49 protein-coding genes (2 of these 49 cut by a window edge) are annotated in these 57671 nt (G+C 43.3%); 20 read left to right on the top strand and 29 right to left on the bottom strand.

The genetic code is table 11. The features are described from left to right. Positions 1 to 823: the start of a sugar-binding domain-containing protein gene (locus K7A41_RS17590; RefSeq protein WP_265714714.1), read on the bottom strand. Its footprint begins 1682 nt before the window's first position; only the first 823 of its 2505 coding nucleotides appear in the window; the start codon lies at positions 821 to 823; its stop codon lies beyond the left edge, outside the window. Positions 824 to 1219: 396 nt separating this feature from the next. Between K7A41_RS17590 and K7A41_RS17585 the strand changes: the two genes are divergently transcribed. Further along, complete coding sequence (locus K7A41_RS17585; RefSeq protein ID WP_265714713.1) at positions 1220 to 1894, top strand: DUF6624 domain-containing protein; 675 nt, start codon at positions 1220 to 1222, stop codon at positions 1892 to 1894. Positions 1895 to 1943: 49 nt separating this feature from the next. Here the strand turns inward: K7A41_RS17585 and K7A41_RS17580 are convergent, their stop codons facing one another. The 8 genes from K7A41_RS17580 to K7A41_RS17545 all read right to left on the bottom strand — a co-directional run bounded on the left by K7A41_RS17580 (position 1944) and on the right by K7A41_RS17545 (position 11928). Then, entirely contained in the window at positions 1944 to 2492 is a 549-nt protein-coding gene (locus K7A41_RS17580; RefSeq protein ID WP_138096832.1) for a hypothetical protein, read from the bottom strand. A gap of 160 nt (positions 2493 to 2652) precedes the next feature. Further along, positions 2653 to 3582: a hypothetical protein gene (locus K7A41_RS17575; RefSeq protein WP_265714712.1), complete on the bottom strand. Its 930-nt coding sequence runs from the start codon at positions 3580 to 3582 to the stop codon at positions 2653 to 2655. 424 nt (positions 3583 to 4006) lie between these two features. Next, positions 4007 to 4183: a hypothetical protein gene (locus K7A41_RS17570; protein ID WP_265714711.1), complete on the bottom strand. Its 177-nt coding sequence runs from the start codon at positions 4181 to 4183 to the stop codon at positions 4007 to 4009. A 299-nt stretch (positions 4184 to 4482) separates the two neighbouring features. Continuing rightward, on the bottom strand, positions 4483 to 5379 hold the full coding sequence (locus tag K7A41_RS17565) for an AraC family transcriptional regulator (protein WP_265714710.1): 897 nt from the start codon (positions 5377 to 5379) through the stop codon (positions 4483 to 4485). Between the two features lie 97 nt (positions 5380 to 5476). After that, complete coding sequence (locus tag K7A41_RS17560; RefSeq protein ID WP_265714709.1) at positions 5477 to 6466, bottom strand: DUF5007 domain-containing protein; 990 nt, start codon at positions 6464 to 6466, stop codon at positions 5477 to 5479. An 8-nt stretch (positions 6467 to 6474) separates the two neighbouring features. After that, positions 6475 to 7158 (bottom strand): hypothetical protein, encoded by a 684-nt coding sequence (locus tag K7A41_RS17555; protein ID WP_265714708.1) that lies wholly within the window; start codon positions 7156 to 7158, stop codon positions 6475 to 6477. 14 nt (positions 7159 to 7172) lie between these two features. After that, on the bottom strand, positions 7173 to 8786 hold the full coding sequence (locus K7A41_RS17550; RefSeq protein WP_265714707.1) for a RagB/SusD family nutrient uptake outer membrane protein: 1614 nt from the start codon (positions 8784 to 8786) through the stop codon (positions 7173 to 7175). 4 nt (positions 8787 to 8790) lie between these two features. Beyond that, positions 8791 to 11928 carry a SusC/RagA family TonB-linked outer membrane protein gene (locus K7A41_RS17545; protein ID WP_265714706.1) on the bottom strand — a complete coding sequence of 1046 codons (3138 nt, stop codon included), beginning with the start codon at positions 11926 to 11928 and terminating at the stop codon, positions 8791 to 8793. Between the two features lie 348 nt (positions 11929 to 12276). On the opposite strand from K7A41_RS17545, the gene K7A41_RS17540 reads away from it, so the two are divergent. The 6 genes from K7A41_RS17540 (at position 12277) to K7A41_RS17515 (ending at position 22148) form a co-directional block, all read left to right on the top strand. After that, complete coding sequence (locus tag K7A41_RS17540; RefSeq protein ID WP_265714705.1) at positions 12277 to 13503, top strand: hypothetical protein; 1227 nt, start codon at positions 12277 to 12279, stop codon at positions 13501 to 13503. Between the two features lie 165 nt (positions 13504 to 13668). Next, on the top strand, positions 13669 to 14322 hold the full coding sequence (locus tag K7A41_RS17535) for an RNA polymerase sigma factor (RefSeq protein ID WP_265714704.1): 654 nt from the start codon (positions 13669 to 13671) through the stop codon (positions 14320 to 14322). 65 nt (positions 14323 to 14387) lie between these two features. Next, positions 14388 to 15602 carry a FecR family protein gene (locus tag K7A41_RS17530; protein WP_265714703.1) on the top strand — a complete coding sequence of 405 codons (1215 nt, stop codon included), beginning with the start codon at positions 14388 to 14390 and terminating at the stop codon, positions 15600 to 15602. A 183-nt stretch (positions 15603 to 15785) separates the two neighbouring features. After that, positions 15786 to 19115, top strand: a complete 3330-nt coding sequence (locus K7A41_RS17525) for a TonB-dependent receptor (RefSeq protein WP_081818023.1) — start codon at positions 15786 to 15788, stop codon at positions 19113 to 19115. 5 nt (positions 19116 to 19120) lie between these two features. Continuing rightward, entirely contained in the window at positions 19121 to 20911 is a 1791-nt protein-coding gene (locus K7A41_RS17520) for a RagB/SusD family nutrient uptake outer membrane protein (protein ID WP_265714702.1), read from the top strand. Between the two features lie 70 nt (positions 20912 to 20981). Continuing rightward, positions 20982 to 22148, top strand: a complete 1167-nt coding sequence (locus tag K7A41_RS17515) for an FN3 domain-containing metallophosphoesterase family protein (RefSeq protein WP_265714701.1) — start codon at positions 20982 to 20984, stop codon at positions 22146 to 22148. A 223-nt stretch (positions 22149 to 22371) separates the two neighbouring features. Here the strand turns inward: K7A41_RS17515 and K7A41_RS17510 are convergent, their stop codons facing one another. The 11 genes from K7A41_RS17510 to K7A41_RS17460 form a co-directional block, all read right to left on the bottom strand. Continuing rightward, positions 22372 to 23559, bottom strand: coding sequence for a glycoside hydrolase family 76 protein (locus K7A41_RS17510; RefSeq protein WP_265714700.1), 1188 nt, complete (start codon positions 23557 to 23559; stop codon positions 22372 to 22374). Between the two features lie 65 nt (positions 23560 to 23624). Continuing rightward, complete coding sequence (locus K7A41_RS17505) at positions 23625 to 24752, bottom strand: glycoside hydrolase family 76 protein (protein WP_265714699.1); 1128 nt, start codon at positions 24750 to 24752, stop codon at positions 23625 to 23627. 10 nt (positions 24753 to 24762) lie between these two features. Continuing rightward, positions 24763 to 25905: a SusE domain-containing protein gene (locus tag K7A41_RS17500; protein WP_265714698.1), complete on the bottom strand. Its 1143-nt coding sequence runs from the start codon at positions 25903 to 25905 to the stop codon at positions 24763 to 24765. Positions 25906 to 25982: 77 nt separating this feature from the next. After that, a complete protein-coding gene (locus tag K7A41_RS17495) occupies positions 25983 to 27608 on the bottom strand; it encodes a RagB/SusD family nutrient uptake outer membrane protein (protein ID WP_265714697.1) in 1626 nt (541 codons plus the stop codon). A gap of 11 nt (positions 27609 to 27619) precedes the next feature. Further along, positions 27620 to 30991: a TonB-dependent receptor gene (locus K7A41_RS17490; RefSeq protein WP_265714696.1), complete on the bottom strand. Its 3372-nt coding sequence runs from the start codon at positions 30989 to 30991 to the stop codon at positions 27620 to 27622. A 274-nt stretch (positions 30992 to 31265) separates the two neighbouring features. Then, positions 31266 to 32438 (bottom strand): FecR family protein, encoded by a 1173-nt coding sequence (locus K7A41_RS17485; protein ID WP_265714695.1) that lies wholly within the window; start codon positions 32436 to 32438, stop codon positions 31266 to 31268. Between the two features lie 103 nt (positions 32439 to 32541). Beyond that, positions 32542 to 33147 (bottom strand): RNA polymerase sigma factor, encoded by a 606-nt coding sequence (locus K7A41_RS17480; RefSeq protein WP_037534620.1) that lies wholly within the window; start codon positions 33145 to 33147, stop codon positions 32542 to 32544. A gap of 553 nt (positions 33148 to 33700) precedes the next feature. After that, complete coding sequence (locus K7A41_RS17475) at positions 33701 to 35308, bottom strand: Na+/H+ antiporter (RefSeq protein ID WP_265714694.1); 1608 nt, start codon at positions 35306 to 35308, stop codon at positions 33701 to 33703. An 83-nt stretch (positions 35309 to 35391) separates the two neighbouring features. Then, complete coding sequence (locus K7A41_RS17470) at positions 35392 to 35829, bottom strand: hypothetical protein (RefSeq protein WP_265714693.1); 438 nt, start codon at positions 35827 to 35829, stop codon at positions 35392 to 35394. After that, complete coding sequence (locus tag K7A41_RS17465; protein WP_265714692.1) at positions 35829 to 36179, bottom strand: DoxX family protein; 351 nt, start codon at positions 36177 to 36179, stop codon at positions 35829 to 35831. Before K7A41_RS17465 ends, K7A41_RS17470 begins: the two co-directional genes overlap by 1 nt. 99 nt (positions 36180 to 36278) lie before the next feature. Beyond that, entirely contained in the window at positions 36279 to 37034 is a 756-nt protein-coding gene (locus tag K7A41_RS17460) for an SDR family oxidoreductase (protein ID WP_028072256.1), read from the bottom strand. Between the two features lie 675 nt (positions 37035 to 37709). On the opposite strand from K7A41_RS17460, the gene K7A41_RS17455 reads away from it, so the two are divergent. The 3 genes from K7A41_RS17455 (at position 37710) to K7A41_RS17445 (ending at position 42104) form a co-directional block, all read left to right on the top strand. Continuing rightward, a complete protein-coding gene (locus K7A41_RS17455) occupies positions 37710 to 39761 on the top strand; it encodes a M48 family metallopeptidase (RefSeq protein ID WP_265714691.1) in 2052 nt (683 codons plus the stop codon). A gap of 127 nt (positions 39762 to 39888) precedes the next feature. After that, the gene (locus tag K7A41_RS17450; protein WP_265714690.1) at positions 39889 to 40806 is read left to right on the top strand and encodes a helix-turn-helix domain-containing protein; all 918 of its coding nucleotides are present in this window, start codon (positions 39889 to 39891) and stop codon (positions 40804 to 40806) included. An 89-nt stretch (positions 40807 to 40895) separates the two neighbouring features. Further along, complete coding sequence (locus K7A41_RS17445) at positions 40896 to 42104, top strand: MFS transporter (RefSeq protein WP_265714689.1); 1209 nt, start codon at positions 40896 to 40898, stop codon at positions 42102 to 42104. 268 nt (positions 42105 to 42372) lie between these two features. On the opposite strand, the gene K7A41_RS17440 is transcribed toward K7A41_RS17445, so the two are convergent. Further along, positions 42373 to 42573, bottom strand: a complete 201-nt coding sequence (locus tag K7A41_RS17440; protein WP_265714688.1) for a hypothetical protein — start codon at positions 42571 to 42573, stop codon at positions 42373 to 42375. A gap of 689 nt (positions 42574 to 43262) precedes the next feature. Here K7A41_RS17440 and K7A41_RS17435 point away from each other — a divergent pair. The 3 genes from K7A41_RS17435 to K7A41_RS17425 are packed head-to-tail and all read left to right on the top strand — an operon-like array spanning position 43263 to position 46466. After that, positions 43263 to 44285 (top strand): LLM class flavin-dependent oxidoreductase, encoded by a 1023-nt coding sequence (locus K7A41_RS17435; protein WP_265714687.1) that lies wholly within the window; start codon positions 43263 to 43265, stop codon positions 44283 to 44285. Positions 44286 to 44295: 10 nt separating this feature from the next. Then, positions 44296 to 45384 carry an NAD(P)-binding domain-containing protein gene (locus tag K7A41_RS17430; RefSeq protein ID WP_265714686.1) on the top strand — a complete coding sequence of 363 codons (1089 nt, stop codon included), beginning with the start codon at positions 44296 to 44298 and terminating at the stop codon, positions 45382 to 45384. After that, the gene (locus tag K7A41_RS17425; protein ID WP_265714685.1) at positions 45381 to 46466 is read left to right on the top strand and encodes a hypothetical protein; all 1086 of its coding nucleotides are present in this window, start codon (positions 45381 to 45383) and stop codon (positions 46464 to 46466) included. The genes K7A41_RS17430 and K7A41_RS17425 overlap by 4 nt, the downstream gene beginning before the upstream one ends. 376 nt (positions 46467 to 46842) lie before the next feature. On the opposite strand, the gene K7A41_RS17420 is transcribed toward K7A41_RS17425, so the two are convergent. Continuing rightward, the gene (locus K7A41_RS17420) at positions 46843 to 47649 is read right to left on the bottom strand and encodes a hypothetical protein (protein ID WP_265714684.1); all 807 of its coding nucleotides are present in this window, start codon (positions 47647 to 47649) and stop codon (positions 46843 to 46845) included. A 324-nt stretch (positions 47650 to 47973) separates the two neighbouring features. Between K7A41_RS17420 and K7A41_RS17415 the strand changes: the two genes are divergently transcribed. Next, complete coding sequence (locus tag K7A41_RS17415) at positions 47974 to 48582, top strand: hypothetical protein (RefSeq protein WP_265714683.1); 609 nt, start codon at positions 47974 to 47976, stop codon at positions 48580 to 48582. Positions 48583 to 48663: 81 nt separating this feature from the next. On the opposite strand, the gene K7A41_RS17410 is transcribed toward K7A41_RS17415, so the two are convergent. Genes K7A41_RS17410 through K7A41_RS17400 form a run of 3 tightly spaced genes read right to left on the bottom strand, consistent with a single transcriptional unit; the run spans position 48664 to position 49982 of the window. Continuing rightward, on the bottom strand, positions 48664 to 49167 hold the full coding sequence (locus K7A41_RS17410) for a hypothetical protein (protein WP_265714682.1): 504 nt from the start codon (positions 49165 to 49167) through the stop codon (positions 48664 to 48666). Beyond that, entirely contained in the window at positions 49124 to 49501 is a 378-nt protein-coding gene (locus tag K7A41_RS17405; RefSeq protein WP_265714681.1) for a hypothetical protein, read from the bottom strand. The genes K7A41_RS17410 and K7A41_RS17405 overlap by 44 nt, the downstream gene beginning before the upstream one ends. Beyond that, positions 49488 to 49982: an N-acetylmuramoyl-L-alanine amidase gene (locus tag K7A41_RS17400; RefSeq protein ID WP_265714680.1), complete on the bottom strand. Its 495-nt coding sequence runs from the start codon at positions 49980 to 49982 to the stop codon at positions 49488 to 49490. Before K7A41_RS17400 ends, K7A41_RS17405 begins: the two co-directional genes overlap by 14 nt. A gap of 549 nt (positions 49983 to 50531) precedes the next feature. On the opposite strand from K7A41_RS17400, the gene K7A41_RS17395 reads away from it, so the two are divergent. Together K7A41_RS17395 and nudK are read left to right on the top strand one after the other, a co-directional pair. Then, positions 50532 to 51422, top strand: a complete 891-nt coding sequence (locus K7A41_RS17395; RefSeq protein WP_265714679.1) for a hypothetical protein — start codon at positions 50532 to 50534, stop codon at positions 51420 to 51422. Between the two features lie 108 nt (positions 51423 to 51530). Further along, positions 51531 to 52112, top strand: a complete 582-nt coding sequence (gene nudK / locus K7A41_RS17390) for a GDP-mannose pyrophosphatase NudK (protein WP_265714678.1) — start codon at positions 51531 to 51533, stop codon at positions 52110 to 52112. Positions 52113 to 52310: 198 nt separating this feature from the next. Here nudK and K7A41_RS17385 read toward each other — a convergent pair whose 3' ends face one another. From K7A41_RS17385 to K7A41_RS17370, 4 genes are read right to left on the bottom strand one after another with little or no spacing between them, the layout of a single operon-like run. Beyond that, positions 52311 to 52742 (bottom strand): MarR family winged helix-turn-helix transcriptional regulator, encoded by a 432-nt coding sequence (locus K7A41_RS17385; protein ID WP_028072269.1) that lies wholly within the window; start codon positions 52740 to 52742, stop codon positions 52311 to 52313. Between the two features lie 45 nt (positions 52743 to 52787). Further along, positions 52788 to 53423, bottom strand: coding sequence for a nitroreductase family protein (locus K7A41_RS17380; RefSeq protein WP_028072270.1), 636 nt, complete (start codon positions 53421 to 53423; stop codon positions 52788 to 52790). 11 nt (positions 53424 to 53434) lie between these two features. After that, positions 53435 to 53800 (bottom strand): DUF1304 domain-containing protein, encoded by a 366-nt coding sequence (locus K7A41_RS17375; protein ID WP_028072271.1) that lies wholly within the window; start codon positions 53798 to 53800, stop codon positions 53435 to 53437. A 3-nt stretch (positions 53801 to 53803) separates the two neighbouring features. Beyond that, a complete protein-coding gene (locus K7A41_RS17370; protein WP_265714677.1) occupies positions 53804 to 54229 on the bottom strand; it encodes an organic hydroperoxide resistance protein in 426 nt (141 codons plus the stop codon). A 313-nt stretch (positions 54230 to 54542) separates the two neighbouring features. Here K7A41_RS17370 and K7A41_RS17365 point away from each other — a divergent pair, with 313 nt between their 5' ends. The 4 genes from K7A41_RS17365 to K7A41_RS17350 all read left to right on the top strand — a co-directional run. After that, complete coding sequence (locus K7A41_RS17365) at positions 54543 to 55457, top strand: helix-turn-helix domain-containing protein (protein WP_265714676.1); 915 nt, start codon at positions 54543 to 54545, stop codon at positions 55455 to 55457. Positions 55458 to 55549: 92 nt separating this feature from the next. Further along, positions 55550 to 56311 (top strand): SDR family NAD(P)-dependent oxidoreductase, encoded by a 762-nt coding sequence (locus K7A41_RS17360; RefSeq protein ID WP_265714675.1) that lies wholly within the window; start codon positions 55550 to 55552, stop codon positions 56309 to 56311. Positions 56312 to 56551: 240 nt separating this feature from the next. Further along, positions 56552 to 57031 carry a DinB family protein gene (locus K7A41_RS17355; RefSeq protein ID WP_265714674.1) on the top strand — a complete coding sequence of 160 codons (480 nt, stop codon included), beginning with the start codon at positions 56552 to 56554 and terminating at the stop codon, positions 57029 to 57031. A gap of 124 nt (positions 57032 to 57155) precedes the next feature. After that, positions 57156 to 57671 carry the start of an adenylosuccinate synthase gene (locus K7A41_RS17350; protein WP_265714673.1) on the top strand. 756 nt of this gene lie beyond the right edge of the window, so only the first 516 of its 1272 coding nucleotides appear in the window; the start codon lies at positions 57156 to 57158; its stop codon lies beyond the right edge, outside the window.

Genomic DNA, 57671 nt, shown 5'->3' with positions numbered 1-57671 from the left:
GTTGGTACAGATAAGGGTCTTCGAGCTGCCATAAATTTGGTGCCTTGACCGAAAGTGCTAGCTGAACATCTTTGGCGGATTCGGCATTCATGTGAATATTCCTGGTCTGCTTGGCGACAAGATTACCCTCCGTGTCTATCAGCTCCTGCAATAAGGTTACTTTTGTAGCTACCTTACTGTCATTTTTTAATCTTGTACAGGTATAAAGCTGCTCTTTTCCATTCTTTAAGACAGGATAAGCTTGGATCCCCCATTGATCAAAGTGAACAGGTTTGGCGGTAACCAACCATACATTGCGATAAATCCCAGATCCCGTATACCACCTTGAATCGGCAAATTGGCTATGGTCCACCTTGACGGCAATGGTATTTTCGCCATCGGTGTTCAAATACGGTGTGATGTCATACGCGAAGGATATATAGCCGTTAGGCCTCTTCCCCACCAGCTGACCGTTGATATACACTTCGCTGCGATTGTATATGCCTTCAAAATACAGATAAACCTTATCATCGGCAGATTGATTATTCACAAGGAGTTTTTTTCTATACCATCCGATCCCGCCCGGAAGATATCCTGTAGCACTTGCTAAACTCGGACTGAGAGGTCCCTTTACACTCCAGTCGTAGGGAAGGTTAACAGATTTCCAGTTTCGTGTATTAAATTCAGGTAGATTGGCATCTTTTAAATCGCCTAGATGAAATGACCAGTCGGCGTTGATCTGAACGGCCTTTCCGAATCCCAGCTGCGCAGATAATGCTTTAGGCAATATATGCAACAAAATAAGGACGAAAGCAACACCAAAGTGTCTTATAGATTTCTTCATGTTCGTTATATATAAATTCTCGTAATGAGGTTTTCAGCTGAAGAGCGGTCTGGTTCGGTTACCAATGGAAGATCTAAACGATACCTCCGGCAATCCTATTTCCCGTCCACAAACATTGTCCTTTCTGATAGCTAGCAACCTAAAAGAACGGATTACAAGAAGGCGGCAATCAAAAAAGTTGTCATAATGACAATTGCAATATTATCAAAAGCATCCTACAGGAAAGGGGGGAAATTTACTTTTTTTAAGGGACAAATTCATCAAAATATGAATGTTTGGGCTTCCGCTGCGACCTTCTACGTTTTTCAGTATCAAAAACAACATGAATGTGTTTTGGCTAAATCAGTCAATTTTTAGTAAATTAGACAGAAGTAAAAAATTAACAAACAGAAAGCAATGCATGTCAAGCAGTATATCTTCGTTGTGATACTTATTGGTTACCATTACATATCCAACGCGCAGGTAATGAGTTTCAATGTTGATCCGCAAAAGATCAATAGAGAACTGGCATCACAACTTGACTCTATTTTTCAGGAAGACCAGGCACTCCGCTTAAAATTTTCGGTATTGCGGAAAGAACAAGCTCAAAGTACTGTACTGGATAGCTTGTCCGCATTACTGCGATTGAAAGATAGCACCAATCTCGTCTTTGTAGAACAGTTGATTGGTAAATATGGCTGGCTAGGCCCAGAGGAAGTAGGTTTTGAAGGCGCACAGGCACTGTTCCTCGTCATCCAGCATAGCAGTCTTCGCACACAAAAGAAATATTACCCTTTAATACTGGAAGCCGAAAAGAATAGAAAAATCCTTTCGAGCAACGTTGCCATATTGGAAGATAGAATTGCAATTAGAGAAGGACGGCAGCAAACATATGGTAGCCAGGGCTACTACGACAGGGAACAGAAAAAGCTATTTATCTATCCATTAAAGGACCCGGAGCGTATTGATTCGCTACGTAGTTCACGTGGGCTCTCCAAAATGTCGGATTATGTCAAAGACTGGAACCTTGATACTTACAAGTCCTATTTATCCCATGCAAGAGAACTTTCAAAGAAACAAATTGAACTATAGATCAGTTTTTCAAGGATAAGCAGCATGCTACGACAATGGAGAGCCGGGATCAAAATCCGTTGCTCCGCAATATCGTATACAGCTTATCATAGTCCTCCCAGTCTCCGAAACCGTCGAATTTCAGGTCGCTGCTCCAAGAAACCATAGCCTTGCAATCAAAACAGATTTTGACCGCTCCGACACATTTATTATCTCTGTAAAAAATTAAGATATCTCTAAACTGGTTTATGCATGAGCTATCCAGATAGTCCTTTCTTTGATTGGAGAGAAACAAAGAATCGATAGATCCGTAAAGAGATCGGTCAACCTCTGTTTTAGAATAACCAATTTCTAACAAATGGGCGAGAGAGGAAGTGTCTACCTGACTACCCTCTAGCATAGTCAATAAAAGTGATTCCCGCGATGACTTATTCGCTTTGTCTTCCAACTCTCCTAGTTTATACGGGCTCATCGCGATCGAATAATGCTCCAGTGAATCAAAACCAGACGATGCCGAAATTGAACTGTGACCTCTATCTGAGATATCACGATTTCCACAACACTGCAATAAAATGCCTATAAAGAGGCTTATATAGCACAACAAAAACTCTGTTTTCATCTCGATTGTATTGAAATTCTGTTCATGCTAGATAAAATTACAGTTTCGAGGGCCTAATTAGAAAACGATAGCATACCGATCGACAAATGTTGTTGAAATCTTTTCTCCGACTTAAGCTGGATTGTAAAATAGGACATCTGTATCTAAAAAATGGCGCTATTTACTCTACAATCGTGTGGGGAGTCAAAGGAACTTTTTGTTTCCAGGTTCCTTTCACATTAAATAGGTGTCCCGAATTTTTGTTTTTAACCGTGAAGACATATGTACAGGTTCGCTCAAGATAGGTAAACTCACCCCTGACAGAAACACTGGAAAAAGGCTTTACCAATAATTTTAGGCTGTTTCCAGGCTTTATGTAGCTTTCAGTTGTTATGCCTTTGGTATAAGGCACTGTTCTTTGCCAATAGGAAGTGCCGTCTATTAATATCTCATCCATGAAAATCGTGGTGTCCTGACTATTGGTCCAGTCAAATGCACCATAGCTCTCGCTCAAAAATTCGGAGCTATATTTTACATCTTTAAATATCGAAAGAACCTCAACATTTTTTTCGCTACCCGTGTCATTGCCCAACGTCATGGAACTGCAGCCTTCGGAGCTTACATATATTTTTCTGCTACCCTCCACTTCCTTAATCTCTTTTTTAACCAACTCGTAGTCCTCTCCTCTCATTTGCCTGAAATTGATTTCATCCTGCTGATTGCCCGACTGAAATCCAACTGTGAAATTACGGGGTGTAGCACTAAAATTCTCCAACAAACTGATTTTAAGCTCATTGTTAGCCGTTTTCTCCATTTTAAGCCAACCGTCTCCAACTTCAGTCTCACTATTTCCATCTAACTTCACTATATTTCCCACAGCATCTTTCAGCAGTTCGCCACTGACTGCATCTTTCACATAGGAAACCGTCCACTTGTCGGCTTTTATAGGAAAAATGTTATCAGTAAACCCTGTACTCAATGTTAAGTTCTTTAAAGTTGGCTGTATTAATCTCCCTTCGACTACCTCTTCTTTGGAACACGAGTTAAAAGTGAGCAAGCAGGCTAACAGCAGGGCACAAGAAATAAAATTTAATTTAAGACACTTTTTCATAAGGAATCAATTAACGGTCGGACAAACAACTTTGATAATGTTTGCGACATTTAAATTATACAAAGAAATCGCTCTTCACGCCTAATTAGGCAAATCCGAATTTAACCAGCTACTATATGTTTATGAGGTTCAAATGTACTTGCGAACAGGATCAACAAATAAGACGATTTGCCGAGAACGGAGTAAAGAAAAGGTTTCATTATCTTTGGCTTATAAATTTATATAAAGGTAATAAATTAAAACCGTAAAACAAGGCTGAAAAACAAGATCATAGAGATGACACCGTATCGCATGTCGGATGCCAATATTGGCCAATGATCTGCAGTAGATTAGGAAGTACTGGATAAATTGAACTGCAGGGTTAACAAAAGCTGGTGCTTCCAACAGCCCTGCAGTTCCTCGTACGCAGTTTAGCGAAAAGAACTCAATCTTCGGCACTGTCATTGCCCGGCCTCGAATAGGATGGCGGATCGCTAGCCGGAAACGATTGCTCCAGCTGTTCATCTATTTTCCGTTCGCGTTCCTCAACCGGAGTTTCTTCCTTTTCTGCGTGATCTTTTTCCTCCTCTGGTTGTCTATTATCGTTCTTTGGGATGTTCATAGCCTTTTTATATGGATGTTCGTTTTAAACAGGAACATGTGCACGGAATGTTTCGTTCTACAATCAGTCAAATTATTTGCAATGCGGCTCAGGCGGCGCGCACTTCCCGAATCGACAGTAGTTATCTTAGCAATCTGATGGCTCCCACAATGTCTTTTGTCATCTTCGATGGAAATTCTGGTTTGATCTGATCAACAGCAATGATCTGACTTTGAAATTGCAAATTCGACGTCAGGGTATGGGGCAAGGTCCACTAACACAAGTAAATAAAAAGGCCACGTCTGATGACGCGGCCCCAACTAAACATATGCTCCACGATAACTATCGACGCATTTTTTCCTATTCAGGAGGTACTCTTTGGGTGTACACCCCACGATGTGCTTAAATATCCGATTAAAATTTGTTATGCTATTAAAACCACAGGTGTATGCTATATAAGATATGCTTTCGAAATGGTCGCTATGCAGCCGATTACACACTTCATTTACACGGAGCCGATTAAGGTATCCAACAAGTGTTACGCCAGAATGTTTCTTGAAATACCGGCAGAAGGCTTGCGGGGAAAGATTGGCTCTCTTGGCTACACTTTCCAGCGTCAGTTCCTCCTTAAAATGGAGTTCTATATATTGGCATATGGAGGAAATACGGCTCTTGTGTACGGCATAATCGTCTTGAGTCCCTTGGTCACACAAGCAGAGTGGACTCGTCACTTTTGAAATTGCAGAAAGTGTCCTGAGTAAATAGAAAAAATGCATCATCTTATCAATGCCATCTGAAGTTTTTATCTGCATGATCCGGTTCGATACGGATTCCAATTCGTCGTCCGGAATTTTGAAAGCTCCTGTGTTCTGATGCAAAAATTGTTTCAATGAATCGAATTCGCCCAACATAAACAACTGCTGCAATCTCCCTTTTGGATCAAAGTAAATAGAAATGGAACACGCTTCATTTTTTGATTGTCCCACTTGCATCGATTTGAACACATGCGGCTGATAGGCAGCAATAAAAAAAATGTCTCCCTCCTGGAACGGGTGAACTCGGTCACCGACGTGTAACAATCCATGTCCTTTTACAATCCACATCAATTGCGCTTCCTGATGGCAGTGCAGATGGGGGTAAAATGATTCCAAGATTTCCTCTTTAACACTTATACTCTGACCTTTATTGAAAGGTATTTTAAAATGAATGGGTTTCATAATTCATAAGTATTTAGGTGATGTATTGTGTAAATGTAGACAAAACTTTTGTGATCATCCAGCGGCCTTACGGTTACCTGCTTGCATCCACCTCGTTCTATTGCATTACTCGTGTCACCGTTGGAAGCTTGACTTCAACTTCATACGTACCTTCCATCAAGATTTGAAAGCCAAAGACCGGGTTAACATTGTGCGCCGGTAATCCATCCACCTGAGCATACTTCATGGGAATACGATAATAGATCAGAAAGCCCCAGTCTGTGCCACTTTTATCGATATATTTTGTCAGTGGAAAAGGTGCTACTTCAAAATCACAAATCAAGGCATTGTCGGTGAATTGAACGGGATTAAACTTTACATGTGTTTCGAACATGGGGCGGTCGCCTCTTTTTACAATCTCCCCATTTTTGGGATTGAATGCAACGCCGTTTTTATCCACGATTTTAAGCAGTACACGTGCACCGTCGTTTGAGATCTTTTTACATGCGATCTTGGGAGCGGTGATCGTGGTGAAAACTTCACTGGCAGTGGATCCTGATGCTGCTTGATAAGTCACCTGAAACATATCATCGATACTGGGCTCTACAACTTCAATGGACGCTAGTTTTGGAAACAGCTTCTCGCCTTTAGGATTCTTCATCTTGACATCGAAGGTATAACGACCCAATGGAAGGTTGGCCGAAGCTCTATTAAAAACCAGCTGACCGCTGACCTTGTTAAACTCCATCGGCGTCTTACTGACGGTTTCACGCTTTTTATTTAGTAGTTCTATAGTCGTGTCCGTCTCGGCATTGAAGACCATGCCGGGTTTGAAGGTCAGGAGATCAAATTGTTTAAAAAAGGCTTCTGGCGCAGGTTTATTTGAAGATTCCTCTCGGAGGTTAAGCAGCTCAAATTCATAAGGGGGCGTGGATCCGTCTGTATTGATGCGGTCAGACATGACCAATGACATCCCCCGCTTACAATAGATGGTATTGTCTTTATAGCGGATGCCGTCACTTAAGAAACCGTTATCAATCTTCTTACAGGCTGCCATTAGCCCAACGATAAAAGTAAGCGTATAAAAAATTTTTAGATTTGCTTTCATAACTTTTGCTATTGAGCCATTTGTCCGGCATTAAAAAATAAACGATGTGAATTATTCAGCACGTGCACAACACCTGTGGTAGTGATGATACCTGATGTCTGACAATCATAGGATTTATCAATTTCCTCTTTTGGGATGGCATTGTAATCAGGCTCTTCCGAATCGAGGGTACCGATGACTTTCGTAAAATTCAGGTAGTCAACATAATCTAGATAATTGTTATAATCCCGTGTGCGGCGTAGCTTAATATCAAAACGTACATTGGGAATGGGACCAAATTTGCTGACAAAATACTTGTCATCCGGTGTTAAGTTATCGCGATTGATCTTCCCGTCAAACAAATAGATCATCATTGAATCCCGTAGTTCCTTAGCTGGAATATTATTGATGCCAAACTCGATGTTCTCATTGCCGACTTCGGCAATCTTTTCCTGCTTTTTGGCGGCAACATACTCCCTGACCCCATAATCCGTTGTCGTAAAGAAGGTGACGTTTGAGTTAACGATATCTTTTATGCCAGCGTGATCGATAATCTTGACCAACGAATCGAAGCTGCCGTGCTCTTTTAAGAAATCGTAGGTTGTTTTGTTGACATGGGCTTCACTCTTCCCACCATCGACTTTATAGTTATCTTTCTCGCATGCCATCGCGAGCAACAATAGCAATGCGAACAGTCCTGTTATCTTTTTCATAGTTCTTTTAGCATTTATACTTTTCCTCTCCAGAATGATGTTTGAATCAACTTGTTATTATTTTTGAACAGTGCAGGGTTGATCGGCCAATAAAAGCCCTCCTGCCGAAAACGCGATTCTGAAAGCCAGGGCACAAAATTGCTGTATTGGCGAGTGCGCAACAGGTCATAGAAAATCTGCCCTTCAAGATAGAGTTCTTTGCCGCGCTCGATGATATACTCGTTCATAACCTCCTCCTTGGACGAGGCGTCATCTACAAATGCGGATTCATCGGCGCCGTTGCGTTGCCTGAATTCATTGATAATTGTAATGGCTGTCGGTATCTGATTTCTATAAAGCGCAATTTCTGCTTTTAGTAACCGCATATCGGCCAGTCTAAAGACAATAAGGTTGTTGCTGATATAGGGATCCAGCTTCTGCGCGGCGTTACGGTAAAAAACTTTTTGGTATTTTACACAAGTAGGTCTATCACTGTCCAGATCCGTAAAATTTCGGCGACAGCGTATATCGCTATCGTCAAATGAACGTGAAGGCATCGCTTTCCATTCCCATTGATTTAAGGTTGCATTCCAGTACCAGTCCCATACGTCTTCGATTTTATAAAAGTGATTGGATAGATACTCCTGTGATACATAACATCTCGAATTCGTCCCGACCGTGGACAGCTGTGCAGTTCTCAAAAACATGTTTGCGATGTGCTGGCTGGTTCCCTCCCGGTTATTCTCATTCATGGTGATTTCAAAGATGCCCTCGGAAGACAGCCCTTCGAAAGTGCGGTAATAGTTGGCCGTATCGGTTAATGAATACATTCCACTTCCGATGATTTCATCGATTGCCTTATCAGCTTTGTCCACATCTTCGGCAACAGGCTGGTTGGAATTGACATCGCTCATGGTCGCTTTCCACAAATAAAAGTGGGCCAGTAGCGCATTTACTGCACCCTTATTGGCCGTCACCTTGGCATTGCCTTGGGCAGCATATTGCCATGGCAACAGTTCGCGCGCTGTCGTAGCGTCTTTTTCGATCTGTGCCATAACCTCCTTTTTGGGGCTGCGCGGCAGTTCGGGTGCAGATATAGGGTCCTCATATTCTTCGGTAATCAAGGGTACATCTCCCCATACCCGCAACATCATAAAATAGGTAAATGCACGTAAAAAGTAGGCCTCTCCCAAGACTTCATTTTTGAACTTAGTCGGGTTTGTTATATCCGTCAGTAGTTCGTCAGCCACCTTGGGAGTTCTATTGATAATAATATTGCTCATTGTAATGGCCTTGTAGAAGTTGGTCCAGTCGGCAAAATATTGCAGGTTATATTGGAATGTAAAATCGCCATCCTGGATACCTTCTAATCCATCCCCCACATACTGTATCGTAAAGTAGTTTTTGGCGATCGCATCGCCATACATGAAATAACGTGGACTGGGATTCCAGTTTCCTGAGTTCATTACGTTTCTGACCAGTGCGTAATTTCCTGCAAGCGCACTTCTGAGATCTCCCGCACTTTTCCAGTACGCTTCGGCAAAAGTGGAATTGACGGGTTCCTCGACCAAAAACTTCTTACAGGATCCGAGGCAAAAAACGGCAATTAGCAGCATTACCAGTTTGTATTTTAACATAATTCTTTTCATCTTCTTAAAAAGTTAATTCAAATCCTAAAGTGTATTTTCTGGGAATCGGATAGCCTCCACCGTTATATTCGCCATAGGGATTGACCGCTTCTGCGTCGGGCAGTTTTTTTGATTTTTGCCAGCGGGCGACATTATCCATGATACCAAATACCCTTACCTTCGAAATATGCCAACGTTTGGTTATCCGTTCGGGGAGACTGTAGGATAGAATGAGATTCTTAAATCGCATATAGGAACCGCTCTCCAGGAAGAATGTCTGCGCAGAAGTATAGTAATAGCGATAGGTGCCAATGTCATACTTTGCATACTCCGCTTGATCGCCCGGTTTGCGCCAGATATTGAGCTTGTCGAGGTCCCTTATCGAATAGTATACAAAATTGTATACCGCATCTCCCGAAGTTGAGTTGTTGAACTGGTCGGATTCAAAAAGATTCAGAACGTCCCTTCCGAAACCATAGGTAAAGAATAGCGTAAGTGAAAAGTCCTTATAGGTAAACACATTATTCCATCCCCCGGTCCATTTAAAGTTGGGATCTCCCAATACCCTCTTGTCTGGATTAAGTCCGCTGTTAAACACATCGATAAAATAGTCTCCATCCACATCTTCGAAATGAAAATCACCGGGATTGAAAACGCCGTTTGAATTCCGGTACCGCTCGCCCGTATAGGGGTTGACTGGAATGTCCTCCAAGGTTGAGAAAACTCCGAGTGTGCGATACAGGTAAAACGAGTTTATTGGACTACCCACAGAGAGAATATGCGATTTATCGAAACGATCACCGTCCATTACCAGATCGCGGCCACCATTTGGCAGGTTCATAATCCGGTTTTTGACATAAGAGAGGTTGAGGTTAGATCTCCACTTCAATGTGGACGATCTAGGTAGTACATCGGCTGATAGCTGGATATCCACGCCGCTGTTACGGATACCTACAGAATTTGTTTTGGCATAATCATAGCCAGAAGTAACCGGTAGCATGACATCAAAGAGACCATCGTAATTTTCTTTGTTGAATAGGTCAATAGTCGATGTAAACCTGCCTTTATAGAGCTCGAGATCGACACCAATATTCCATTGTCTATTGCGTTCCCAACTCAAGTTCTTTTGTGCCACACCGTTGGTAAAATTGGGCGTGATGGCTACCTGCCCATTGTACGAGGTCGCGCCGCCATTACCTTGGTAGCCGCCATTGTTGACGCTATAAAGATTATACTGTAGATAGTTGCTGGGAGGCAATGCACCCGTGAGACCGTAGCTACCTCTGATTTTCAATAAGGTAAGATGTGGATTATTTTTTAGAAAACTTTCTTCAGTCAAGATCCAGCCCACGGATGCCGACGGAAAATATCCCCATTTATTATTCTCACCGAATCTCGATGAGCCATCAGCCCGTATCGCTCCAGAAAATAAATACTTACTGTCGAAATCGTAGGAAAAACGCCCCAGATAGGATAACTGGGACCATTTTTGAAGATCAGAACTGGCGCCGATATTATTTTGCAGAAATCCCGTTACCACCTGAATCTGGTCAGATACCCCCTGACCTCCCCATGCCGCAATGGTTTGTATTCTATTTTTCTCAGCTTCCTGGCCGGCCAATAAATTGATGGAATGCTTACCAAACTGTTTGCTGTAAGTCAGAAAATTCGAAATCCGGACCTGATTACTCTCGTATGAAAAAGCGGAGGAATAGTTCCCTGCTCCGCTCATCAATGCCGATGGTCGATTGTAAAGCCGATTGGCGATATCTCTGATATAAGCAGACTGCGAGGTGAAGGTTAGCCCTGGAGCAATGTTGAAGATCAGGTTGAGGTTGGTATTCAGATTGGAGGACTCATTGTTATCTAGGTTTTTATCGTAGGCGCCGAGCATAAAATCCCGTTTCGCAGGCGATAAACTGAGTAATGAAGTAGGCATGCTTCCGGCGCTGAGTGCTATTGGACTCACATCGCTGCCAGTGCCCCGGGCTCGTTTATTATAAGAATAAGACACAATGGGATTGATGGTCAACCGCTCGTCGATCGCTTTTGTGCTCAGGTTGAGTCGGCCGGTATAACGTTTAAAACCCGTCGCTTTGATAATGCCCTGCTCATCGTAATAGTTTCCACTGAAACGGTAGGAACTGATTGAAGATCCACCGCTTACCGACAGGTCGGCACTGTTGATTTTACCCTTTTGATAGAACAGGTCCTGCCAATCGGTATTCCCGTTGAAAGCGGGGTTCAGTGAGTCGGTCAACAGTATAGGAAGGTACCGATAATCGTTGCTTGTGAGCTGGTTTTTTAAGACCTCGAGTTTTTGCTGACGCTCAGTCCTGCCCAAGGTTACTTCTCGCAGCTGTGGGCGCTGCGTAAGCCCCGAATACCCTGAAATCATAAAACGGGGGTCGCCATTGCGTCCCTTTTTAGTGGTGATCATGATCACACCGTTGGCTGCCCGAGAACCATAAATAGCAGCTGCTGAAGCATCCCGGAGTACATCGACGGACTCAATATCGTTGGGGTTGAGTCCGGCTAAATAATTGGTACCTGTCCCGGTGTTGGGTGAGACAAATTGCTCTGTAGGTTGAGGGACCCCGTCGATCACGTAAAGAGGATTGCTGATGACATTGTAATAATCATCGTTAGAGTAATTCAAACTGATGGCTGAGGTACCCCTGACGGCTAAAGTGGGCGAAGCTCCTGGAGCGCCAGAAAAGTTCTGCACGTTGACACCCGCCAAACGGCCTTGCAAGAGCATATCGAAACTAGCGGCGGGAAGGTTTTCCAGTTCTTTGCCTGATATACTCGATATGGCTGCTGTCGCTTTTTTTCGGGATGTGGTCTGATAGCCTATCACAACCGCCTCATCCAGGCTACTCAAGGTCTCTGTCATTGTAAAAATCACCTTTTCGGTCTGCCCAGCGACCACACGAGTACGTTCATACCCAATGGAGTTGGCTTCCAGAACATCCCCTACCTTACCGGAAAGCTTAAAGTTTCCATGCTGATCAGTTTGGGTGCTTTTTGAATTAATGGTGTTTCTAACGGTCACTCCAGCCAGCTGCTTGCCATTTTTATCACGTACAGTGCCCGTGATTTGTTGGCCAAATGCTATGAGAGAGGTCAGGAACACAGATAAAAATATTAATGCCTTTTTCATGTGTGTTTGATTAGGTACTTTCTTAGGTTACAAGCAAATTTAAACTGGAATCAAAAGCAGTAATAACCACATCCTACCAGTTCATAGCACTTTTTTAGCATGGCGTAAAAATCCTGATACACAAAATACTGAGTATGGAGCCTACATTCGAAAAGTTTGTTACCTCATCAAACTAACTAAGTATCACTGATTAGTAACATGATTCGCAATACATAAGATGCCGTGGTTAGATGCATACGGCACCATTACGCAAGGATGGAAGAGATACTGATGCTAAAGGAGTGTCCGGTTAATTTGGAAAATTAACCTTTAACTAATACCTTAGTTATTAGAACTAATATCTTTGTTATGAAAATACTTAAGGTCATCTTCTTTATCCTAATAAGCTCTTGGACATATGGGCAAACGACGGTTGCAGAGTTACTCGAGTTGAATAAACAGCTCAATGATACCTATCCCGAGAACTATCAAATTTGTTTGCAGAGATTCAATAAATTGGCTGTGGATAGCATGGATGAAAGGACAAAATCTCTTTTCTACCAAATGCTATCTACGTACTATTGTTTTATAGGAGATTATGAAAAGTCTCGATCTACTTGGGATGACCAATTTTTGAACTATATCGATAAAGACAGTATCGAATATGACACTTCATTTTACCGGATGCACGCCTTTGTCGACGCACGAGAATACATTTTGGAACGGGCTGCAAAAGAGAAAGTCGTCATGATCAACGAAGCTCACAACATACCATATCATCGCGCATTTATATTTCAGTTATTAAAAGACTTTCGGAAGCTGGGTTTTACCCACTTAGCTGTCGAAGGTTTATCCGATGGAAGCATTAATGCAACGCGAACTGTTACGGACACGACGGGGTTCTATATCCGCGAACCTCTTTTTGCTGAGATGATTAGGGAAGCTCTAAAACAGCAGTTTACTCTGGTTTATTATGAAGCCGAGAATACAAATAGTAACCGAATGCGAGATTCGCTACAAGCTGTTAACTTAACGAACGTACTGAAAGCACATCCGCAAGCCAAAGTATTGGTCTATGCGGGATATGACCATATACAGGAAGGCTCGCAAACCAATTGGAAAAAAATGGCTCAATTCTTTAAGGATCTAACGAAAATCAATCCATTAACTGTGTCTCAGACCCGCCATATCGAACGGTATCACAAGCAATTTGAAACTGTTGAATATGGGACATTAAGCAAATTTGAATCTATCCGACAACCTGTCGTAGCCATACAAAATGGCAAGGCATGGCATGATAAATTCGTTGATATTTCTGTATTCTACCCCCGTTATTTGCAGTCCGGACAGCGTCCTGAATATTTAGCAATCGGTGGAATTCGAAAAGCAAGAACATTGGACACACAAAAAAGCGACGAAGGTCTTTTTGTCCAAGCTTATTATGCTAATGAAAAAAAAGGACATCGCGTCCCAGCAGATCAGCTATTCATCAACAATGAAAAGCCACAACTCTATTTGCAACCTGGGAAATATGTTATTGAATACAAGAATGCAGACGATGTTATTTTAAGAACTCAATCAGTCGAGGTGAACTAGCTGAAAAGCATGGCAGGTATATATGACAGTTATATAAAGTCACCGGAGAAGAAATACAGCCCTTTACATCAACGAAATTCAAAAACGTTCATTTTGAATTAATCGCTTTTTTATATAAATTTAATATCAATTGTGTTTCTTTAGACCAATAAAACCTATGGAGCTATGGATTTGAAAGGATCTCCAATTAGTATTGACGAATTTGAACGATTTCAGCTGGGTGACGAACAGGCTTTTCAAAAAATATTTGAATGCTATAAATCGATCCTCTATGGAAGAGTGCGCCGTCTGGCCTGCTCTGCAGCCGAAGCTGAAGAGATTGTACAGGAGGTTTTTATCCAATTGTTTCTAAAAAGAAGCGATATTCCTGCGGCGGAGGCTATTTTCCCTTTCCTATACATCGCCTCCAAAAGAATGGCTATTTCAAATTTCCGTAAAGAGGTGATCCGAAAAGAGTATAGACTAGAAAGCAAGGGCGATCTCTATGATACATCTTCCTGCTCCCAAACTAAGCTGGAACAGAAAGAATACGAACAGCTGCTCGATAAGGTCATTGATACACTACCTGCTCAACAAAAGCTTGTGTATCGTATGAACAAGCTCGAAAACAGAAGCTACAAAGAAATCGCTGAGCACATAGGCATCTCCCGCCATACAGTCAGAAACCACCTGGCTGCTGCCTGCAACTCTATCAAACTACGGTTTCAAAAAATTCTTTTCTCCTTTTTTGCCTTATCACTGCTGCAATATGGTCATCCCAACACTACAGCCTTTAAAGTAGCTGTGCAAATCTTCTCAGCAGTTTCAAAAAAAATTTAGTCTTCGACTAGTACATATTGACTTCTCATGCGAATAGTTCATAAAGCATGTAGTGGAGGGTATAAATGTCCAAAGTAGAAGCATATAAGAAATTGATCCGGCAGTATTATCAAGCGCCTTTCCATGGGGAAGCGCTCAAGCAGTTCATTAATTATATGGACGATGAGGACTTTTTGGACGCTTGGGAACAGATCAGGCTCGAAGACACTACAGATCCTGACACCAATACCGAGATGGGAAATCAAATCTCATTCGAAAAAATAGCCGGCGACGCACGTCTTAAACAGGCGTTGATCCGAAACACCCCAGTAAAAAAGATACATCGCTTTACCTCGCGGAACATCATTCTTGCTGCCACGCTCCTGCTATTTTTAGTTGGTGCATGGGCATATCATTTCTATACATCTGGTTCATCTCCTGTCAGCGATGGAAGTGATTGGGCCCAACAGGTTGAAACGATTGTTCCTGGGAAAGACCGCGCACAGATTATTCTCGAGAATGGACATCGTATCGATTTAGAAAAAATAAAGGGTGACACTGTAATTGACAATGGCGGGTTCGAAATTATCAAAACAGCATCGGGTAGCATTTCATACCGCATCAAAGCTGGTGCAGATCCCCATAAGCTTGTTTATAATACGATTATCACCCCAGGTGGCGGCGAATATCATCTTACTCTGCCCGATGGAAGCCGAGTATGGCTAAATGCGTCGACCTCGCTAAAATATCCCGTCATCTTTGATAAGTCAAAACGAGAAGTCGAAATGCAAGGTGAAGCGTATTTTGAGATCACCAAACAGACGGAAAAGGGAAAACGGATTCCATTTATAATACATTCGGGAGCGCAGTCCATAGAAGTTCTGGGAACGGCGTTTAACGTACAAAACTATGGTAAAAAAATTGTCACCACGCTGGTGGAAGGTAAAATCAGACTCAACTTCAAAGCTTCCCAGCTGGAGGACCAGATCTTAACTCCTAATGAACAGGCGGTATTTGAAAGCGGCACCAACCGTTTCAGCAAGGATCCGATCGATCCCTTTTATTATACAGCCTGGAAAGACGGCAACTTTGCTTTTCACAAGACTCCGCTGACAGAAGTTATGGAAATCATCGGCCGTTGGTATGATGTACAGATCCAATTTCAATCGACATTTGAGAATTTCCAATTTACCGGAACAATATCAAAATATAGCGACATCAAAAAACTATTGCAAACGATCGAACTGGTCGGTGGTGTACACTTTGAACTAAAAGGGAGGAAAATATATGTAAAGAAATAAATCTACACAACCAAAAGGCTCCAGGAGCGTTGCGACCGCCCCTGAAGCTGGTCTTTTTAAGACAGTTGACAAATCTTATCAGTATTAACACAAAAAATTATCAACCGAATGCAAAAATACAAAAAAAATCGGTGTGTCCTTTCTATGGATTTTAGGAAGGGACCTACCTTCAAACCATTGGTTATGAAACTGTCTATCGCAGTGCCACTGCTTTTTGCCGCTAGTCTGACAACTTATGCGGGTTCCTTTGGACAAACAATTAATCTCAGAAAGAGCAAAGCTAGCCTCGAATCCTTATTAAGAGATATCCAAAAACAGAGCGGGTATAATATTTTGTATAAAGAGTCGCTCGTACCCAAAACACGCACGGCCGACGTTAAATTTATCAATGCACCATTAGAAACTGTGCTGAATGAACTGCTCGGCAAATATAATATCAGCTACAAAGTAGTGGACAACAACATTATTCTGAGCAAGGCAGCTGACCGCTTGCCAAACGTACAGCCAGAAGGAACCGCAGCCATACAGCAAAGGATCGTCCGTGGTAGGGTCCGCGATGCTCAAGGTAAGCCGCTCGCCAACGCGACTGTCACTGAAAAAGGCACAGCCAATCGTACTTCCACCTTGGAGGACGGTTCATTTTCTCTGCCAATCAGCGGCAACAATCCTTCGCTTCATGTCAGCATGATTGGTTATGTCGGAACAGATTATAAGGTAACGGCAAATGAAAATGTCGAAATCATGCTGCAGCAGACCATCACCTCCATGGAAGAAGTGGTAGTCGTAGGTTACGGCACCCAGAAAGCTTCTACCGTAACGGGATCTATCGTGGATGTTAAAGGCGATGTGCTCGATCGCGCGCCAGTCATGAATGTCACCAATACGCTGGCGGGTAGGCTGCCGGGCCTCGTGGCGACCACCGGGTCAGGCGAACCGGGCAGTGACAACTCCACACTGAGGATCCGAGGCGCGAATACACTTGGGGACAACTCGCCCCTCATTGTAGTCGACGGGATTGCCAACCGCTCAATTGAACGGTTAAACCCGCAGGATATCGAAAGCGTCACTATCCTAAAGGACGCCTCAGCGGCAATATATGGTTCTCAGGCTGCCAATGGCGTCATTCTGGTAACGACCAAAAAAGGAAAAACCGGTAAGCCACAGGTGAGCTTAACACACAATCAGGGATGGTCACAGCCTACCGTAATACCGAAGGCTGCCGATGCGGCGGAATATGCGCAGATGCTCAATGAAATCAGTATATACGCCGGCCAGAAACCTAAATATACGGAAGATGAACTTTCATTATTCCGTTCGGGTACGGATATCTGGAAATATCCGAATACCGACTGGTTCGATGCTACATTCAAATCTGCAGCCCCACAACACAAAACAGCGTTAAACATTACAGGCGGATCAGAATACTTGAACTATTATATCTCGGGCGGTTATGACAAGCAAGACGCGATCTATAAAAATTCGGCGACCAAATTTAACCAGTATAACTTTCGAAGTAATTTAAACGGTAAGTTCAACGAGTATATAAAATATGGTGTAAATGCTGCACTACGCGAATATAACAGGAATTACCCGACACGTTCGGCTGCCGATATTTTTGGTATGATCCTGCGGGGCAAGCCCAATATGCATGCCTACTGGCCAACTGGCCAAAACGGTCCTGACATTGAATATGGCAACAATCCGGTCGTAATCACGACCAACCAAACGGGATATGACCGCAACAAAACGACCATGCTCGAGTCAAGAGCCAATGTAGAAATTACCATCCCCGGTGTGGAAGGCCTATCTGTATCGGGAAATGTTGCTTATGACCGAACCATACAGAACGATAAATTATGGCAGACGCCATGGACTTTGTATAACTGGGATGGCAGTACGGTCGACGCACAGGGTACGCCCGTACTTGTCGCCGGTCAAAAGGGTTTTACTGCACCGCAACTCCGGCAGGACTTCGACACCAAAAACCTTTTAACCTTGAATGCACTGGTACGTTACGAACGTAACCTCGGCGGTAAACACCATGTAAACGGCTTATTGGGTGTAGAAAAAATCACCGGTGATAATATGAATTTCTATGCCTTCAGAAAGTATTACGTCTCGGCAGCGATCGAAGAGCTGTTTGCAGGGGGCGATGCAGAGAAGGATAATTCAGGTCAATCATCGATGCAGGCCCGCCTCAATTATTTCGGGCGCCTCAACTACGATTTTGACAACAAGTACTTACTTGAGTTCTTGTGGCGCTATGACGGATCCTACAAATTTCCGAGCAATAAGCGCTTTGGTTTTTTCCCCGGCATTTCGGGAGGCTGGCGCGTCTCCAATGAGGCGTTCTGGCAGCCTCTTAAATCCGTGGTATCAGACCTGAAATTGAGAGCGTCCTGGGGACAAACGGGCAATGACCGTATCGACGATTATCAGTTTATGTCAAGTTACGGCTTCCTGACCGGCGCTTCCAATATCTATGTCTTTAACGGAACTCAGGAGAACAAGATCCTGAATGAGCTACGTATTCCAAACCCCAATGTCACCTGGGAGGTAGCTAATCAATCCAACTTCGGTCTGGATGCTAAATTCCTGAACAATAAATTGACCTTGACAGCAGAATATTTTTATAATGTGAGGACCAACATTCTATGGAACAGAAATGCTTCGGTACCCTCCTCTTCTGGCCTTACCCTACCCAAAGAAAACATCGGTGAGGTCACCAATAAAGGCTTTGAATTGCAGTTAGGATATACCGACCAAGTGAATGACTTCCGCTATGCTGTAAACGGAAATATAGCCACTAACCATAATCGGATCCGTTTTTGGGACGAGACTCCAGGTGTACCTGACTACCAGCAGTCTACAGGAAGACCGATGAATGCTAAGCTCTATTACAACGCCATTGGGATATTCAGGGATCAGGCAGCGGTGGACGCCTATCCCCATTGGGCAGGAGCGCGCCCCGGCGACATCATTTTTGAAGATGTCAATCAGGACGGAAAAATTGATGGCCTGGACCGCGTGAGATCTGAAAAAACGGAACTACCTACACTAACCGGCGGGCTGAATATCGACCTTGCTTATCGTGGATTCTACACAAGCTTGTTCTTTCAGGGTGCCGCCGGAGCTATACGGAACAACTATTACGAAATGCAGGGTGAGGCAGGCAACTACCTCAAACAGAATGTCGACGGGAGATGGACCACAGACAACCCTGATGCTTCCAAACCGCGTACATGGAACCGCTACAACGAATATTGGCGATCAAATGAAAATACGTACTGGCTGCAGAATTCGGACTATATCAGATTAAAAAACTTTGAGTTTGGCTATAACTTTTCCGAGGATATCTGTAAAAAGCTAAGGCTAACCAGGCTACAGCTTTACTGTAGCGGACAGAATCTATTGACCTGGACAAAGGTCAAAGACTTTGATCCAGAGACTACGTCGGCAACAGCATACCCGCTAAACAGAGTTTACAACTTAGGCATTTCACTTACATTTTAATGGTCATGAAAAAACAATTTAATCTATTGATAGTGTTGGCGGCTTTAACATTAGGATCCTGCCAAAAGGATTTTCTGGATACCGACCCATCTACTGAGTTTTCTGAGAATGCCGTGTGGGCTGACCCCGCACTGGTTGAAACCTTTATCAATCAAGTGTATTTTCGTCTAGATGAGCCGCTTACCGACGGCCGGTTTAAGGCTAATCTGGTCGACGAAGGACACTACCGCGGTAATGCGTCCTCGCTAAACTTCAACCGCAGCATTCAGTCTCCTGACGATCTATTGGGCTGGGGTGTTTCCCGATATCGATCTTGGGCGGATCTTTATAAAAGTATACGCTTTTGTAACATCTTTTTCTCCAAAGTAGATCAGGTGCCTTTCACTTCAAATGTAGTTGACGGCAAAACGCTCAAGGAGCGGATGACCGGTGAAATGCATTTTCTACGGGCCTATTATTATCATCTGCTTACCAGTACCTATGGTGGAGTGCCATTGATCACCGAACCTTATTCGCTTACCGATGAATTTCAGAAAGAGCGAAGCACGTATGCGGACTGCGTTAAATTTATGACGGATGAGCTGGACAAAGCCGCTGCCCTGTTGCCTCTGGAAAATACAGGAGCAAATCAGGGACGGGCGACGAAGGGAGCAGCGCTTGCACTCAAAGCAAGAATATTACTTTATGCAGCGAGCGACCTCTATAACAAAGAGGTCTTCCCGGGTTTCGAAAAACCGGAATTGATCCGCTATACAGACGGCAACCGTGCCGCAAGATGGCAGGCTGCCAAAGAGGCCGCCAAGGCTGTGATCGACCTCAATAAATATAAATTATACAAAGCGACTCCAGCAGCTACTGATGATGTGACAAAAAATCTGACTGAAATATTTTTGAGTAAAAATACCGAAGAAGATATTTTCATTAAATATTTCACGGTCCCCATGGGGCAACGAGCAGGACTATACTCTTCTCCAAACGGATATCACGGTTGGGGTACCAATGCGCCTTTGGGTGACTTTGTTGACGATTTTGAGACCATAGACGGCAAAAAGTTTGACTGGTCCAACCCCGCAATGGCCATTGCCCCTTATCAAAATAGAGACCCGAGGTTCGCAGCGACAGTACTGTATAATGGAGCTTCATGGCGACAAAGACCGGATGATGCAAAAGGTCTGGACCCGGAAAATAAGATACAGACCGGCAGATGGGAGCGCTGGAATGCCACCACGGGCAAGGCAGATATTGTCTATGGAGTGGATACCCGCAAAAGTACGATAGAAGATTGGAACGGCAGTTATACAGGTTATTACCTCAGAAAATATATTGATCCCGCGGTAAATGCCCAGTACGATAAACAAACTGTCACCTGGCGTTTCATGCGTTATGCCGAAGTGCTGCTGAACTATGCCGAAGCATGTATTGAACTGGGGCAAGAAGAAGAAGCCCGCACCTACATCAATATGATTCGCAAACGAGCGGGCATGCCAATAATCACTGATTCTGGCTCTGCACTTAAAGAAAGATACCGCAACGAAAGAAGGATAGAACTCGCCTTTGAAGAACATCGTTTCTATGATGTGAGGCGCTGGTTGCTGGGGCCACAGGTATATAACCGGACGACCAAGGTTGCTGATATCCTCTATAAGATGAATCCGGATCATACGACCGCTGCTGTCCCGACAATCAAGCATATCGATTTCGAGAAATATGCATGGAACGACAAAGCCTATTTTCTGCCGATTCTACGCGATGAGCTAAAGAAGAATGGTTTATTGTTTCAGAACCCTGGATATTGATTTTCCGCTATTCAGAGCTGGCATGTCTGATGATACCACTCGTAATATATATTGATAAATAATCAAAAAAATGAAAAAAATTCAATTGATACTTGTTTTATTCCTGTTCCACAGTCTCTGGGCTAATGGACAGGAAGCCATTAAGATAACCCATTTGCCGTTTATCCAAGGACTTACCGAGCACTCGGTATCTATCATATGGACAACCGATAAGCCCGCGACAGGTTGGGTAGAACTCGCCCCAGATGATTCCAGCCACTTTTATTTTAAAGAGCGACCTAAATATTATGCTACAGCTTATGGCTTTAAAAAAGTCAGCACACTACATCAGGTTACGTTGACCGGACTCCAGCCGGGCACAAGATATCGATATCGCGTATACAGCCAGGAAGTGCTTAAACATGTAGGGGTCGACGTCCAGTATGGTGCTGTGGTAGCCAGTAATGTATATAAAGCGGCTCCGCTGTCCTTTAAAACTTTTGGGGATGCCAAATCGACACATTTCACCGTGGTGAACGATATTCATGAACGCAATGAAGTGCTCGACAAATTGCTTGATATCGGAGATATCAAGACCAGTGATTTTGTTGTATTTAACGGTGATATGGCCAGTAGCCTTTTGAATGAAAATCAGATGTACGCTGGATTTATGGATATGGCGATTAAGAAGTTTGCCAGTGTAAAGCCCATGTTCTACGCAAGGGGAAATCACGAAACTCGCGGCCCCTTCGCGATCGAGTATCCTAAATATTTTCCTACGCCTACGGGCAAGCTCTATTATCAGTTTAGACATGGAAATACCGGATTTATCGTACTGGATTGTGGAGAAGACAAACCAGACAGCGACATTGAATACAGCGGTATCGTGGATATGGACAACTATCGCAGCGAACAGGCTGCATGGCTTGCTCAAGCAGTGGAAAACCCCGCCTTTAAAGATGCAAAATATAAAATCGTCATCTGTCATATGCCTCCATTTGGCGGCTGGCATGGTGAACAGGAAATTCTGGAGAAGTTTGTCCCCATCCTCAACAAGGCGGGGACACAAATCATGCTCTCGGGCCATCTTCACAGGCATATTATCAAAAACGCGACAAATGCTGTACAGTTCCCGATCATCGTAAACTCGAACAACAATGTCCTCCGTGCAGATCTGGACGATAGCCAAGGTGTCTTCAAAATCCTCGACCAGCAAGGCAAAACGGTAGACCAAGTCATCATCAAGCCTTTAAAATAGGTTAAAAAAGCTGCTATCTGATGGCTGTGATCTATTAAGCAGAGGGCTACTTGGACAGCAGGCTGTACAAGTTCTGTAAACAAAAGGTGTTAGACCACATTTTTGTGTGGGTTAACACCTTTTGTTCATAGTTAGAGAGCACTAATCTGCCCACACAAACGTAATTACCTTATTTCTAGACAGCTATTCAATCGCCTAAAGTACTGCGATAAGCATTTGCAAGCTAGTATCCCAGTTTTGCCAAGCGTGCGTACATTTCCACAAAAGCGCATTGGTCTAATAGCCATTTGGATTTTTGGGTGTTTTTTAAAGTCCAGTCGGACTCAAACAGGCCGTCCCGATCGCGCATTTTATACCATGCTCTATCAAGGTTCCTGGCCCAGACCGTCATATATTCTGGGTTTCTGTCCTGTTCAAATAAGCTGATATAGCCTCTCATCATGACGGCGTGAAACCATATATTACTGTTTTTCAGCACAGGAAAATCTTCACCCTCCCTAATCTTAAAAAAATGACCCAGGCAAGCCTTAGCAAGCTGCTGTGCATCGACCAGATACTTTCTTTCCTTAGTCAGTTTGTAGAGCAGTGCTGCTGCCTGCAGCATCTGACCGGAATTATAGGAATATTTGGCCTTTTCAACCTTTCCGTCAAGACGCATATTGTCCCAATATAATTTGTCCGCCGGATCTTGTAGCCGCGCTTTTGTCCATTCATACAGACGTCGGCCTTCGTTCAGATAGTTCTTCTTTTTGGTAGCTTCAAATAGCTTTAGGGCAAACACTGCAGCAGGGGCATTTGAACAGGTATTTTTGGATTCTTTCTTCTGCTCACACCAGTAGATACCTCCGCCTAACTTTTCGTCTTCACCGCTTTTTATAAACGTCCAGATTTCTTCAGCATGTTTTAGATATGCTGTTTTTTGGGTTTGGATATAGCTGTCCGTAAAGTCAATGCCCAGCCAGATATTGTCATCGTAAAAACGGTCGGACGCAGGTGCCGAATTGATATAAGAGGCGTATCCGACAGGTTGACGACGGTCATCTCTATATTCACGCAAACCAACTAACACCTTTTGATCCAAAAATTTATGAAGGTCCGTGTTTTTATTTCGAAGCTCCATCAAAGCATTGACGGCTGAAAAACTACCTGAGAACGGCCAGAGATAGGCATACTTTTTCTGTTGGCCGGCCTGCTCCGCATTATTCAGGTAGTCCGCCTTAAAACCTTCATCAAAAGGATATTTCTCGGCAAGGAGTTCATTCTCTGCATTACCGTATTTCGCATAAACTACATCCAGAGTTTGTTGGGCACGCTCAAAAAAAACTGCATTTTTCACCTGTGTCTGTCCCGTTAGACGACATAGTCCTGTCAATAATATAGTGGTGGTGGTTATTATATCTATATATTTCATCAGCATGTTTAGTAGCGGAGCCATAAGGCCCTATTAGGGAACCCTCTAGCTCCGAAGTTTCAAAATTATTTCGATCGGGCCTGGTAGCGCGCTAGCCCTTCAAATAGCATCGCTGCACTCGCATAAGCAGTAATCTCACTATTTCCAATCGGCGGCTGGGACCAAGAGGAACCAAATAATAAGGTTGGCCGGCTGGTACCTTTGGTCCATGCAATTTTCCCGTTGTTGATCAGGAACTTTTCGAACTTAGCCCGGTAGTCAGCATGAATGCCTTCCAAATTCAAATATTCAATAAAATACCGGATAAATATCCCCTTAAATAAGGCTCCATCACCATTTCCTTCGTCGCGAAGAATATTATTACCCAAATCTATACAACGCGTAATCGTATAATAGCTAATTTTTTGGGCATCGACCAAATAGATCTGATCTTTGGTTACTTTAAAAAGTTCAACGGCAGAGCCCAGAAAGGTCCCCTGATTATAGGTCAGCGTAGTCATATCTACAGCATCCGTTTCGCCATTGATATTATCATATACGGCACCTGAAGACGGGTTATATAAGGTTGCCTTCTGCCACTCATAGATTTTTTTTGCCCAGTTTAGATAGGTTTCATTTTTTGTCAAAACATAAAGTCTGGCTGCCAGGATGCTGGCAGGCCCATTAGAGCAGGCGTTTTTGCTATACAGCATATCTTTGCGCCACGCCAGTCCCCCACCAGCATATTGTTCGTTCCAGGCTTCGATAATATCTGACCATAAAAGCAACACTGTATCGAGATATTTTTGTTCTTTGGTGACTTCATGCAAACGTAGCATAGTCAAGGCATTCCATTCCATATCGTCATAGAATACATTATAATACGTGTTGCCGTTTTTGACTTTGACACCTTCAAACCACTTGTTAAAATAGGCGCTATACTTCGTATCTCCGGTCCGTAAATAAGCATCTATAACAACGTCCATAGCATGCGCATTAGGCCAATATTGAAAGCCCCGGTCCGACTGGTTAATAGCGTTGTTAAAGTATCCTGCTTCATTCCAAAAACCGGCGATCATTTTATCGGACACTTGCGTGGCTATTGCTGACCAGGATTCTTGGACCGTATCGTCATAAGGATAGGTATCATCAATTTTTGTACACCCAAACAATAAAAACAGCATGGATGATAAGATCATTATTTTTTTCATCATCTGTCCTCCTTTAATTTGGAACTACGGTATGCGTATACTCCTTATCGCCCTGTAAAATCAATGAGATTTTTGTCGGATGACCATCCACTGCATCGACAAATTTCCATTTATCATCCCATTGAGATAGATTGGGTAATATACGTACAAAATAATACGAAGGTGCCGACGAACCATTAGGTGGGCTGTCGGTGCCATTCTGTGTGCCTAACTGTACGGTCTCTGCTTTACCTGCTCTGACCGTTTCCATCTGGAACTTGTAGCGTTGGTCACGGCCCCAGCTTTCCTGTTTAAAGTTGATTACGCCAGTTGCCGACCAGACGCCCTTTCCTTGATATGGTAAATCCAATACAACTGCTCCGGAAGGGGAAAAATACACTCCCATACTCTTAATCTCTGAATAGGTGATTGTCGCAACATTGAAATCAATTCGAATCCGGTACACAGCTGTTTTTGCAACAGTATTACTACCCGATTCGCTTTCTTTCAATTTTGTCTGATCTTCGGAATAGAATATCCGGCCATCAGCAGCTTTGCGATCCGTAAATGTATATTTCTTTCCGGCCTCCAACTTCGTAAAGATTTCATACTCTCCATTTCCCACAAGCTTAAACGGCAAGGCCTGTGCAATAGCTGCACCATCTTCCGAACCCTCTCCCGTAATAAACAATTCATCCGGAATATCAGCAAACCCTTCCAGAGCTTTGATGTTTAATACCTTACTTGCTTTACTCAGTACCCGTTTCATCCCCCGGATGGAATATACCGACCAGCTGATATCCCCACTTGTGCCTGGTTCGATCCCCGCTTTAGCGGCCACTTGGTTCAATATCTTATGGCTAATGTTGGCTCCATTGGAGTTTCCGTTATTATCTGAAGTAACGGTATATAGGGGCTTGCTAAAGTCTCCACCTACCTTATCAAAAACGACTTCGTATTGGGCAGCTCCACCATCGGCAACTAACGCAGATTCCCATTCAAAGTAAAGAGCAGCGGAAGCAGAACTCAATAATTTAACGGCTTTGCCGTCCGCAGGCGCATATAGATTCTCTACAGCGGATACTTCGGCATCCGAATACTTCATATCGTCTTTTTTGCAGGAGATAATGCTCGCAGCCAATGCGAACATAGCCATAACTTTAAAATACCATTTCATGTCTTTATCGTTAATTTTGCGGCTCACAACGAGTGTGTTCTCATGATCTCGGTGGCGCCGCTTTGTTTTTAATTCAATTAGTTTGAGTACCCCGGATTATTCGGCAACAGATTTTGATTCAGGTCAATCTGTGTCCTGGGTACCGACCAGAGGTAATCACGGCTTTCATCAAAGCGTCGGATATCCAATTTAATGTAGCTATTGTTACTACCATATTTCGCCCCAAAGACTTGACCATCCAAATAGGTCTTACCTGCTTTCCAGCGAACAATATCATAGTAACGCAAGCCTTCTAAAGCAAGCTCACTGCGTCGTTCATTTCGTACAATCGTCTTCAGGTCACCTGTGGAAGGAAAGTCAAGCGCCTTGGCCATTTCAAAGCCTGCCCGCTTACGGATCGGTTTAATTGTCATGTCCCAAATATTGGCGTCGAGCTGACCCAGCGCTTCTTTTGCCTCGGCATACATCAATAATATATCAGCGTACCTGAATAGGATAATATTCAGTCCAGCATCGTATTTCACCGTCGCGGTCTTATCGTAATATTTTTTGACATAATAGCCGGTGGGAGACGCGTTGGCGCTGGCCCCCTGATACTCGTCGAGGCGCTCCTTATCGGTTGTGCCTGATCCAGGCTTGATAAAAATTTTGCGGACTGTATCGTCGAAGTCCGTCCATTGACTTCCATGATGAACAATTGTCGCTGTCATACGTGGATCCCGATTGACATACGGGTCGTCGCTATTGTAGCTGGGATCGTTAACGATGTTATTTCCATCGAGGGTAATATAACTGTCCACCAGACTTTGCAAGGGCGCATAAGCATTTAGACGTGCCTGGGCCGACATTGGGGCTGCATCGTAGAGCTTATTCCAAGTTTTTAACTGCGGTACATAAGCATAATCAAGAATAACCTCTGCGTTATACTCATTGGCAGCAGTAAACAATTGCGGATAGCTATTGAAAAGTGAATATGTGCCAAATTCGGACTGTTTATTCATCAGATTTTCGCAATACTGCAGCACTTTATTCCAATTGCTTTCATAGAGATAGGCCCGCGCCTGAAAGGCTGAGGCTGCGCCTCTGGTAATCCTGCCCTTATCATCGGCAGGCAGGGCGTCTTTGCTGGGTAAATCTACAATACATTCATCTAGCTCCTGATGAATAAAGGCCATAATGGTCGCTTTAGGCGTTCTAGGTATTGTCTTTGATTCCTCCAACGTGATATCTTTGGTAAAGAATGGCACATCACCAAAGAAGTTGACAAGCCTAAAGTACAGGAAAGCCCGGATAAATCGTACTTCGGCAGTCCGCCGCTTTTTGAGTGCAGCGTCCATGTCGGGCACGCGGTCTACATTTTCCAGGTAGACATGGCAGGTTTTGATCCCGCCATAGAGATCCGACCACTCTGAAGCAAAGCGTCCCAGGGTAGGATCTGCAGTACCGTTACGAATAGCACGCTGGTCAGTATTTGACCTGCCTTCAAAAATATTATCGCTCAGGGCTTCGTCGTTCCACATACGGTCTGCGGAATACATTTGATTATAGGCCATGTTGACCATTTTTTCCGCATTGTCGGGATAGTTCCAGAAATTTTCGTCTGTAAATCTATCCGTCGGCAGTGTATCCAATTTATTGCAGGAGGTGAAATGGACAACCGCCATTAAACTCAGGCCTCCGATAAGTAGTTTGTATAATTTCATAGCATAAAAGGTTAAAACTGAATATTTAATCCGCCGCCATAGTATTTTAAAGTAGGGTAGTTGCGGGCACTATTGGCAGAACCGCCCATGTTTGAGTCAAATTCAGACGACTCTGGGTCTATCCAGGAGTTTTTACTCAGCGTCAGCAAATTTTGACCATTGACAAAAAATCGGATGCGTTGTATGCCCCATTTGGAGACGACACTCTTTGGCAGTGAGTATCCGATCTGCAGATTTTTCAGGCGAGCATATTTGCCATTGAAAAGATAGAGATCAGAGTCTTTTGCAAAGTTGTTGGTCGACGCTGTAGATCCATTTGCAGTCAGACGTGGCCAGCGTCCATCTATATTTGTCGGAGTCCAGTAATCCAGCTGATGCTGATAAATCGCATACGAATAGTTTTGATGAAATGGTTCGACCAATTCACCACGAATCATCATATCACGTTTGCCAACTCCCTGCCAGAACATGCTAAAGTCGAAATCCTTATAACTGAGATTATAGGTCAGACCAAAGGTAAACCTTGGAAAACCGTTACCCAAGACAAAGCGGTCCCGTGCATCAATAATCCCATCGTTATTTCGATCCACATACTTGACATCTCCCGGACGAAGGTCTGCTGCAGTAATACCACTTGGTAAAGCGGAAGTTTCTATGTCGGCGATATTTTGGAAGAGTCCCGCCATTTTATAGCCGTAATAAGAATTATAAGGCAGACCGACACGTGTTAATTTGGTAATGTTATCGACGGTCGAAATGCGGTCATCTCCGGGCATTGCTACGATCTTATTATGACTATCGCCCATGTTGGCATTGACGGTATGTTGAAACGCTCCGGTCGAAGTACGATAGCTCACGTTGATCTCCCAACCTTCATTGTTCATTTCACCCAGGTTCTGGTTTTTTAATGAGGTACCGAATGTCGAAGGGATCTGCGGTGACATTAAGATATCTACAGTCCGTTTTTTAAAATAATCGAAACTGGCAGTCAGCTTATCGTTAAAGAATGTAGCATCAACGCCGACATTGAAATTATAGGTTTTCTCCCAGCGTAGATCCAGGCTGGCGTAATTAAATCCAGCAGCCGCAACCGGTCTATTGTTAAACCCATAACTGTTCGGATAAGATTCGTAAGTAAAATAGTAGGAATAGTCGTCCACAGCCTGATTGCCCAGTACTCCATAAGTAGACCGAACCTTGAGACTTCCAATATGTTCCTTATACCAATTCATAAAATGTTCGTCTGAAGCTCGCCACCCAAGTGATGCGGAAGGAAAGAAGCCCCAGCGGTTGGCTTTGGAGAATTTTGAGGAACCATCATAACGAAAACTGAACTCAGCAAAATACTTACTTTCAAAGTCATATCCTACCCGGCCGAAGAGTGAATTAATGCTATTCTGTAAGGTTCCATTGGGCGTGACACGCGCACTTACGGGGTCGATAATCGTACCGGTGGTCGGCGTGCCGAGTACAGGATCTGTAAATTTCATTTTTAGCTCATTCTGTCTACGGGTGTACGACTCATTAGACGCGCCAAACAGTCCTGAGACATGGTGACCACCAAAGTTTTTGTCATAATCCAAAAGCAGCTGAAAGTTTAACAACGAAGCTTTTTCGTTAAAGTCTTCCGTATTGCGGTCGGAATTTACGTAGACCTGTGGTTGAGCGGCGTCTGGATTGGCATACAACGGCACTTGGATCCTCCGGATAAAACGATGGTCCGCGTAAATATCAGCGCCGAAAATACCTCGTAGTTTTAATCCGTCCATGAGCTTCGCTTCCAGGTTGAGATTGATATTGAAATAATCGTTATCATGCTTAATGTAACCACCTTCGTTGAGTTCTGCTAATGGATTCTGATCCGTCAGTGCATTATTGACCAGATATTTTCCGTTGTCGGCCTGCATACGGTAGTAATAGTACGAAGGCAAACGGGAAGCGTTGATAATAGCACTTCCTGCGGTATTACTCATATTGTTATTACGTGTATAGGCCAAAATAGAAGTCAGCTTGAAGCGGCCGATCTCAGTACTGAGGTTGGTCCGAAGATTGTATCGTTTGATCCCAAAATTCTGTCCGACAAAGTTGCTCGGTTGGTTATAAAACCCTCCGGAAAATAGGTAAGAACTCTTTTCCCCGCCACCGGTAACACTGATGTTATATTTTTGTTGGAAAGAATTTTTCATGATTTCCGGCAAGTTCCATTTCTCGATATCCTGATGTGCATATAAATCAGCAATTGCTGTAGGAGAAAACTGTGGGTCCATGCCTGAATTGGTCAGGGCGAGGTTGCGCAAGGTTGCATTTTCATAGCCAGCAACGGGGGAAAACAAAATATTGGGTTGTTGGACACCCCATTGCGTGCCAACTGCAACCGTAGGTTTCTGGTTTTGTCGTCCTCTTTTTGTGGTGACCAGAATGACGCCATTCGCCGAACGTGAGCCATATATTGCTGTAGAACCGGCATCTTTAAGTACCGACACGGTTTCGATATCATCTGGATTGATCTTGTTGAGTGTACCGCCTTCCGTAATAATCCCATCAATCACCACTAGAGGTGCATTGTTATTGACAGTCGATATCCCCCGGATATTGATATTCATCGAATTATCATTCGGATCCATGCTCTTCTGCTGAATGGTCAGGCTCGGGGATGCGCCTTGCAGCGCCTGTGTCACGTTGCCTACCGGCCGATCCTGAAATGTTTTCGAACCGATCTGGTCAACTGCCCCCACAACCCGCTGGCGGGTCGTCGTACCATATCCGATCACAATAACTTCTTCCAATTGACTATTGCTATGCTTCATGACCAACTGTAGCTGCTCTAGCTGCGTCGCAGACATAGATGCCAATTGTACCGTCAACTGTTCGTATCCGACGGAAGAAAGGACAAGTGTCGACTTTGGAGAAAGGTTGCGGATCATAAACGTTCCATCGGCAGCGGTCGATGTTCCAGCTTGCTGATTTCCTTTAACCCGGACAGAGACATTTGCTAACGGCTCTCCACGTTCGTTGGTCACTCGGCCTTTGATCACTGCCTGCCCCGAAACAGGCGCATCGGAGGCCGATGCAGAAGCCGGCCCGGCAACAGGACGGTCACGGATAACGACGGTCTTGTTGTCCATCTGATATGACAGCGGCTGATCCGTGAAAATCTGCGCCAGTACGTCGGACAGCCCCCGGTCCTTGACCTTTATACTGACCGGCTTTGCATTTGCCATTTGCCGTTCTGTATAAAGGAAGTTGTACCCTGTCTGCGACTTGAGTTCCTTAAAAATTCTTTTAAGGCTCATATTGGTGTATTCCAATGTTACCTTCTGTGCAAAGGTCGTAGCGCTAACCTGCATAAAAGTAACCAAGATAATTATGGTCGTCAATCGCATAATAAGCCATAGTTTACGGAATAGCAGATATGCTATCTCCTTATTTCTGATATAATTTTGATACATTTGCAAGGTTTGATACGCAGTATGTTCCAGTCGTCCAAACAAAAACATACTGCAGATTGGATAGTAAATTCAATTGTCCCAAACAGCAACTGGGTCCTCCGCGGCCCGGTTGCTTCTGATTACCCCTATGGTAAAGCTTATTCGTTTCGTATATTTATGCTCATGATCTGTTTTTTAGGTTATTATTGTAAAGATTATCGATCAACTATTAAGGCAGTACATACAATGTCTTCCCGTCGATACGAAAATGGACTCCGCCCGTTTTTTCCAGCAGACTTAACACCTGCTTTACATCATCAAATCTGGATATCCCTCCGCCAAACTTTTCTGTTGTTTTTTTGCCCTCAAAGATGACCTCGACATTATACCAGCGTGCTATCTTGCGCATGACACTTTCAATATCATCCCCATCGAACATAAATTCGTGATTGGTCCAGGCAATTATAGGTGCTGTGTCCACTATCTGTAATTTCAATCTGCCGTTGGATGTCAGGCTCGACTGCTGTCCAGGGTGTAATTGTAGCTTTTGGCTTGCAGAAGTCACTTCCACAAGTCCTTCGACGAGGGTGGTTCGTACTGACGGCTCATCTGTATAGCTATTCACGTTAAAATGCGTTCCCAATACCTGAATATGCTGGCCCGCGGACCTGACGACAAAAGGGCGTTTGGCGTCTTTGGCCACCTCAAAGTAGGCCTCCCCGGTCAACTCGACCTCCCGCGTTCCTTGCAGTGCAAAACTTGCCGGATATTTTAAAGCTGAGGCGGCATTGAGCCAGACCTGTGTACCGTCAGGGAGTTTAATTCTGTAGGTTTCGCCTTTTGTTGTCGATAATACATGATGGCCGGTAACGGCTTCACTATTTTGCCTAATTTCGTAGATTAATTGTCCGTCAGAGCTCTTAGAAATCCTGATACCCATTTCGTCCGCGATCGGTCCATTGGAAGCTCCCTGCAATTGAATCTGCTGACCGTCGGAAAGCGTCAAGGTTGCAGATTGCTTTCCAGGTAATATAGACTCTTCTATTGATGCCTGCATCGGGACACTATCAGCGTGATCAACAAACCACCAGCTTAGTATCAATATTCCTGCGACAGCAGCCGCAACGGCGCCAGCATTTTTCCAGAATGTCAACGTTCTCATCTTAGGCTTATTAATCCTGTGATGTAATTGCTCCCAAGTGTTGTCCAGGACAAGTAATAAGTCCGTATTCCGAAGTAATTCTTGGTCGACAGGATCATCCAACGCTTCTTGAATGAGCTCCTGTATTAACACACCATCTGCCCCGGATTTAAGGTATGACAGAAAAGCACGGGCATCCTCTTCACTGAGCTCCCCCCGCATATACTGCCTTAAAGTATATTGAAGTAGTTCCTTTTCCACAATTGGTTATCTTCTTTTTAGCTATTACACTTCAAATGCGGAGATCATCTGCTCGTGCTGAGAATTTTATTTATTTTTTTTAGCTTAAAAAAGATAACACTGTTTAATGATGCTGGAGGAGTATAAAGGAGGCGATTAATAGTGCAGACTGGTCTAGTTTAGCATGTTTCTCTTTGATGTACTTTGTAGCTTTTACAATATGGTCATTGATTGTCGAAGTCGATATGCGCAACAGCGTACTCACTTCGGCGTAGCTTTTGCCTTCAATCTTACATAACCTGTAGATCAATCTCCGTTGAGGAGGAAGCTGCTCAATCGTCTGAGACAACCAGTGCTCATCCTGCTTTTCATCCAATTGTTCTTCGACATGGCTGTAGAGCTGTGTGCCGTGAAGGCTAAGATAGGCTTGCACCTGTTTTTCCAGCTTGGTTTTACGAATGAAATTATATACACTGAATCTGGCAATCTGAAAAAGATAAGCGCGAAAAGATTGCTCAGGATCAATAAGCTTCCGCTTGTCCCAGACTTTGACAAAGACCTCCTGTAGAAGTTCGGTAGCATCCTGTTCGGATTTGACCATCTTCCGAATGTTAAGATAAATCCGGCCACTATATAAAGTATAAATCTGGCGAAAGGCCGTTTGGCAGCCCGAACGCAAGGCCAAAAGGATTTCCTTCTCTTCGATATGGTCATATTTCGGTTTATACATTGTCACATAGGTGAAAACATAAAAATAGAAAGCCAATTTTTGGTCTTTCTTCAAATAGCGATAACAAAGCGGCCAGGATCATCCCTTTCGATGCAAAAACGCTATCGTTTTGTCGTATTTGGTTATCTTCGGATCAGCTTCTGCTACATCCGGGATGTATGCTCCTTGAAACGAAGACGCAGGCACGGCTGCTCAAAAACAATCGTCCCCAAAGTTCTGATGCTCAATTACTGAAGATGATGAAACAAATATATAAAAACTAAAACGGTTTTGCTGATATCAAAAAAAATTTACTGGTATAGAACATCCAACAAGACACAAGCGATACAACAGGTGTGACACGACATGGAGTTGGGCACGAAGCTATAGACGGATACACATATCACCAAAAAAAGAGGCATCCGATATTGGGATGCCCTTTATCATAGAATAGATATGGCTCTAAAAATCATTACGCTGATTGCTACATGATGATATTGAAACACCTTATCCCGTGTTCAGGGAATAAAATGAAATAGTTTGTCGTGGGTTGATATATTCATAATCGCGTGTCTTAATGCTCCGCCCCTGTGATTTTAAGTTCGTCCAGGTCAAGTTGCAATTCAGCTTTACGGATCGCATCGTCACTATAGTGCTTTTCTTTGCGTAGCCGGAATAGTTCTTTGCGGTGCTGCTGATAAATGGTTAACAAAACGGTATGATAGCGTTCTATCTCCTGCTGTTCAGTTTCCACACATTCCAGGGACTGCAGGCGCGCTTCTGTGTTTCGAACCCTTCCTTCGAGGCTAGATTTATAAAATCCGACCAGTTCGTTCTCTTTGAGTGAGTCGGCAAATTTTTCGTCCAATAGCTTCAATGCGACATTATCCAGCCGCAACTGGATAGCGGCTTGCTGTTCTTCTTCTGGAATGATAACATCAATCTCTTTCAGCCGGATCAGCTTGATAACAAAGGGCAGTGTGAGGCCCTGCACGACCAGCGTTACAAAGATGACAACGAAGGTAATGAAGATAATCAGATTGCGCTGTGGGAATGCTATACCATCGGACATCAGCATCGGGATGGACAGGGCAGTTGCCAACGACACTACGCCGCGCATCCCCGCCCAGCTGATCACCAAAGGGCCTTTCCAGCCAGGAGATGGATCTTGCCGTGCTTTTGCGCTCAGCCAACGTGGCACATGCGCCGCAGGATATACCCATAAAAAGCGTAATGCGATGACGATGGCACTAATTGCCAAACCGTAGGTAACGCCGTCGGCTAGGGAATATGCTCCCAGACCTGCGATTATCTCTGGCAGTTCCAGACCGATCAGCACAAACACGAGCGCATTCATCACAAAAATCATCGTCGTCCATACGCCCAGCATATTCATGCGGGTACTTCCGGTTTTAAACACTTCGTGTGCACGGTAAGACATAAATAACCCCCCACTCACAACTGCCATGACACCGGAATAGTGAACTTGCTCTGCTGCCAGAAACAGTATATAGGGGGTTATTACTGTCAAAGCTGCATCGATGGCAGGCGTAGTGGGTAAAAACCGATGAGTGATATACAGGATATGTGCTCCGGCAAGGCCGATAGCTATACCCATTCCGGCCACCAGAAAGAACTGTGCCGTCGCCTCATGCATGGAAAAGGTTCCGGTCAAAACGGCGGCCAGCGCGAACTTGAAAACGATGAGTGAGGAAGCGTCGTTGACCAGGCTCTCCCCCTCAAGAATAGTCATCACTCTTTTCGGCACACTCATACCCTTTAGCACCGTCGCTGCAGCAACAGCATCCGGAGGAGAAACAATACCACCCAGTAAGAACCCCAACGCCAGTGTAAATCCGGGAATGAAGGATGAGGAAGCATAAGCGACGACAACCGATGTAAAAAAGACCAGACCGAAAGCCAGTAAAGCAATCGGCCGCTTCCATTTCCAGAAATCATTCCACGACGTATACCAGGCCGCTTCATATAAAAGGGGCGGCAAGAATATTAAAAATATCAGTTCAGGATCAAGATGCAGCAACGGGATCCCTGGGATGAAACTGATGCCCAGACCCGCAAGCACTAAAAATATGGGATATGCTATTTTTATACGCTGCGCAAGCATGACCAGGAGAAACACGGCAAACAATAGGCTGAGAATGAGAAGCAAATTGTGGTGCATAATCAATTGTGTTTAATACTAAGTCGTATGGATTCGTAAAGCCGCAGCTGATTTGTGCGGACCGGTGAGATCACCCAGGTAGACTAATATTTTGCCTGCCCGATATCCAGGCGTTCAAATTTCCCCTCCTTGCCAAGCTGAAATTTAAAGAAAGTCCTGAAATCCCCCCAGCTCTCGGTGTGAAAATTTCCATAGATATCCAATCCGTTGTTTTCGACTTTGTCTATACTTGTGAAGCGTTCATGCCCACAGGCGGTCTTTACAAAATTTGCAAAATCGCGTGGATGGCCATCGTCGGTTAACCGGGCGTTAGCCACAAAGAAAGATAAGAAGCTTGTGCTGTCTCCCTGTTGCCAGGCCTCAATAGCTTGTCTGGCCTGTTCGTTTGTAATTTTTGATAAATCCATTGTCTGCTCGGTTTTATGAATTGATGTATTTGATGCGCTACGCTGCGGTTTCTGCCCACAGGCAACCAACGACAAGATCATGGCCAGCAACGTAATCAGACATTTATAGGGCATTAGGATAGGTTTTTTAAAGGATGCTGTAGATAAATAATAATCAGATTCAACAGTAAAAAAGGGATCTCTATCGCCACACCCTTGGTATCCTTATCCAAGAGATGGAAGCATATAATCAACAGAATGCCGGCAGCCATTAAAAAATTGCCCCACATGAAGGTCTTCGGAAATAGGATCAACAGCGCCGCCAAAATGGTGATAAGTCCATTTACCATTAGGCCAGTCTTGGTAAAACCCCATTTTCCAAACATGGCCATCATTTCCGTCTTGCCCGAAACCATCGCATATCCCTGTTTTAAGCCCATAAAAACAGCCACAAGGATCAAAATAGAATTGATAATTTTCAACATCGTTATTTCTATTAATTCGTTACAAGCCAAAGCGCATTGTAGTTTGATGACTAAAAAAAGAGGCAAATAATCAATTATTTGCCTCCAATATTTCTCCTTCTATCTTGTGGTATAACCACCGTTCGCGAAAATAGTCTGACCTGTCACCCACCATCCGTCAGTAACCAAAAATTCAACTAGCGGAGCGATATCCTTGATATCGGTTAGTCCTCCAAGAGCAGACGCCTGCTTATGGTAAGCTACCGCGTCGTCCGTTTCCTGTCCGTAGAAGAAAGGTGTGTCCATAGGTCCGGGAGCTACCGCTGTCACCGAGATACCACGGCCGCCGAACTCCTTCGACGCCGCTCTCGTAAAATGTTCAACCGGAGCTTTGGCGCCAGCATAGGTTGAATAATATCCTGTATAGGCTGCAAGCAAGGAGGTAACGATGGTATTGATTTTTCCATTATCATTCAAACGCTTACCCGCTTCCTGGATAAAGAAATAGGCTACTTTGGCGTTTATATCGCTCATACTATCGTATTCTTCCTCGGTCGTGTCAGCAAAAGGCTTTTTCAAGACCTTACCTACTGTATTGATCGCAATATCAACTCCACCGAATTTTTCAATCGCAGCATCAAAAAGTTTGCTGATGTTTTTCACGTCAGTAAGATCAGCCTGATATAAAAATGCCTCTCCTCCTGCACTGTTAATATCCGCCAAAGTTTTTTCAGCGTCCGCCTTTGTGCTGTCACTATTGTAGTGAACAACGATCTTTGCTCCTTTGGCCGCAAGATTACGGCTCAATAGACCACCTAAGTTTTTTGCTCCACCTGCAATTAAAACTACTTTTCCTTTCAAATCATTTCGTGCCATTTTTCTCTTTATTTAAATGTTTTACAATTGTTTTTACAAAGTTGCTCATCCGAACGCTGACTTTTATGGTGAACTTTTCGGAATTTTACCTACGTATATTTTACCTACGTATATTATGTTATACGCTATGCCCGACAATCATGATTTCGAGAGATAGCCCCTACGCCCTGACGACTTAGGTTATCTCTCCGCCCGGACATAACCTTTGCAAAATCAAAGGGGCTCACCCGAACCGCAGGCGTTAGAGCAACAGAACTATAAAAAGTTACTTTTTAAGCCGACTACCTCGTTTTTATCACTGTTTTAATATAGTTCCGGTAACTATGGTTTATATAAATTCTAGCTTCATCATCTTCCAAAATCAAGATACATGATATACAGCGCGTTAAATAAAGATAACAATATGTATAAGAAGGTTCTTTCCTGCTCACCAGAAAAAAGATTGTTGTGGAGGGATAACTACACTATTTATGCTTTCATAGCACAAACTTATGGACTACTTTGTCCCACTTCCAATTTCATCTGAGAGAGCTTGCCATAAAAAGAGAAAACAAGGTGACAAACACTCAGATCCCGCGTTAAATAGTTTCGTATATTTCGCTCGAAAAATTACACAATCTTAGGAATATTCTTTAGATTTACTATACAAGTTGACCTGTAATTATTAACGATTTTATGAAAGTAGAAGTATCGCCAAACTTTAAAAAGCACGCGCGCAAAACTATTCTATCCATCTTTGTTTTTGCATTCACTTATATTTTATTGCTCGTCCTGGCCATCGGTTTAACGATCGGCTTCACCTTGTTTGGTCTATTTATCTTCGCATCCAAACCGATGTTCCTAACAGGCGTGTTATGTTTGGGCCTGATTGCCTCCGGACTTACCATTTTATTCTTTTTGCTTAAATTTGTATTTGCCCAAACCAAGACCGACACCAGTCATCTTACAGCGATAACTGCCCAAGATGAACCCCAGCTGTTTGCCCTTATTGATGAAATCGTCAACGAAGTGGATACCAGTTTCCCGAAGAAAGTTTTCCTGTCGCATGATGTCAACGCATCCGTTTTCTACGATTCAACCTTCTGGAGCATGTTTCTTCCGATAAGAAAAAACCTTCAGATCGGAATGGGGCTAATCAACGTGGTAACACAACAAGAGCTAAAAGCGATACTGGCACACGAATTTGGCCATTTTTCCCAGCGAAGTATGAAACTAATGAGCTATGTCTATCATGTCAACCAGATCATCTATAATATGCTGTACAAAAATGAGGCCCTTGATAACACATTCGAAAAATGGGGAAATGTCAGTGGCTATTCGGCTATTTTCATAGGTATATCTGTTTTCATTATCCAGCAGATCCAAAATATCCTCAAGTATTTGTATGAATATATCAATCTAAATTATTTGGCCCTATCGAGGGAAATGGAGTTCCATGCGGATGAAATCGCAGCGCATGTTGCGGGCTCAAAAGCCTTAACGGACTCTCTGTTGCGGCTGGGATTTGCAAATCATGCACTGGAATATGTACTCAATTTTTATGAAAGTAAAATTCCTGAACAGGTTCGGAGCAATAACATTTATCCTGAGCAGAGCTTCGTTATGTTACTCCTCGGACAAAAAAATAGGTATCAGTTGGAAAATGATCTCCCGCAGATCCAGCTGGCAAACTTAAAAAAATATGATAAGTCGAAGTTGAATCTTGACAACCAGTGGGCTTCACATCCTACTGATGAAGACCGTATCAAAGCACTACAACAAATAAATATTGTAAAGAACGAAACCAACAATGCACCTGCAATGGCCTTACTGACCAACGATGGTGCTATCGCCCAACAGATTTCAGAAAAGCTATTTTCAGGCGTTCAGTATGAACAAGCACCCAGCATTCTGGAAATTGAATCTTTTAAAGCACAATTCACAGACCGATTCAATAAATATACATTTGACCTAAAATTTAATGATTTCTACGATTTCAATAATCCCATATTGAAAAACGAGTTACCGGCACCGCCAATACAAGAGGGTCTGTCGTTCGAAATCTTATATGCAGATAGCCGGGCCGAACTGATTTATGAGCTCAATAGCCTTAAAAATGACAAATACGTTGTCGAAGCAATAAGCAATGGCGAGGTCAAATTAAAAACGTTTGATTATGACGGAAAAAAATACCGGCATACAGAAGCATATGACCTGCTGCAAAAAATCGAAGGGGACATAGTAGCGACCGAACGGTTAATAGATGCATATAACCATCAAATCCACCATTACTTCACCCAGCTGTCGGACAGTATGAACCGACGGGAAGAATATGACCGGAAATATTATGATTACGCGGCTTTCCATAAAACCTTTGACGAATATCATAGCCTCTATGATGAAATGTCAAAAAATTCTGAGTTCATTTTTAAGACCACACCGTTTGCTGAAATTGAAGCCAAACTGAGTGATCTTAAAAAAAGGGAGCCCAGATTCAAAAACAAACTTCGCAAACTACTCGAACTACCCAGCGCTACGCAGGATATGGATGAAACATTATTATCTTCGCTGAACACGTATATTCACAATGATCTGGTGTATTTCAATACCAACCAGTACAAAGAGGAAAATCTTGCCATTATGGTAAACGCTATTTCAGAATATAAAAAGATACTGGACAATAACTATTTCAAGAAGAAAAAAAACTATCTGGATTTTCTGCTGGAACTTGAACAAAACAAAAAATAATCTTATGTCTGCGGCCCATCCGAAAGTAGCCCTCAACAAAAAGGAGTGACGACCGACACTTGACAGGTAGAGTCTGACCACGGTAACAATAAAATGCTTACATTTGATTTTCGTAACTTACTTAGTCATGAGCGAAACATTGGAGACCCTACCGGATTATTATCGGCGACTCAGCCATCTACATACAAACGGCAGTGATCTGCTCGATGTGGAACTGGGTAAATCACATTTCAACATATCACCGCGTAAATACTGTGATTTCAAAACGCCCTATAACCGAAGGGATTTCTACAAGATCAGTCTTATCTTGGGAAAAGGCAGGTTTAAATATGGACAGCACGAACTTTACATCGATCGTCCGGCGCTATTTCTGCCCGCATTAAACATCCCTTACTCCTGGGTGTGCGATAGCAATAGACAAGAGGGTTATTTCTGTCTTTTCAACCAGGAATTTTTCTCAGGCAGCCAAACTTTTGAACCGTTCAAGAAAACCTCATTGTTCAAGGAGTGGAGCAAACCGATTATTTTTTTGAATGATGAGCAACTGCATTTGATCACCACGCTGTTTGACAATATGTTCCGGCTCAACAACTCCAATTATCCCCTTCGCTGCGGGGCTATAAAGAGCAACCTCGCGGCGGTATTACATCTCGCATTAGAATGGCGGGTAGAAGATATCCATATACAGGACCAATCGGGCAGCGCAAGAATGTATCGCCTGTTTGACGAATTGCTCCATAAACAGTTTCCCTTAGATTCGCCTGCATACCACCTCGAACTGCGTACCGCAGCTGACTTCGCCGCGCGGCTCAACGTGCACGTCAATCATCTTAACGCCTCTGTCAAAGCTGTCACTAACCTGACGACCACACAGATTATTAAAAGAAAAATTTTTGAAGAAGCGAAAAACCTGCTCAAATATACGGATTGGAACGTCGCAGAAATTGGTTATACCCTAGGGTTTGACGAACCGGCACATTTCAATAATTTTTTTAAGAAAAATGCTGAAGTCTCCCCGCTGAAGTTCCGGCAGCAGAACAAGTGATCTTTGATTTTAACAATTTTTACTTTGAGAGATAAAATTAAGCACAGCTTAAAACTGCTAGCTTTGTCTTAAATGAAATACGCAAAGCTATGTTGAAAGAAGCGTCTGCACAACGGATCAAATTGGTCACGCTCATGGCATATGTATCGATGCCTCTGTCGGGCTTTGTCACCGACATCTATCTCCCCTCTTTTCCGGCTATGGCCAATAGTTTGGCTGTGCAGGAACACGATATTCAGATCACTTTGACAGCCTATCTCCTGAGCTATGGTATATCGCAGCTATTTATTGGCAATAAATTGGACAGCATTGGTCGCTATCACCCTAGACTCATCGCCTTGACTTTAGTGATTCTCAGTAGCCTGCTAATCGCAAAGAGCGACAGCACCCTCATTATCTGCTGGTTGAGAATCGTTCAGGGAATAGCCATTTCCACGTTGGTGGTCGCGACCAGAGCGCTTTTTGTTGACCTATATCAGGGCGAACGGCTGAAAAACTACCTCAGCTACTTTACCATTGTCTGGTCCTGCGGTCCCATATTGGCTCCTTTCCTTGGCGGCTATCTCGAAAAAATATTTGATTGGCAGGCAAACTTCTACTTTTTAGCGTTCTACGCCTCGGGGCTTCTGCTATTTGATCTTTTTTATGGCGGTGAAACCATTGCAAAGAAGAAAAGGATAAATCTTAAGGACAATCTTGTACTATACAAGATGATGTTGCAAAATAAACTATTCCTATTAGGTATTTTGGTATTGGGACTGAGCTATTCTATTGTTATGCTGTTTAATATCACAGGGCCTTTTATTATTGAAAACAGATTTCATTTTACAGCCGTCACCATTGGTTATTGTACATTGGCACTCGGTTTTTCCTGGATGATCGGTGGGTTTATCGCCAAACCGCGCCTGAAATTGGAATTTAAATCACGTATTGTTTTCCCGGCCCTGTTTCAGGCAATATTGATCATTATCTTCATTATGGCCAGTCTATTTGCGCAAAACCTATATATTATGATCGGCTTTGCCTTTTTCATCCATATTATTTCAGGTGTTTTATTTACTAGTTTTTTTACCAGCAGCATGCTTTTCTTTCCAGAACATGCAGGTACTGCAGGCGGCCTCATGGGCGGGCTAGTTTACATCGTCACCTCCTTATCCACTTTTATTATTGCATTAAGTGGCGAAGTAACAACGCAATTTGGCCTGGCATGGCGCTATTTGATTTTTGCCGCTTTACTCACATGGATCATTATCCATATGTGGCGACGGCAGGATACACATTTAAAGAAAAAAATATAGGCACTATTCGATCCGCTCACACACATACCCCCACTCTAACATTTTCCTCGTAATACGATGGGTCTCAATAGCTGACTGTGATGATTCAATCCTTAAGATATGCTCTTCATCCTCAAGATCAAAATTAATCTTATACGACGAGAATAATTGGAGTAGCGTATCAACAATCTGCTGAGCCTCCTTATTCTTATAGACATTCGTTTTAAAAATTTCTACCTTTTTCATTGTACTTATTTAGATATCGAAGTCAAATCTTTATACCGGTCCTCTAATCCAGTAATTTATTTTGGATCCGCGCATTTCCTTGAAATGAACGGACAGGGAAAAGTTTCCCCTTTGGATACTCCCGATGCTCTCCCAAAGCAATTTCTTTGACGGACTTTTTATCCTGTCCGGCGGGTGGATTGGTAACTATAGCTGCAGCACCAACCACCAATAGGATTATTAACGCATTAAATAAATGTACCATATGTTTAGAATTATTCCATGCCGAATTTCTAAAAAGTATAAGGCCGATGCCATGATTTTTCGGTAAACAGCATATTTACGTCGGTAAACCGTAGATTTTCCATTATTAATTAAATGCTGTTACTATCCTGCCCGTCATGAAAGACTTGTTCAGGCTATCTATTGATTTAAAACTCGAGCTCATTGCCGGGGCACAGGTAGATAAAATGAAAAAGCCACATCCCTTAGAATATGGCTTTGCTGTATATTAATTGAAATGGCTACGATCGGAAGACCCATAGATAGGAGTATCTGGACGATGATTGTTTTGTCCGGTCAAATGCAACAACTCCCCTGTATTTAGCTATGCGGCACTGATTATGCTTAAGACGAAAAATGCTTATGTGCGCATTGCCAGGCTGCCTTCATATGATTTGTCGAGCAAAGATAGGAATAGATGATTTGGAGGATAATTATATTTACAATTCGTCACGGTTGGTTTAATATTCGTCGCGCAGGCAGAAAATTGGCGATTCGATACAATTGACATATCTTGGACAATCGGTCGGCAAGTCATAAGCGCCAAATTTGTAAATTTGATAAACAGTCGTCGTGCCTCAGATGAATGAAGCCGAGATGCCATCATTTAGACTCATGGGGAATTCTTATTTACATGGAGTTTCATCAAGAGCGACAAAAAATAATAATTGGATGAAAAAAATAGGATTTTTATCGTTTGGACATTGGTCCAAACACCCTGCCTATAGCACGCAGACAGCGAGCGACACTTTATTACAGTCAATAGATCTGGCTGTCGCTGCGGAGGAAATCGGGTTAGATGGTGCTTACTTTCGTGTACACCATTTTGCCGCACAGCTTGCTTCACCTTTCCCGCTTCTGGCTGCTATCGGTGCAAAGACCAACAGGATCGAAATCGGTACAGGCGTCATTGATATGCGGTACGAAAATCCGCTCTACATGGTGGAGGATGCTGGCGCTGCTGACCTGATCTCTGAAGGTCGCCTACAGCTGGGGATCAGCAGAGGCTCGCCCGAACAGGTAATCGACGGCTGGCGATATTTTGGATACGAGCTGGCGGAAGGAGAGACCGACGCAGAAATGGGCCGCCGCAAAGCATTAGCGTTTTTAGAAAAACTGGACGGCGTAGGTTTTGCCACCCCTAATCCCTATCCGATGTTTCCGAACCCTCCGGGTCTGCTGCGGCTAGAGCCGCATTCACAGGGCTTACGTGACCGTATCTGGTGGGGCGCAGCGTCCAACGCTACGGCAGTATGGGCAGCACAAAACAGAATGCATCTCCAAAGCTCCACGCTAAAGTATGATGAAAGTGGAAAACCGTTTCATGTGCAACAGGCCGAACAGATCAGATTATATAAGGACGCATGGAAAGAGGCCGGCCACCCGGGTGAACCGCGGGTTTCGGTCAGCCGATCGATCTTTGCTTTGGTAAATGATATGGACCGGTATTATTTCGGGCAAGAGACAGACAGAGCCGACAAAATCGGTTTTATCGAATCCGATAAACGTGCAATTTTCGGAAGAAGCTATGCTGCCGAACCCGATCAGCTGGTGAAAGAGCTGGCAATGGACGAAGCTATACAGGAAGCAGACACGCTGCTGCTGACGATACCCAATACTTTGGGTGTTGATTATAACGTGCATGTACTACGGGCTATCCTAGAACATGTTGCACCTGAACTGGGGTGGCGGTAAACTAATGCCAATGGTAAAGAACATTCGATACAAAACCAAAATTGCCGTAATCGGAGCTGGCCAGGCGGGACTTTCTTCCGCCTATCATTTGAAGAAACTGGGATTACAAATCGGCGGGGACTTTATCATTTTGGACGAATCCCCAGCCCCCGGAGGCGCCTGGCAATTCCGCTGGCCATCGTTGACGCTCAGCACCGTCAACAAAATTCATGATCTACCCGGAATGGGGTTTGAAGAGACACTCAGCAGCAAGCAAACCGAAGTACAGGCCAATATTGCCGTTCCGCATTATTTTGATCTTTATGAAAAGAAATACGGACTACAGGTATACCGGCCGTTGAAGGTTCAAAACGTATCTCTGGTAGAACCTCGCTTCCATATAGAAACTTCAGGTCCTTCCTTTTCGGCGCTGGGCATTATCAACGCAACTGGTACCTGGGAAAATCCGTATATCCCAGCTTATCCGGGAGCGGAATTATTTCGAGGCGAGCAGCTGCATACCAAGGATTTTAAAACGGCAGACTATTTCCTGAACAAACATGTTATTATCGTAGGTGGCGGCATCTCTGCTATCCAACTGCTTGATCAGATCTCCAGGGTAACCAGCACGACCTGGGTTACCAGACGTCCGCCCATATTCAGAGAAGGTCCATTTGATGACATGGCTGGCCATGATGCCGTCGCAAGGGTTGAGGAACGCGTTAGACAGGGCCTTTCACCTTTATCAGTGGTATCGGTCACAGGCCTTCCCTACTCGTCCGAAATTCAGGCCATGGAACAGCGAGGAGTACTCAAGCGACAGCCTATGTTTAGCGAGATCACCAACACAGGAGTAAAATGGGAGGACGGTAGAGAGGAAAAGGCGGATGTTATCCTTTGGAATACCGGTTTCAAAAGTGCACTGGAACATTTAACCCCTGTGCTGCCAAAAGAAGAAAATGGAGGAATTCTCATGGGTGGCAGATTAGCCACAATGGTTGTCCGTCAACCACGGATCCACCTTGTCGGCTATGGGCCGTCAGCATCCACGATCGGCGCCAACCGCGCAGGACGTGCGGCAGCCAAAGAGCTACTAGAGACAATCGAAATATACAAATGAAATTTATTTTTACCCTTCTTATCCTTAGCATCTTACAGCAGCTTGCTGCTCAAGATTATCCACAGGTTGTTCCATTTAAGTCTGACGGCGAACTGAAACTGATGGACATCTCCACGGCCGAGGTGGTATCACCGGAAACATGGAACAACACAGGAGCTTACTATGTGGGTGGAGATTTCAAAAGCTATATTGTAAGCAATACTGAAAACAAGGCAACCGTTATCGATGCCCGGACAGGAAAAGAAATACTTTTTGGCCGTCTGGACAACGCATGCGGTGAGCTCAATATCAATAACCACCGCTATTACCATTTTGAATCAGAGGGCAGTTCCATCCTTTTAGCGGATGGGACGACGACAATCTCATTAAACCGCCAATACTCCAAAATCGAACCAAACAGCAATAGCTGGGACAATGGCAGTCCAGAAGGCCAGCAGTACGTCTGGGCATTAAAAGATGATGGCACCTACGATGTCCTTAATGCTAACAGCAATTTTACTAAGTTGGGCCCATTACCTATTTTTGACAGTTTTGATTTGATCTATGAAATTCACGAAAATGAACCCATGACGTTGATCGGATTTGCCCTGGGCAACAAAGCGGCTATACGACGCGACTTTGCCCAGCAATATAATATTCCTGAATCCGCAGAATTCGTAGAAATATACGATATCGACTTTAATAAGATTGGCAAGGCTGCTTACCAGCAAGAAGCGATTGGAGAACTTCTACAAAAGAATATTCAGCTCCGGGGAAGCCTAATAGCACCTCCGTCGATGCGCCAACAGGTAATAGTCCCCGGAAATACGATGATCGCCCTCAATGATGAATTTAGTCTTGTTCCGACAGCAGATCATACCGAATTGATATTGGTCAACACGAAGCAGGGAAACACTCCAGTATTGGGGAAGACGCATTTCGACTATCGATATATCAGTACTTCCCAAGATTTAAAGGCACTTTTACAGATCAGACATGCTGAAAGCGGCAGTTTCTTTTATTTTGATTTCAATGGTCTCTATTTTCCCAGAGGAATTCCATTAATCCCTCAACAATACCGGCAATGGGAGCAGAAACTATAACAGCTCGTCCAATAAAACAAGCAGGATACTAAAACGTATATCGAAAAAAGAATTGAACGCCACGGATGTGTCAGAATAATGAGCAACCGATAAACTTGTTAGTCACAGTCCTTTTATTCTAGTGTAATCTTTAAACTGTCCGACACTATCAAACTGTAACTACACATCCATTGACGTTCAATTATAGTCAAATATAGCAATTAAACTAATTAATTTAGTCATATAAACTAAATTAATTAGTTTAAAAACATAAACAACTGTAAATCAAACAAATTATTCCACTCGCGACTTGAATAGTGTGTTGCTCCATGTAGGAGTTCCTATCGGTAAGGCATACTGACAAACGGCGCACACAGTCAACCGAAAAAGCCGGCACCTACAAAGACCGGCTAATGTCGACCACATTAAAGATCTGATCCACATCATCAAGATTGACCTCGAAATCGGGATACATTACTTTATCGATATTCAGTGAACGGAGCGTCAGAACGCCCCGAGCTACATCATGGTGGGCAATTTCCTTAATAATCACCCCTTCATATTTATGCACAATCACCCAGTATCTATATTTATGGGTGTGAAATTTGGATTGCCACAATTCTCTTTTGATCAATCGGCCCGTTACAATATCGCCATCGAGGACACTTGCATCTGTTCCATCTGTCATACTATCGCCACTTACCTCAAAAGAACGGTAGACTCCTTTATGAAACTCATTCACTGTGATAAAATGCGCAGGCAGGTCATCCATATATTCAGCGTCCGAAAACCCCGAAAGATATCCCGCCTTCGCCTTTTCGGTAACCAGTTTTGTCTGCATTAGATAACGCCCCGGAGACACCTCATAAAATATGTTGTTTTTATTTTCGTCGATGAATTTAATATCGTCAGAAAAATAGCCGATGGATCTACCATTTCCAAAATTGACATGGTTAACTGTGTTGGGCTGAACAAATGAACCTGCCTCCTCCCGCTCACCCTTGCCGTATACCAGCCATTCATATCGAACCTGCGGAAAAGCAGTCTGAATCCGTGTCTTCATTGTGAGACCAATAGGATACTCACCCTTCTTTATGCGCGAATAGACTTGCTCGCGCACACCCAGTAGAGCCGCGAACTCACGGTTGGTCACGCCCATCTCCGAACGGATAACTTCAAAATTATTATATGGATAAAGTTCCATGATTAACAAGTTTTTTAACAATTGTTACACTAATTCATAACAATCTGACGCTAAGTTACACAAGATATTAAACCTAAACAAACAAACAAACCTAAAAAACACATAAAACACTATATACAAACATATTAAAGTTAAACAAATTAGTTTATTAAAACACATTAAAAAGAAATAAATCAAAAAAAATATAAAGAATTAAGCTTGAAAGATTAACATAATTGTTTAACTTTGTTTAACAATATAACATACCAGGGAAGCCGTTAGGAATGTTCATTGTTGCAACAAGCTTAGGTTAAGACTGAAATAAACGATTTAAAAGAAAACACCATGGAACATATCATCACACAAGATTTAATGCTCATCCCAGCACATGCTCTGTCCAATAAGGATGGACATGATATTAGGCAAACAAAAAACACATTTCCAGTCTCCGTTTTTGGGGAAAAAGATAAGACAGCAACCAGTCAAGGATCACGAAATAAAAAGAACACCCAGCATATGAACACGCTATATTATTCTTTTATGATGAGCTTTTTAAAAGAACACCATCCCGATATTTTAAAATCGATCAACCGGATATATGAGCCCGATCTGTCCAAAATCAGCACAGTTATCGATTACTACTGCGACTTTATGGGTATCCCTCCACAGCAAATTAGGGGTGAGTATATCAAATACAAAGACATTCAGCATCGCTATAAGGCGATTGCCGTTGTGCTCCGTATCTTCCAGCCCGAAAAACTGGACAATCTGAAAACAAAAGTCAAAAGCAACATTTACAAAGAATTAGGTCCCTGTTTAAAAATAAATAGCGATACGCTTCAGAAGTCGATTATCTGCGCGTGCAATCAATTTGACATGTATAAGGATTTCAAAATAGACGTGAAACAAGCCGCGAATTATTATCTCATCAACACCCGGTTCAATGGTAAATAAGGCGATTTGGAGGGAGATGATACCGGCCCGGCAAAAGCAAGCTTGCATGTGATACACTTTTGCCTGACCGGTATCGATACGTCAGTTATATTTCCTTCGCAACCACCAGACAATACCGGAGACCAAAATTAGCAGCCCCGCCAAAAAATAAAGCATACGCGACACCGCTGGCTCCGTTATCTTTTTATCCTTCCATCCAAGCAAACTAATCCTCTTCTCGTCATGCTGAATATACTGTAGGTTTTGCTTCCGCTTATCAGACCCAACTTTTACAGTTTCGCCCTGCTGTGTCTCGTGTTGCATAAACTTTTTATGGATCCTGCCCCTGCGTATTTGCAAACTACCATCCGGCCGCAATTCAATACCTTCACCTTCCAGCAGCATTAATCCGGAGGCTTCAATCGAATGTGTGCTATCTGAGCGCTCGACAAGCACATGCTGCTCGTTAAGTTGCGCGTCTGACCGAAGACCGTTGTGTTCAACGAGCGCTGTCTGATGTAGTTCAGTTGTTTTCACTGTTTTCTTAAATAGACCGCAGCTGCTACCCAATAGCAGCATTACGGTCAACGGAAATAGCTTTTTCATTTTTCACCTTCTTTAGTTCAATTTGTAATTTGTTATAAAGCTTCATGAGGTCATCATACTTCACCTGTAAGGCCGCCAGCGTCTTTGAACAGGCGATACGTTCCTCGTTAGCAAGTTTCAGCCCTGCATTCAGGTCTTCGATTATTGCCCTTAAGTGCTCGATATCTTTTTCCAGCCGGCTGGCGTAGCTTTCCCATTTGTCAATCACCTTTCCGGCATTGTCCACATTCGTAGCTTCCACTTCCGCCTGCTGTTTGGGTCGCCCCACGAGGTATCCGGCAATGGCAGTCACGAGCGGAATAATAAGTTTCTCTAAAATTTCAAGTAGTTCCATAATCGTCCTTTTTTATCAACATTTTAAACTTTGACCAGGGAAACTGTTTTCCCGGATCCTCCTTCCGTCCCGGCGCAATATCATTATGGCCCAAAATGTCCTGAATCGGATACCGTGCAATAATGGCTTTACATACCTCGACTGCCACAGCAATCTGCTTGGCGGGGTATACTTCCTGCCCTTTATTTTGCAGTTCGATACCTATGCTAAAGCGATTGATATCCTTCAAACCTTCCCAAAAACTTATACCGGCATGCCAGCATTTGACATTGAGAGGTGCCAGCTGGGTGACACAGCCTTCCCTACTGATGTGCAGGTGGGCAGACACCCTACTCTTGGGATCCGACATCCAGGCAATGGCACTGGTAGCATTAGATGACCCGTCATAATGCATAATGATATAGATTGGTGTGATAATCCCACCTTTGTTGGGTGTCTCCCGATAGGTTGCACCCGCGATTTTGTGATTTTTAATTTCCATTTCTTTCTTGTTTAATTTGATCTGAAGCGCCTCTGTTAAAAAAATCTTTCGTTTACATTGTACGATGCTCCCGCACCGATGAAATAGTGACTGATCAGCATTTACAATACAAATGTAGATCTGAAGAAGGGCCCAAAGCCGGAATATTAATGATATCTGCGCGGTAGAAAAAAATTACCGAATATGTACTGAAATCCAACTGTTTTACTCTGTACGCCGGGGTAAACGAAACATTTCTCCTGCTCCATTGTTATTTGATCGTTATAGCATAGGATGAGTTATATCGTGAAGGCTAGGAAAATGGTTCGCCTAGCCTTTTTAGTACCTATCCCCTTGAGACTACAGCCGAAATTTCCGTGAGTTCGCAGACCGAACATATATTTAGGCAAGACCTATCAGTAGGATAGCAGGCGTGCCCATTATTTAACAGACAAGTAGCTGCAAGGCAGGATTTTTTCCTATCTTAGGAACAGGTTTGATTTAGGCTTAAAACACAGCATACCTGCTTTAAGATGCTCATCACAAGAATGCTCAACAATATCGACGGCAATGAATGAATTCTGTCTATTAATTGGAAATGACATAAACAACATCTCTCCGGGCATTAGCTGGAGTGACCTGCTGGCGAGTATTAAAAAAAAATATCACGTCACCACATTGGAAAATGGGCAAAAACCTTTCCCTATGTTATACGAGGAGATTTTTCTTCGTGCTATCCAATCCCGGCATCTCAACGAGAAAGAGCTTAAGACCTATATTTCCGAAAGCGTCTCACTGATAAAACCCAACGAGATCCATCAGATGATCCGCGACCTACCGGTCAGCAACATCATCACCACGAATTATGAATTTAGCCTGGAAGGAGAAACACAGAGAACAAATACAAGCTTGGTCAGGGAGACCACGTACAGTATTTTTCGCAGACATGAAACTATGGATAAAACCTATTGGCATATTCATGGGGACTGCAGCATCCCCAATTCCATTAATTTGGGATACGAACATTATTGCGGCCAGTTACAAAAAATGCGCGACTATGTAGTCAATGGAACGAATTACACTTCCGACAAGATATTTAAGGCTGCTTTCGTCAAGAGACTCAAACAGCAGAAAGAACTGAAACTGCAATCTTGGATCGACCTCTTTTTCACCCATGATATCCATATTCTGGGATTATCACTCGATTTCGTGGAAATAGATTTATGGTGGCTACTGACTTACCGGGCCCGACATAAATTTTATCGAAAGAGTAGTTTCATTAAAAACCGACTGTTCTATTATACAACCCAAAAGTGGTACAACCTTTCGAGGGATAAGATGCAGTTGCTTACAGCAAATGATGTGGAGATTGTAACCATTGACGAATCCAATAAGACCAGATATTATAAAAAAATAATAAAGGATATTATGAAAAGATACAACGTGTCCATAAAGAATTAAAATGGTACCCGCCCAAAACATATCGAAACAAAACTTCATACGACGATGTTTGCTTTTTCATCTTAATCGGAGCAGCAATAAATTACCTTTACCTTCATAAATAATGCAATGGCAATACAAAATATTAAAATTATAAAGACCGAGATTCTCTCTGACAATTGGTATACATTAAAAAAGGTCACCTACCAGTACAGCAAGCCCGATGGCATCGTACAACAGCAAAGCCGGGAAGCTTACGACCGTGGAAACGGCGCCGTCATCCTGCTCTATAACAAAGAATCGAAGACCGTAATCCTAACACGGCAATTCCGCATTCCTACATACATCAATGGTAATGAATCGGGGATGCTCATTGAAGCCTGCGCCGGTTTATTGGATCTGGATTCGCCCGAGGACTGCATACGCAGGGAAACAGAAGAAGAGACAGGTTACCAGATCACAGACGTGAAGAAGATTTTTGAAGCTTACATGTCCCCTGGTTCGGTGACGGAAATCCTGCATTTCTTTATCGCCGAATATTCGAGCAGCATGAAAGTGAGCGCCGGCGGTGGGCTGGCTGAAGAGGAAGAGCATATTGAAATCCTTGAAATAGAGATGCAGAAGGCGCTGGAAATGATCCAGAGCGGCGAAATCAAAGATGGAAAAACGATTATGCTCCTCCAATACCTTAGGCTGAACAATATCTTATAATACAAAGCTGCTCCTATACGGGCATCTCGCTTAGGCTCAAGCGCAGTCACTTTAGACCGGACGCACGCTTAAAAACTGGAAAATATGCCGTTTCGGCATTTGCGTCTGACCTTTCACATTTATTGTGTAGACCACAAAAAAACGGACTAAATGCAAAATTACCACATTCAGTCCGTTTTTATTTACGGGAAACATTAGCTAGTTTTCACCAGCGTTCTTGATGATTTTCTCTGCTAACGCTTTGAGCTGGACCATATCCGCATAATCGAGCTTCAAGGCCTCAAAAAGCTGCATTGGGATACAGCTTGCCCTTTCCTTTAATTGAAGTCCTTGTTGGGTCAATCGGATTTTGACCACTCGTTCATCATCCTTGCTGCGTGTACGCGTAATCAGGGATTTGTTTTCCAGCCTTTTCAATAATGGTGTAAGTGTCCCATTATCCAAAAACAATCTTCCCCCCAGTTGATTGACGGTCTGTTCATCCTTTTCCCACAATGCCATCAATGTGATATATTGAGGATAGGTCAAATCGATCGCTTCAAGGATAGCACGGTAACGCTGCATAATTTCTCTGTGAAGAACATACACGGAAAAACAGAGCTGTTTGTCTAATTTTAATAAATCATCCATCCTGCAAATATATTGTGTTTTGTGAAGCTTAAGGAACCCTCATACTTATTTGTACTCGACGACAAACTCCTCCTTTGGTACCCGTACTTTTTTCATTGTCGAAATCCAGTCACGAGAAGGATCAGCCACACCAACATACATCAATGAAACACTCTTGAGTCCTTGCTCGCTCAATTGTAGCACATTATCCACCACACTGTTGTCGAAGCCTTCGGCAGGCGTAGAATCAACACGCAGTTCAGCTGCCTGTGCCAGTGCAAGGCCCAGCGCAATATAAGTCTGCCGTGCAGTATGCGCAAAATTGTTTTCCGCTGCTTCATTCAAATATATCGATTTCAGCTTGTCGGTATACGAGCCAAAACGGCCGCGCGGTAAATTTCGCTCATCGGTCGTAAAATCATACACTTTGTCAATACGTTCGGCGGTATACCGATCCCAGGCGGCAAAAACCAATACGTGAGAACACTCGCGCATACAATCAGGGTTGAGAGCACCTTCCGCCAGTTTATCTTTTAATTCCTGATTTTCAACGACCAAAATCTTAAAAGGCTGCAAACCAGAAGAGGTTGGTGCAAAACGCGCCGCCTCGATGATCTTATCGATATTTTCCTGACTAACTTTTTTTGTTGGGTCATATGCTTTCACAGCATGACGCCATTGTAAATCTGTTATAAGTGACATATAATATTGTATTATTTAAAAAGAACGGATAATAACGCCAGCAATGCCGGTATCCCCTGTATCAAAAATATTTTTCTATTCGCTGTGATGCCTCCAAAAATTCCGGCCACGAGCACGCATCCCAGAAAAAATAGACGGATATTGTCGCTCCATATAGCGTCTTCTGTTAAAAATGACCAGACCAACCCTGCTACCAGAAAGCCATTGTACAAGCCCTGATTGGCAGCCAGGCCTTTTGTAGGTTTAAATAGTTCAGCAGGAAGTGTTTTCCCGAAACTGCGTCTTCCTGCAGTCTCCCAGGCAAACATCTCCATCCAGACGATGTAAATATGTTCTATCAGTACGATTACGGTGAATACCGTGGCTATATAATCCATATTCTATCCGTTGTTTGAAACCGTTAATTTAACCTCGATATTACCTCTTGTTGCGTTTGAATAAGGACAGACCTGATGCGCTTTTTCAATGAGTTGCTGTGCCAATTCCAAACTAACTGACGGAATATTGGCGTGCAATTCAGCGGCCAAACCAAAGCCGCCATTGTCCAGCTGTCCTATACTTACTTTCGCTGTAACCGTAGTCTCGCCGGTTTTTATCCTATCCTGTCTGATCACCAGATTCAAGGCGCTGTCAAAACAAGCCGCGTAGCCAGCGGCAAAAAGCATCTCTGGATTAGCATAGTCGTCATTGGCACCGCCTAGGCCCTTTGGCGTTCGCACAGCTACATCAAGGACACCATTTTCACTTTTTACATGACCATTCCGTCCGCCCTGGGCGGTAGCTCCTATTGTATATAATGTTTTCATTTTCTATTTGTTTATTTCAACAGTACAAATGTAGATTGAAAAATTATATTGTGCAAAATATAATAGCGTTATTTACATTAAAATGAAACTCCGCCTGCTCTATTGTCTTCGGGAACGGCAGCTATTTCTATCGCTGACACTTTGGCTCCCAGTCCGGGCGCGAAATGTGACAAACGTTTATTCGCCCGCGTTCAAAAATCGCACACTTCTTCCATATAAATCAGCTTTTCTACCATTACTCATTATGCGTTTACAATTGCATTGCATATCAACCTGAATTTACTTAGGTTTGATTGTTACAAATACAAGTTATATGAAAACCACTTCACTCGAACAATTTTATAACGAAATAAATGCGCCTATTCCACAGGAAATCGCACGTGAAATCGGACATTTCAATGTATTCAGTTTTGAGGAGTTGGCCGCAAAGCTAAAGGATAAACCAGTCATGCCATATAATAAACGGACTTATTACAAGATCAGCCTGATCACTGGAAGGAACACAGCCGAATATGCCGACAAAGTTATCGAAATTGAGGAATCAGGACTGGTGTTTGCCACGCCGAAAGTCCCCTATCACTGGATTCCAAAAGATGAACATCAAAAAGGCTATTTCTGCGTTTTTACCGCCGAATTCCTTGCCCGAAACAAAAGTGGTGTCGTTATAGACGACCTTCCGATCTTTCGTCCCGGAGGCCTTCCGATTTTTCAAATCAGCGATGAACAACGTGTAGAAATTGAGGCCATTTTCAAGAAAATGAATAAAGAATTATCCTCTGACTATGTCTTCAAATACGATCTTTTGCGTAACTATGTACTGGAGATCATCCATTATGGGCAGAAATTGCAGCCCAAAAGCATAAGCAACCCATCTCACAGTGCATCCCATAGGATTACTTCGCTTTTTATCGAGCTTTTGGAACGGCAATTTCCTATTGACTCCCCCATGCAACGCTTACAACTGCGTACCGCGCATGACTTCGCCGAACGCCTGGCTATCCATGTCAATCATTTAAACAAAATTCTAAAAGAAAACACGGGCAAAACAACAAGCCAGATCATCGGCGCTCGGATCACTCAGGAAGCGAAGATACTACTTAAGCAAACCGACTGGAACATTTCGGAAATAGCCTATACCCTCGGATTTGAAGAGATAGCCCATTTTTCAAATTTCTTCAAAAAACAGACAAGTATCTCGCCGAACAATTTCCGTTCGCACAGGTCATAATTTGAATTTCGCAAATATTGGTTTGCTTTTCGCAAAGAAGCAGACAACATTTCGGACGACCTTTGTATTGTTCAATTAAAAAACAATACAATATGACAAGGAATAAAATAGCATTAGTTACTGGAGGAAGTCGCGGCTTGGGCCGCAACATGGCCATTAGTCTTGCAAAAAAAGGAATAGACGTTATCCTAACCTATAATAGCAATAAAGAGGAAGCCGACCATGTGGTTTCTAGTATTCAGTCATTGGGACAGCGGGCCACCGCATTCCAGGTAAACACTGGTGATGTGTCGTCTTTTGATAGCTTTATTAAGCAATTGACAAGTCATCTGCAGGAACAAACTGGCCAGCCCAATATCGATTTTCTAATCAATAATGCCGGGACTGCACTTTACGCTGCTTTCACGGATACTACCGAAGAACAATTTGACACTGTATATAATATTCATTACAAGGGTGTATTTTTTCTGACACAAAAGGTGCTGCCCTATATGAATAACGGCGGCCGCATCATTAACATCTCTTCTGGACTTGCACGCTTTGCTTTCGCAGGTTCCTCAGCATATGGATCCATGAAGGGGGCAATCGAGGTACTGACGAGATATCTCGCCAAGGAGCTTGGTCCACGTGGCATCGCTGCAAACGTAGTCGCTCCCGGAGCAATTGAGACAGACTTTGGAGGTGGACATGTGCGGGACGACAAAGAAACGAATGCGCATATTGCCAGCGTAACAGCACTTGGGCGAGTGGGCCTGCCAGACGATATCGGCGGCGTAGTAGCCTTCCTATGTACCGAAGAGGCTAGGTGGATCAATGGACAGCGTATTGAGGTCTCAGGTGGCATGAATCTGTAGACGCATAAATCTTGATGTTAAATGTCCTGCACTTTTGTACAGGACATTTATTTTTTTTGTATTAGCCTAGAAAGGAGGTTTCCTTCTACGTTCTTACCCAAGAATAAGATCCACGTATTCCCTTTCCACAGCCTTCATAAAGAATAGAAAAATTATGTATAAATTAGATCATACAAAGTTCTTATATCCGTAAAATAGACTTACGGTGATCAAAGTCTACAACACCAATTTAGAAAAAATATGGAAAAACAGCTATTTATGGCCAACAGGCTGCGCGAGGTATTGCTAGATGGACATTGGATCGCAAATACCAATTATCAAGAACAACTGATAGATACCAACTGGCAACAAGCCGTATATAAGATCAATACTCTAAACAGTATTGCAGCACTTACTTACCACATCAATTATTATCTTGAGGGATTACTATCCGCATTCAGGACAGGAAAACTCGACATCAGCGACAAATATAGCTTCGATGTACCGGAAATAAGCTCAGAAAGCGACTGGAATGCACTCGTCCAACGTTTTTTAACCCATGCCGCTCGCTTTGCCGACGCTATCGAGGGGCTCGAAGAAAAACGTCTTGAGCAACCTTTTATTGAAGAAAGATACGGTTCTTATTTAAGGAATATCGAAGGTGTAATCGAACATAGCTATTATCATCTGGGTCAGATTGTACTGATCAAAAAATTGATAGTTAGTCAACAAACGCACTGATCAGTTGATGCGTTGATATTCCCCACAAATAGCCATGAGGAATTCAATGCAGCTTTTTGCCAAATGGCAATTGTACTTCGCTCCTTGAGCCCTAGTTTTGAATACGATTTTAAATAAGAAAGATATGGATATTCTAATTGGACTTCAATGGGGAGACGAAGGCAAAGGCAAGATCATCGATTTAATGAGCAGGGACTACGACATCATCGCGCGGTTCAATGGCGGAGCGAATGCTGGGCACAGCATCTACCACCATGGTGAACGAATAACCTTAAAACTGCTTCCCTCGGGCATTTTTTACGCACACATTGATAATATTATTGGTAGCGCTGTGGTGATTGACCCCCTGGCTCTGAAGTCCGAAATCGACCTCGTTGGAACGCTTGTACAAGGCAGTTTGGAAAACCGCATTTTCATCTCCAAAAAAGCGCATCTTGTGCTGCCAACCCAACGATATTGGGACATCTTTCTGGAAGAGTCACCGCGGTATCCATCGATTGGAACAACCAAGAATGGCATAGGTCCGAGTTATGCCCATAAAGCACTCCGACAAAACGTACGTGCAGGTGATATTCACTCAGCACGCTTTGGCGAGGATGTTTATCACATGCTCAGCAGACAGTATGACGAGTTAGAAGTA

The organism is Sphingobacterium sp. InxBP1 (genome assembly GCF_026191775.1).
Lineage (GTDB): Bacteria > Bacteroidota > Bacteroidia > Sphingobacteriales > Sphingobacteriaceae > Sphingobacterium > Sphingobacterium thalpophilum.
Note: the sequence above shows the minus strand (reverse complement) of the source record. Positions and strands in the feature narration are given on the sequence as shown.

Coding starts and splice junctions, on each gene's coding strand:
- K7A41_RS17585 (WP_265714713.1), top strand. CDS start 1,220: ATGCATGTCAAGCAGTATATCTTCGTTGTGATACTTATTGGTTACCAT.
- K7A41_RS17580 (WP_138096832.1), bottom strand. CDS start 2,492: ATGAAAACAGAGTTTTTGTTGTGCTATATAAGCCTCTTTATAGGCATT.
- K7A41_RS17575 (WP_265714712.1), bottom strand. CDS start 3,582: ATGAAAAAGTGTCTTAAATTAAATTTTATTTCTTGTGCCCTGCTGTTA.
- K7A41_RS17570 (WP_265714711.1), bottom strand. CDS start 4,183: ATGAACATCCCAAAGAACGATAATAGACAACCAGAGGAGGAAAAAGAT.
- K7A41_RS17565 (WP_265714710.1), bottom strand. CDS start 5,379: ATGAAACCCATTCATTTTAAAATACCTTTCAATAAAGGTCAGAGTATA.
- K7A41_RS17560 (WP_265714709.1), bottom strand. CDS start 6,466: ATGAAAGCAAATCTAAAAATTTTTTATACGCTTACTTTTATCGTTGGG.
- K7A41_RS17555 (WP_265714708.1), bottom strand. CDS start 7,158: ATGAAAAAGATAACAGGACTGTTCGCATTGCTATTGTTGCTCGCGATG.
- K7A41_RS17550 (WP_265714707.1), bottom strand. CDS start 8,786: ATGAAAAGAATTATGTTAAAATACAAACTGGTAATGCTGCTAATTGCC.
- K7A41_RS17545 (WP_265714706.1), bottom strand. CDS start 11,928: ATGAAAAAGGCATTAATATTTTTATCTGTGTTCCTGACCTCTCTCATA.
- K7A41_RS17540 (WP_265714705.1), top strand. CDS start 12,277: ATGAAAATACTTAAGGTCATCTTCTTTATCCTAATAAGCTCTTGGACA.
- K7A41_RS17535 (WP_265714704.1), top strand. CDS start 13,669: ATGGATTTGAAAGGATCTCCAATTAGTATTGACGAATTTGAACGATTT.
- K7A41_RS17530 (WP_265714703.1), top strand. CDS start 14,388: ATGTCCAAAGTAGAAGCATATAAGAAATTGATCCGGCAGTATTATCAA.
- K7A41_RS17525 (WP_081818023.1), top strand. CDS start 15,786: ATGAAACTGTCTATCGCAGTGCCACTGCTTTTTGCCGCTAGTCTGACA.
- K7A41_RS17520 (WP_265714702.1), top strand. CDS start 19,121: ATGAAAAAACAATTTAATCTATTGATAGTGTTGGCGGCTTTAACATTA.
- K7A41_RS17515 (WP_265714701.1), top strand. CDS start 20,982: ATGAAAAAAATTCAATTGATACTTGTTTTATTCCTGTTCCACAGTCTC.
- K7A41_RS17510 (WP_265714700.1), bottom strand. CDS start 23,559: ATGAAATATATAGATATAATAACCACCACCACTATATTATTGACAGGA.
- K7A41_RS17505 (WP_265714699.1), bottom strand. CDS start 24,752: ATGATGAAAAAAATAATGATCTTATCATCCATGCTGTTTTTATTGTTT.
- K7A41_RS17500 (WP_265714698.1), bottom strand. CDS start 25,905: ATGAAATGGTATTTTAAAGTTATGGCTATGTTCGCATTGGCTGCGAGC.
- K7A41_RS17495 (WP_265714697.1), bottom strand. CDS start 27,608: ATGAAATTATACAAACTACTTATCGGAGGCCTGAGTTTAATGGCGGTT.
- K7A41_RS17490 (WP_265714696.1), bottom strand. CDS start 30,991: ATGCGATTGACGACCATAATTATCTTGGTTACTTTTATGCAGGTTAGC.
- K7A41_RS17480 (WP_037534620.1), bottom strand. CDS start 33,147: ATGTATAAACCGAAATATGACCATATCGAAGAGAAGGAAATCCTTTTG.
- K7A41_RS17475 (WP_265714694.1), bottom strand. CDS start 35,308: ATGCACCACAATTTGCTTCTCATTCTCAGCCTATTGTTTGCCGTGTTT.
- K7A41_RS17470 (WP_265714693.1), bottom strand. CDS start 35,829: ATGCCCTATAAATGTCTGATTACGTTGCTGGCCATGATCTTGTCGTTG.
- K7A41_RS17465 (WP_265714692.1), bottom strand. CDS start 36,179: ATGTTGAAAATTATCAATTCTATTTTGATCCTTGTGGCTGTTTTTATG.
- K7A41_RS17460 (WP_028072256.1), bottom strand. CDS start 37,034: ATGGCACGAAATGATTTGAAAGGAAAAGTAGTTTTAATTGCAGGTGGA.
- K7A41_RS17455 (WP_265714691.1), top strand. CDS start 37,710: ATGAAAGTAGAAGTATCGCCAAACTTTAAAAAGCACGCGCGCAAAACT.
- K7A41_RS17450 (WP_265714690.1), top strand. CDS start 39,889: ATGAGCGAAACATTGGAGACCCTACCGGATTATTATCGGCGACTCAGC.
- K7A41_RS17445 (WP_265714689.1), top strand. CDS start 40,896: ATGTTGAAAGAAGCGTCTGCACAACGGATCAAATTGGTCACGCTCATG.
- K7A41_RS17440 (WP_265714688.1), bottom strand. CDS start 42,573: ATGGTACATTTATTTAATGCGTTAATAATCCTATTGGTGGTTGGTGCT.
- K7A41_RS17435 (WP_265714687.1), top strand. CDS start 43,263: ATGAAAAAAATAGGATTTTTATCGTTTGGACATTGGTCCAAACACCCT.
- K7A41_RS17430 (WP_265714686.1), top strand. CDS start 44,296: ATGGTAAAGAACATTCGATACAAAACCAAAATTGCCGTAATCGGAGCT.
- K7A41_RS17425 (WP_265714685.1), top strand. CDS start 45,381: ATGAAATTTATTTTTACCCTTCTTATCCTTAGCATCTTACAGCAGCTT.
- K7A41_RS17420 (WP_265714684.1), bottom strand. CDS start 47,649: ATGGAACTTTATCCATATAATAATTTTGAAGTTATCCGTTCGGAGATG.
- K7A41_RS17415 (WP_265714683.1), top strand. CDS start 47,974: ATGGAACATATCATCACACAAGATTTAATGCTCATCCCAGCACATGCT.
- K7A41_RS17410 (WP_265714682.1), bottom strand. CDS start 49,167: ATGAAAAAGCTATTTCCGTTGACCGTAATGCTGCTATTGGGTAGCAGC.
- K7A41_RS17405 (WP_265714681.1), bottom strand. CDS start 49,501: ATGGAACTACTTGAAATTTTAGAGAAACTTATTATTCCGCTCGTGACT.
- K7A41_RS17400 (WP_265714680.1), bottom strand. CDS start 49,982: ATGGAAATTAAAAATCACAAAATCGCGGGTGCAACCTATCGGGAGACA.
- K7A41_RS17395 (WP_265714679.1), top strand. CDS start 50,532: ATGAATGAATTCTGTCTATTAATTGGAAATGACATAAACAACATCTCT.
- nudK (WP_265714678.1), top strand. CDS start 51,531: ATGGCAATACAAAATATTAAAATTATAAAGACCGAGATTCTCTCTGAC.
- K7A41_RS17385 (WP_028072269.1), bottom strand. CDS start 52,742: ATGGATGATTTATTAAAATTAGACAAACAGCTCTGTTTTTCCGTGTAT.
- K7A41_RS17380 (WP_028072270.1), bottom strand. CDS start 53,423: ATGTCACTTATAACAGATTTACAATGGCGTCATGCTGTGAAAGCATAT.
- K7A41_RS17375 (WP_028072271.1), bottom strand. CDS start 53,800: ATGGATTATATAGCCACGGTATTCACCGTAATCGTACTGATAGAACAT.
- K7A41_RS17370 (WP_265714677.1), bottom strand. CDS start 54,229: ATGAAAACATTATATACAATAGGAGCTACCGCCCAGGGCGGACGGAAT.
- K7A41_RS17365 (WP_265714676.1), top strand. CDS start 54,543: ATGAAAACCACTTCACTCGAACAATTTTATAACGAAATAAATGCGCCT.
- K7A41_RS17360 (WP_265714675.1), top strand. CDS start 55,550: ATGACAAGGAATAAAATAGCATTAGTTACTGGAGGAAGTCGCGGCTTG.
- K7A41_RS17355 (WP_265714674.1), top strand. CDS start 56,552: ATGGAAAAACAGCTATTTATGGCCAACAGGCTGCGCGAGGTATTGCTA.